Genomic DNA, 56,919 nt, shown 5'->3' with positions numbered 1-56,919 from the left:
GGCCGGTGCGGGCAACGACGAGCACCGCGTCGGACTCGTCGACGCCGGAGATGTAGTACTTGGAGCCGGAGAGAACCCAGTCGTCGCCATCGCGGCGAGCCGTGGTGGCGATCAGGTGCGTGTTGGAGCCGGCGTCGGGCTCCGTGATGGCGAAGGCCATCTTCGATGTGCCGGCCGCGAGGCCGGGAAGCCAGGCCTGGCGCTGGTCATCCGTGCCGAAGGCCGTGATGACCTCGGCGGAGATGGCCGCCGAGACGAGGATGAGGAGCAGCGGGACACCCTGGGCGGCGCTCTCCTCGGCGACGAGGGCGAGTTCGAGCATTCCGGCTCCGCCGCCGCCGAACGCTTCGGGGATGTTGACGCCGATGAGCCCGGCCTCACCGAGTGCCTGCCAGACCTCGTCGCAGGGCTCGCGGTTCTTGGAGTGCTCGGCGTAGTAGGTGCCGCCGTAGGGCCTGACGATGCTGGCGACCGCCGCCTTCAGGTCTGCATGCTCATCTGAGAGAGAAAAATCCACGTCGACTCCAATTGTGATTCTGAATTCACTTATTGGCAATACTACCTCAGGGAAGCGCGAACGTGGGATTCGCTTTCTACCGGTGTGAGAAGCGGGGGGCGCGCTTCTCAATGAAGGCGTTCATGCCCTCCTTCTGGTCCTCGGTGGCGAAGCCGGAGTGGAACACCCGGCGCTCGAAGCGGATGCCTCCCTCGAGGAGGGTCTCGTAGGCCGCGTTGACGACTTCCTTGGCCATCATCGCCACCGGGAGGGACATGCCCGCGATGGTCGTCGCGGTCGCCATGGCCTCTGCGAGGAGGTCGTCGGCGGGGATGATCCGCGCCACCAGGCCGGCGCGCTCCGCCTCCACGGCGTCGATGGTGCGGCCGGTGAGGATCATCTCCATCGCCTTGGCCTTGCCGACGGCGCGCGTCAGCCGCTGCGAGCCCCCGATGCCGGGAATGACGCCCAGCTTGATCTCGGGCTGGCCGAACTTCGCGGTGTCGGCGGCGAGGATGAAGTCGCACATCATCGCGAGTTCGCAGCCGCCGCCGAGCGCGTGCCCGGCGACCGCGGCCACCACGGGTGTCCTGACGGCCGTGAACCGATCCCAGCCGGCGAACCAGTCGACGAGGTACATCTCGACGAAGGACCTGGTCGCCATCTCCTTGATGTCCGCCCCGGCCGCGAATGCCCGTGCCGAGCCGGTGAGCACGATGGCGCCGATCTCCGGGTCGCGGTCGAACTCGGTCGCGGCGGCGACGACATCCTGCAGCATGCCGAGATTGAGGGCGTTGAGTGCCTCGGGCCGGTTGAGCGTGATCAGGCCCACTCGCCCTCGGCGCTCGAGGATGATGTTTTCGTACTCTGTCATGCCGAGACCTCCAGGTTGGAATTGTGACGAATCGTGTTGATGATGGCCGAGAAGTCGAGGCCGGCCCCGCCCTCGTCGGCGAAGCGGCGGTAGATCGAGGCGGCGAGCGGGCCGAGCTGGGCTGCGGTCCCGGTGGCTTCGAGCGCGTTCAGCGCGAGCCCGAGGTCCTTGGCCATCAGAGCGCCGGCGAACCCTGGCTGGTAATCGCGGTTGGCCGGGCTCGACGGCACGGGCCCGGGCACCGGGCAGTTCGTGGTGAGCGCCCAGCACTGTCCGGATGCCGCTGAGGCGACATCGAAGAGCGCCTGGTGCGTGAGTCCCAGCTTCTCCCCCAGCACGAAGGCCTCGCTCACGGCGATCATCGAAACGCCGAGGATCAGGTTGTTGCAGATCTTCGCGGCCTGGCCCGCCCCGGAGCCACCACAATGCACGACCCGGGCACCCATGACGGCGAGAATCGGCTCGGCCGCCGCGAAGTCCGGGTCGTCGGCGCCGACCATGAAGGTCAGTGTGCCGGCCTCTGCCCCTCCGACGCCTCCGGAGACCGGGGCGTCGAGGCCGCGGTGCCCGGCGTCCCGCGCGAGTTCGCGTGCCGCGCGGGCGTCGTCCACGTCGATCGTGGACGAGTCGATGAACAGGGTTCCCGGCTGCGCCGCGGCGAGGAGTCCGTCGCGGTAGGCGCCCAGCACGTGCGCGCCGCTCGGCAACATGGTGATGACGACCTCGGCCCCGGCCACCGACTCGGCCGCGGAGCCCAGTGCGTCGACGCCGTTCTCCCTGGCGTGCGCGAGGGCCGCAGGCACGACGTCGTAGCCGGACACCTGGTGGCCGGCCCTGGCCAGGTTGGCGGCCATCGGGCCGCCCATATTGCCCAGTCCGATGAATGCGATCTTCGTCATGCCCTGCTCCTGTCTGCCGTGCCCGATGGGGCTGCTGTGCCCGGGGAGAGTCCGAGCTCCCGGGAGCCGAGGCTCTCGAAGTATCCCTCGACGGCCGACTGCTCCACGTCACGGAGGAGGGGCGGCGACCAGTGCGGGTTCCTGTCCTTGTCGATGACCTGCGCCCGAACGCCCTCGCTGAACTCGGCACCGGCCGCGAGCCGCAGGGACACCCGGTATTCCTGGTTCAGCGTCTCCTCGAGGCTGTCGAGCCGGCGGGCCCGGCGCAGCGACTCGAGGGCAACGCAGACGGCCGTCGGCGATTTGGCGAGCACCGTGGCTGCCGCGGCCCGGGCCTCCGGGACGTCCGACGCCTGCAGGCGGGCGACGATCTCCGAGGCGTCGTCGGCGGAATAGCACTCGTCGATCCAGGTGCGCTGCCCGGCCAGCGTCGACGCAGGGGCGGCGCGCTGGTATTCGGCAACCGCGCGGCTCGCGGGAATCGATTCGAGGGCCAGCGCCAGCCGTCCGAGGTCCTCGCTCGGCACGAAGTGATCGGCCAGGCCGAGTTCGATGGCGTCCGGCCCGGTGAACATTCCCCCGGTCAGCGCGGCGTGTGTGCCCAGTTCGCCGGGGGCGCGGGAGAGCAGATAGCTGCCGCCCACGTCGGGGGTGAAGCCGATGGCCACTTCGGGCATTCCGATCCTGGTGCGCTCGGTGACGATCCGCACGGAGCCGTGCGCGGACACGCCGACTCCCCCGCCGAGCACGAGGCCGTCCATGAACGCCACGAACGGCTTCGGGTAGCTCGCGATCTTCGCGTTGAGGGCGTACTCATCGGCCCAGAAGCGTGCGGCCTCGCCGGTGCCGGCCTTCGCGTCGTTGTAGATCGCGACGATGTCGCCCCCGGCGCAGAGTCCGCGTTCGCCCGCGCCGGAAATCAGCACGGTCCGCAGGTCGTCGTCGGCTTCCCATTCCCGCAGCGCCCCGGTGATGGCCGTGATCATGGCGTGGCTCAGGGCGTTCAGTGTCTTCGGCCGGTTGAGCACGATGTGCCCGAGAATCCCGGCGCGCGTGACGATGATCTCGTCGGTGCCCGTCATCATGCTTCGGCCAGGCTGCGGCCGATGATGAGGCGCATGATCTCGTTCGTGCCCTCGAGGATCTGGTGCACGCGCAGGTCGCGCACGATGCGTTCGAGTCCGTAGTCGGCCAGGTAGCCGTAGCCGCCGTGGAGCTGCAGGGCCGAGTTGGCCACCGTGAACCCCGCATCGGTTGCGACGCGCTTCGCCATCGCGCACAGCTTCACGCTGTCGGCGTCACCGCGATCGAGGGACTCGGCCGCCCGGGCCAGCAGCGTGCGCGCCGTCTCGAGTTGGGTGTCCATGTCGGCGAGCTCGAAGAGAAGCGCCTCCTGCTTGATCAGCGGCCCGCCGAAGGCCGTGCGGTCCTTGAGGTAGGCGACGCTCTGGTCCAGCGCCGCCTGTCCGCCGCCGAGCGAGCACGCGCCGATGTTGAGGCGCCCGCCGTTCAGGCCGCTCATCGCGATGCCGAAGCCGTCGCCCTCCTGGGCGAGGAGGTTCCCGGTCGGAACGCGGACATCCTCGAAGATGACCTGCCTGGTCGGCTGCGCGTGCCAGCCCATCTTCTTCTCGAGCGGGCCGAAGGACAATCCGGCCGTCCCGGCCGGCACGACGATGGCGCTGATGCCCTGGCTGCCGTTGTCACCGGTGCGAGCCATGACGATGTAGATACTGGACACTCCCGCGCCGGAGATGAACTGCTTGACCCCGTTGATGACGTAGTCAGCGCCGTCCCGCTCCGCCCGGGTGGTGAGCGCGGCCGCGTCGGATCCCGCGCCCGGCTCGGTCAGGCAGTAACTACCGAGCGCCTCCATGGATGCGAGCCGCGGCACCCAGTCCGCGCGCTGCACGTCGTTTCCGAAGCTGTCGATCATCCAGGTGACCATGTTGTGGATCGAGATGTACGCGGCGATCGTGGTGTCGCCCTTGGCCAGTTCCTCGAAGATCAGCACGGCATCCGCCCGGCTCAGGCCGGAACCGCCGTACTCCTCGCTCGCGTAAATGCCGCCCATGCCGAGGTCGCCGGCCCGGCGCAGGACATCGACCGGGAAGTGGTGGGTTTCATCCCATTCGGCCGCGTTCGGCGCCAGTGACTCGGCCGCGAATTGGCGGACCATCTGCACAATCGATCGTTGATCCTCGGTCACCGCGTACATTGTCAGCCCCTCCGTTGCCCTGCGGGACTCAACTTAGTCGGACATCTCACGCGCCTCCTACCAAATCTCCGACAAGCTAGGCTTGGACAGTTCCGCCCACTTTCAATGAAGAAAACGGAGAGTGTGATGAAGATCGCAGTGCTCGTCAAAGAAGTTCCCGATACCTGGGGAGATCGCCGCATCGACGCGTCGACGAAGCGGGTGGACCGCAAGGGTGAAGTCGTCATTGACGAGATCAACGAGAAGTCCGTCGAGGCCGCGCTCCTCGTCAAGGAAGCGAACCCCGGCAGCGAAGTGACCGTCGTCACCATGGGCCCCTCGAGCGCCCTCGCCGCGATTCGCAAGGCACTGGCCATGGGCGCCGACAACGGCATCCACGTCGTCGACGATGGCCTGGTCGGCTCCGACGCCATGCAGACCTCCGCCGCGCTGGCCGCGGCCCTCCGCCCGGGCGGCTTCGACCTCGTCATCACCGGCAACGAGTCGACGGACGGGCGCACCGCGGCCGTTCCCGCGATGCTCGCCGAGCGCCTCGGCCTGGCCCAGCTCACCTTCCTGCGCACGCTCGACGTCACCGGCGACGTCGTCACCGGCGAGCGGATGACCGACGACGGTCACCTGGACGTTCGGGCGTCGCTGCCCGCCCTGGTATCGGTCACCGAACAGATCGCCGAGGCGCGCTTCCCGAATTTCCGCGGCATCATGGCCGCAAAAAAGAAGAAGGTCGAGTCCCTGGGGCTGGCCGCCCTCGGCCTGCCGGCCGAGGAGACGGGCGCCGCGAACTCCTGGTCCGTCGTCGAGGACGTCACCCCCCGACCGGCCAGGTCCGGCGGCACCATCGTGAAGGACGACGGCACGGCTGGAACCCAGCTCGCCGACTTCCTCGCCCAGGCGAAACTGATCTAGGAAGAGAGCCATGGCACACGTACTCGTTCTTGTAGACCTCGCGAACGGCCGCCCGGCCGCCAGCACCGGCGAACTGCTCGTCGCGGCGGCCCGCCTCGGCGAGCCTGCCGCCGTCGTCGTCACCGAACCGGGGACCGCGGCAGAAATCGCCTCGAGCCTCGGCGCACTCGGCGCCGCCACCGTCTTCGTTGCCTCTTCGGCAGACGCCGACTCCCGGCTCGTGACCCCGCAGGTCGCGGCCCTGCACGCAGCGGTCCTGGCCGCCGGTGAGGTGTCGGCCGTCATCGTCGGCAACTCGATCGACAGCCGCGAGGCGGCCGCCCGGCTCGCTGTGCGAATCGACGGCGCCTTCCAGAGCGACGCGGTCGACGTCACGGCCGGAGCCGCCGGCATCCTGGTCACGCAGCAGGCATTCGGTGGCTCGTTCACCGTGACCGCCCGCGCCGCCAGGGGCATCCCGGTCATCTCGCTTCGACAGGGCTCGGTCGACGGCACCGCACCGGCGGCCGCTGGCACCATCCGCGAACTCGATCTGGATGCCGACACCGCCGTCGGCGCCGAGATCACCGCGCGCCACGAGCAGACCCAGGCTTCCGAGCGCCCGTCGCTGCAGACCGCGGACATCGTGGTCTCCGGCGGCCGCGGCCTCGGCTCGCGGGAGAAGTTCGTGCTCGTCGAGGAACTGGCCGACGCGCTGGGCGCAGCCGTCGGCGCGTCGCGCGCAGCCGTCGACGCCGGCTACTGCGAGCACAACATGCAGGTCGGCCAGACCGGCGTGACCGTGTCGCCCAACCTGTACATCGCGGTCGGCATTTCCGGCGCGATCCAGCACCGCGCCGGCATGCAGAGCGCCAAGACCATCGTCGCGATCAACAAGGACGCCGACTCCCCCATCTTCGACGTAGCGGACTTCGGAGTCGTGGGTGACCTCTTCACCGTCGTGCCGCAGCTCATCGAAGCCGTCAAGGCGAGGAAGAGCTAAGTGGCCCAAGTCCTGGCCGGCTTCACGAAGAGCCGGTGGTTCAAACTCGTCTGGATCGTGCCTGCGATCCTCCTCGGACTCTTCCTGGTGGTCCTGGCCGCCAGGATGATTCGGGAACTGCCCGCAGTCCAGTCGTTCATGACGGACTATCCCGGCAGCTCCGAGCTGCCCGAATCCGCCCCGGTCGGCTTCCCGGCCTGGCTCGGCTGGCAGCACTTCCTGAACGCGTTCTTCATCCTGCTGATCATCCGCACCGGCTTGCAGATCCGCACCACGAAGCGCACCGCCGCGTACTGGACCCGGAACAACACCGGTCTGCTCCGCACGAAGAACCCGCCCGTGCGGATTGGGCTCCACGTCTGGTTCCACCTCAGCCTGGACACCCTCTGGGTGCTCAACGGGGTGATCTTCTACGTGCTGATCTTCGCGACCGGGCAGTGGATGCGGATCGTCCCGCTCAGCTGGGACGTCTTCCCCAACGCCGTCTCCGTGGCCATCCAGTACGCGTCGCTCAACTGGCCGACCGAGAACGGCTGGGTCAACTACAACTCCCTGCAACTGCTGGCCTACTTCATCACGGTGTTCATCGCGGCGCCGCTTGCCCTGATCACCGGCCTCCGGATGGCTCCGGGCCTGGCAGCTCGCTTCGCCCGCCTCGACCGGGTATTCCCGTTGCCGCTCGCGCGGGCCGTGCACTTCCCGGTGATGCTGTGGTTCGCGGGATTCATCGTCGTGCACGTCACGCTCGTGCTCGCAACGGGCGCCCTGCGCAACCTCAACCACATGTACGCCGCCCGGGATGACCTGAGCTGGTGGGGCTTCGGCATCTTCGCGCTCTCCCTCATCGTGATGGCGGTCGCCTGGATCGCCGCGAAGCCGGCGATCCTCAGTTCGCTCGCCGGCCTGACGGGTTCCGTGCGCCGCTAACCGTCCTTTCGGGCCCGGCTGGGCTGCACGCGGGTCGGCTCCCCCGGCATCTTAGGGAAGTCGGGCGGGAAGGGCAGCTCGCCGAGCCCGGCGGCCGCGTCCCGCTCCCACCAGCGGAGCAGCTCGTCGATCGTGCCGGGATGGGCGTGCATGTTCGCCCACGGGTCGCCGGTGGCGGCCAGCCGCCCGGGCACGGTGCCGATCGTGAGGGTCTTCGGATCGGTGCGCTCGAGTTCCTCCCACTCCAGCGGGCAGGAGACGGGCGCGTGAGCGAGGGCGCGCGGGCTGTACGCGCCCGCCATCGTGCGGTCCCGGTTGGCCTGGTTGAAGTCGACGAACACCCGCTCGCCGCGCTCCTCCTTCCACCAGGACGTCGTGACCCGGTCGGGCATCCGTCGCTCGAGTTCGCGGGCGGCCGCGATCACTCCGTGACGCACCTCGAGGAACTCACGGGTCGGCTCGATCGGCGCGAACACGTGCAGGCCGCGGCTCCCGGACGTCTTGACGAAGGCCGTGAGACCGGCCTCCGCGAGCACCGCGCGCAGCTCGAGCGCGGCCGGCACGGCATCGTCGAAGTCGGTGCCGGGCTGCGGGTCGAGGTCGATGCGCAGCTGGTCCGGGTTGTCGGTGTTGCCGGCGCGGGACGCCCACGGGTGGAACACGACGGTGTTCATCTGCACCGCCCAGACGGCGCCCGCGGGTTCGTCGATGACGAGCTGCGGATGCGACCGGCCGCTCGGGTAGACGACCATCACCGACCGCACATACTCCGGCGCGCCCTTCGGCGGGTTCTTCGAGAAGTACTGCTCGCCGTCGATGCCCTCCGGGAACCGCTGGAGGGAGAGGGGACGATCGCCGTTCGCGGCGACGAAGGGCTCCCCCACGTCCACCAGGTAGCGGGCGAGGTCGAGCTTGGTGATCCCGCGCTCCGGCCAGAGAACGCGCCCGGGGCTCGAGATCCGCACCTCGCGCTGCCCGTGGGGGCCGCCCACGGACAGCACCTCCGCTTCGCTCGCCATGCCGACACCCTACCCAGCGGCGTCCGCCGCGTCACCCCCGGGCGCGGATGCGGGCCCGGGACAGCGGCCTGCGGGTCTAGGCCTTTTTCACCACGCTGGACTTCAGCTGCATGGCGACACCCTCGATGCGGCAGTCGATGTCGTGGTCGCCCACGCCATTGACGAGACGGATGCCGCGCACCTTCGTGCCGACCTTGATCACGGTCGAGCTTCCCTTGGGCTTGAGGTCCTTGATCACGGTCACGTTGTCGCCGTCGGCGAGTGGGGTGCCGTAGGCATCCGTGATGACGGTGTCCTCGGTCTCCTCCGCCTGCGCCTGGGCTTCGGCCCACTCGTGTCCGCAGAGGGGGCACACCAGGAGAGCACCCATTTCGTAGGTGAGTTCACTGGAACATTCAGGACACGGAGGCAGGGTTTCAGTCACGGTCCCAGACTAGCCGAGGCCTCGGGCGCGTCAATTGAACGCAGTATCATCCGTTTAAGTCGTAGGGTTGGGTGTAACGCCGCACAACGGCGTTGGGGAGCGAGGCGGAACATGGCGACCAATACCAGGCCGCGCACGGCTGACAGCGTTGAGCAGGCCGAACCGCAGGCTGCGGAACCGCGGGAGCAACGGGGCGAACCGGCCGGCCAGCTGCGGAGCTACTACGAACGGATGTCGCTGATCCGGGCGTTCGAACTGCGCTCCAGCGAAATGTATGCTCGCGCCAAAATCGGCGGCTACTGCCACCTCAACCTCGGCGAGGAAGCCACCGTCGTCGGTCTGATGGAGGCGCTCCAGGCCCGCGACTACCTGTTCGTCGGCTACCGCGATCACGGATACGCGTTGATGCGCGGCCTCTCCCCCGAGCGGGTCATGGCTGAACTCTTCGGCAAGACCACCGGGGTGTCCGGCGGTCGCGGCGGCTCGATGCACATGTACGACACCGAGACCCGGCTGTTCGGCGGGTACGGCATCGTCGGCGGCCAGATTCCCCCGGCGACCGGGGTGGCCCTCGCGCTGACCTACCGGCAGAAGCCCGGCGCGGAGGCCGAGGCCGTGATGTGCCTGCTCGGAGACGGCACCACGAACATCGGCGCGTTCCACGAGTCGCTGAACCTGGCCGGGCTGTGGAACCTGCCCATCGTCTTCGTCGTCGTGAACAACAAGCTCGGCATGGGCACCACGGTTGAACGGTCGTCGGCCGAACCCGAACTGCACAAGCGGGGCGCTTCCTACCGGATTCCCGGTGTGCGGGTCGATGGCGACGATGTGATCGCCGTTCGGGATGCCGCACGCGCGGCGCTCGACCAGGCTCGCACGCTGCGCCGGCCCGTGCTGCTCGAGGTGATGTGCTACCGGCTCCGCGGCCACTCGGTCGTTGACCCGGCCCGCTACCGTTCGGCCGACGACACCGCGGTCGCCCAGAAGGCCGACCCGGTTCCCGCGTTCCGCGCGACGCTGATCGCCGCCGGAGTCCTGGACGAAGCCGCCGCGGACGCCATCGACGCCGAGGCCGACGCCCGGGTCACGGCAGCGGTCGAGTTCGCCGAGAAGAGCCCGGATCCCAGTCCCGACGACCTCTTCGCGTACGTGTACGCAACCCCGGTGGCGAACGCCCCATCGGCCCTGCCTGGAGACCCCGTAACGGACGCGCTATGACGACCGAGATGCGTACAACCCCCGCAATTCGCACCATCACCTACCGCCAGGCGCTGAACGAGACACTCCGCGCCGAGCTGCTCCGCGATGAGAACGTCTTCCTGATCGGGGAGGAAATCGGGGTCTTCGAGGGGTCCTACAAGATCACGGCCGGCCTGCTCGCGGAGTTCGGCCCGCAGCGCGTCGTGGACGCCCCGATCGCCGAGGAAGGATTCGTCGGCGCCGCAATCGGCGCAGCGATGGTCGGAATGCGACCCGTCGTCGAGATCATGACGATCAACTTCAGCCTCATCGCGATCGACCAGATCGTGAACCACGCGGCCAAGATGCGGTCGATGTACGGCGGCCAGGTGGCGGTCCCGATGGTAATCCGGATGCCCGGCGGCGGCGGGCAGCAGCTCGCAGCCACCCATTCCCAGAACCTCGAGGTCTGGTACGCCCACATCCCGGGCCTCAAGGTCGTCGCTCCGTCGACCCCCGCCGACGCCAAGGCGCTCCTGACGGCGGCCATCCGCGACGACGACCCCGTCATCTTCCTCGAGAACCTGTCGCTGTACAGCGCCAAGGGCGAGGTGCCCGACGGGGAGCAGGTCGCCGAGATCGGCAAGGCCGCGATCGTCAGGACCGGGACCGACCTCAGCATCGTCAGCTACTCCCGCGGCACGACGACGGCCCTCGAGGTCGCGCGGCAGCTCGAGGCGGAGGGGCTCTCGATCGAAGTCGTCGACCTGCGCAGCCTGCGCCCGCTCGACCGCGACACGATCTGCGCATCCGTGCGCAAGACCGGCCATGCCGTCGTCTTCGAAGACGACTGGCTCAGCTACGGGATCGGCGCGGAGATCTCGGCCACCATCGGCGAGGGTGTCTTCGACTTCCTTGATGCCCCGGTGCGCCGTGTTGCCGCCGCGGAGGTTCCGCTTCCCTACGCGAAGTCCCTGGAGCTCGCCGCGCTGCCCAGCGCCGCCGCCCTGAGCCGGGTCGTACGTGAGGTTCTCAACGTTGCACCGCTCGACAAGTAGGAGCCGATAATGCCCGAAGTGATCATGCCTCGCCTCTCCGACACGATGGAGGAGGGCGAACTGACCCGATGGATGAAGAAGGTCGGCGATCCGGTCAAGAAAGGCGACGTGCTCGCCGAGATCGAGACCGACAAGGCGACGATGGACCTCGAAGCCTTCGACGACGGGATCCTCGAACGCCTCCTTGTGCCGGACGGCACGCTCGTGCCCATCGGCCAGTCCGTCGCGGTGATCGGGGACGGCAGCAACATCGTCGCAGGGAGCGCCCCGGCTCCGGTAGCTCCGGCGGTAGCCCGGGCCGAGGCGCAGGCACCCGCGGCGGCCGCACCTGCGACATCCGTGCCCGCGCCCGCACCCATCCCCGTGGCCGACAAGCAGCGCACCTCTCCCCTGGCCCGGAAGACCGCCCGAGAGCATGACATCGACCTCGGCCAGGTCGTCGGCAGTGGCCCGCAGGGGCGCATCACGCGCGCCGATGTGGAGGCTGCCATCGCCGCGGCCGAGGCCGCCCCGGGCCCGACTCCGACTCCGACCGAGCCCGCTGCACCCACGCCCGCGGCCGCGGCGACTCCGGCGGGCGCCGGCACGCAGTCCATCCCGGTCAGCAAGATTCGCAAGGTCACGGCCCGTCGGCTCACCGAGAGCCAGGCCGTGCCGCACTTCTTCCTCACGAGCGTCGTCGACGTGGGACGCCTGGTCGCCTTCCGTGCCGAGGTGAACGCTTCCCTCGCCGAGCTGGGGACCAAGGTGAGCCTGAACGACCTATTCGTGCGGGCCTGCGCGGTCGTGTTGCGGCGGCATCCGGGCGTCAACGCGTCCTGGGGCGGGGACTCGATCCTTCACCATGACCGGATCAACGTGGGCGTCGCCGTCGCCACCGACGACGGGCTGCTCGTTCCCGTGGTCGCCGACGCCGACAGGAAGTCACTCGGAACGATCGCGGCCGAAACGGTCGAGCTCGCACGGCTGGCACGAACCGGCGGACTCGGCCTGGCCCAGATGTCCGGCGGCACCTTCACGATCAGCAACCTCGGGATGTTCGGCATCGACCAGTTCACGGCGGTACTCAATCCGCCCGAGGCCGCGATCCTGGCCGTGGGTGCGGCGGCGGACGTCCCGGCCGTGCGCGACGGGGTGTTGGTGTCCGTGCCGAAGCTCAAGATGACCCTGACGGTCGATCACCGCGTGCTCGACGGGGCCACGGCCGCGGCGTTCCTGCGCGATCTCACCCGGCTCCTTGAAGAGCCGATGCGGATCGTGGTCTGACGAACGTGGGCGAGCATCCACAACCACCGGAGGCAGGCGGCGACCTCGCCTGCTGGCTGGAGCAGGTGTGCGGGCAGTGCGGCGCGCTGATCGCGGCCGAACTTCCCGCCCCATGCTGGCGGTGCGGCGCCCGGGTCTTCCCCTCGTCCTGAGGCCGGGGCGGTCCGCTCTTAGGCCGGCGCGCCGGCGATGTTGACCAGCCAGCTCACGCCGAACTTGTCGGTGCACATACCGAAGGTGTCGCCCCAGGGCGCCTTTTCGAGCGGCATGGCGGCCGTGCCGCCATCGACGAGCTTGTCCCAGTAGCCGCGCAGCTCGGTCTCGTCGTCGCCGCTGAGCGACACGGAGTAGTTGTTGCCGGGCGTGTACTCCATGCTGTTCGGGGTGTCGGCCAGCATCAGCGTCAGGCCGCCGTCCGTCTTGAGCTGCGAGTGCATGATCTTGTCCTGCTCGGCCGGGTCTTCGCTGGCGTGGTACTCGGCGAAGGTGCTACGGGTCAACTCCCCGCCGAAGACCGTCTGGTAGAAGTCGCCGGTCTGCCTGGCAGTGTCGCGAAAGCTGAGGTAGGGATTGAGAACGGTGTTGGTCATGATCGAGACTCCTCATTCGATGTTCGCTGGCGGTGTGGTCCGATTATCGACCGAAGTCGGCCGGAACACGAGACGCGAGATCCCGTCGACGGCTACCGGCCGCCCGCGGGGCCGCAGAGCACGATCGTGACCTGCGGCGTGGTCATCAGGGTGTTGTGCACCGTGCAGTGCCCGGCGACGGCCAGCAGCGCATCCCGTCTCTCCTCGGGCACACCGTCGGGGACGACCAGCCGCACCTCGATCCCGGACACGCGTGCGGGCCGCGACCCCATCTCGAAACTGGTCTCCACGGCCAGCCCTTCGGTCGAAAGGTCATGCCGGGCCAGGTAGCGGCGTGCATAGAACGCCACGCACGACGCGAGGCTCGCGACGAACAGCTCGGTCGGCGTGGGGGCGGTGTCTTCCCCGCCGTCTTCATGGGGTTGATCGACGCGCACGACATGCCCGCGAATGCGGATGTCGAACTTATCCTCGCCGCGGTGTTCCACGCGCAGTGTTCGCGCGGCGGCGTGCGCCGGCGCAGCCGAAGCAGCCGGGGCGGCGACCGGGGCCGCGCCCCGAGCACGATGCAGCCAGCGCAGGCTCTCCACGTCACCCAGGAGTTCCAGCCGGCGCCAGAGAACGCTGCCGGGCACCGCCTGGCTTGCATGAGCCCGGATGGCCACCTGCTGTCGTTGGCGGTCGACGCCGACCCGGAGGTCGATCTCCGCGTCGCCGTGGCCGACGAAGGCGGCGCCGAGCTCCTCATTCAGTCGCTCCGCCAGGGCGGCCGGCAGGGTCCAGCCCAGGACCGGCAGGTCCAGGATCTCCGCCGCCGCCAGTGCCGCCGCCGTTGCCGCCGCGTGGTCAGGGTGCCCGGTGACTCCGCTCGAATCGAAGACCAGGACCCCGTCGGCGTTGGCGCCTTCGGCGGCACCGACCACGTCCGCCGCCAGCTCGGTGCGGGCGACCTCGCCCAGGGCGCCATCCGGATACTGGAAGAGAGTCGTTCGGGCGACGCCGAGCGCCGCGGCCGCCGCGTCGAGTTCCTCGGCGCGCACGGCGGACAGGTCGTCCGGGACACCCCGCAGGGTGGATGCCTCGCCCTGGGTGAGGCAGAGCACCTCGACCCTGGCCCCCGCGCGGGTGAACGCGGCCAGAACGGCGCCCAGGCCGAAGGATTCGTCGTCGGGGTGCGCCACAACCACCAGGACCGATTTCCACGCCGGCAGCTCGTGGGCGCTCTCGCCCGGGTTTCTCACGTTCTCCAGGCTCATCCTGCTCCTTGCTCAGGGCGGCTTCGTCACTTCACGCCCACCGACATCCGGACCCCAGCGGGCACCGACATTTCTTGCAGCCTACTCACGGCACCCGCCGGCGCGCACTCAGACGCGAACGTAGGCCCAGCCGTCGAACTGCCGCACGGCCAGATGAGCGACGGCAGCCGGGACCATCGAAACATCCCGGCACAGATCATCGGCTTCCATCCCCGCCGACCTCATGCTGTTGCCGCAGGCCAGCACATGCACGTGCCGCCCCTGCCCGGCCTGCTCGGGGAGGGCCGCCAGTTCTGCTTCGAGGACCGATCCGGCCCGCAGGAAGGCGACGCACGGGCCTTGGACCACGAGGTCAATCCGCACGTTCGGCAGGCAGGCTCCGGCGTTCTGCGCGGCCCGGATCCCGGCCTCGACACCCGCCGCGTCCGCGCCGCTGACGTGCAGGAGAATTCCCTTGTCGTTCATCGACGGTCCTGCCCAGGGCGCGCACGGGTGCGCAGGTAGTAGATCCCGGCGACGATGACCAGAAGGGCGATCGCCGCCAAGCCGAAGAGCAGGTTGGACATCCCCGATGACGCGGTCAGGACGAAGGATTCGGCGACGAACTGATCGCCGATGGTCAGGAAGCCGCCGAGGCTCGCCGTGCCGTCGGTGAGCAGCAGCAGCAGTCCAATCCCGATGGACAGCAGACCCGACACGATCAGCAACCACGAGTTCTGCCATCGTCCGACCTGGAGCATGCGCGGCCTCAACCAGCCGCGCTCGGTGATCTTCAGGCGGTCCCAGACGAGCGCGAGCAGGAACAGGGGGACGGTCATGCCGAGCCCGTAGACGGCCAGCAGGATCCCCCCATACGCGGCATTTCCGCCCACGGCGGCGACAGTGAGGACCGACCCGAGGATGGGGCCGGCACACACCCCGGCGACACCGTAGACCGCTCCGAGCAGGAAGACGGAGGCGGATGACGTCCCCTCTGCCGTTGCACCTCGGGTGAACGCAGGAATCCTGATGCCGATGACCTGGATGATGCCCAGTCCGATGATCAGGGAGGCAGCGACCACCACCATCTCGGAGCGGTGCTGGAACAGGAAAGCACCGAGCGTCCCGGCCAGGACGCCGATCGGCACGAGTGTGGTGATCAGCCCGAGGTAGAACAGGCCCGTGCGGCCCAGGAGTTTTGCGGGTGTTGAAAATGCGTAGGCGAAGAACGCGGGAAGGAGCATGACCGAGCACGGACTGAGCAGGGTCAGGACACCGCCGACCAGGGCCCCCGCGTAGCCGATATCCACTACCTGGCCGCTTCCTCGAGTTCGCGGTCTATGGCCTGGCGGAAGGCTTCCAGGGGTTGTGCGCCGGTGATGGGTGTGTCGTTGACGAGGAAAAGGGGCGTGCCGGTCGCGCCGATCGACTGCGCCTCGGCGGTGTCATCGGTGACGAGCTTCAGGAGTGCGGGGTCGCCCAGGTCGCTCTCGAAGCGAGCCATGTCGGGAACGCCGACGTCCCGGCCGATTTGGAGCAGGCGCTCGCGCGGAAGGTCGATATGGGCCCTCTCCGGGGCGTCCTTGAAGATGGCGTCGGTGTACTCCCAGAAGAGACCCTGGTTGCCGGCCGCCCGGCCGGCAACGGCCGCGTCGATGGATTGCTGCCCGAACACGGTGAGATCGCGCCATTCGAAGCGCACCTGCCCCGACGTCACGTACTCGTCGACGAGAAGCGGCATGGTGTCGCGCGCGAACACGGCGCAGAAGGGGCAGCGATAGTCCGAATACTCCACTATGACGACGGGTGCGTCGGTGGCCCCGAGCGCGGTCGGATCACCCTCGATCCGACGCGACATGTCGATCAGCGGTTCGTCCGAGCCCTGCCCACTCGCGTCCCTCGCGGCCGGACCCGTCTCCGCCGTGCCGGACTGCGCCGCAAAGCCGACTCCGACCACGACCGCCAACCCGACAACTGCGAGGATGAGGTAGATCAGACCGCGGCGCCGGGACCTGCCTGACGACGTGCGCTGTGGTTGATCAGGCTGCTCAGACTCCATGGCTTGCGCCTTCCGGTTATTCGACGGGACAATTACAATGTATATACATTTCACGGGAAAGGACAACCGTGCCAGGACAGCGTGAGGCGGCAGCCATGCTCCTCCCCGAGGACGGCCCGCGCGACGGCGGCCGGCGGCGGCCGCTCTGGCAGAGGATCAGCGCCGATCTCGCGGCTCGCGTTGCCGAAGGAGAGTACGGCGACGGTTTCCCCGGCGAATACGAGCTCGCCGAGACCTACGGCGTCAGTCGCGGCACGATCCGGAACGCCCTCCGGCCCCTGCGGGAGACAGGGTCGGTCACCGCCCAGCGCGGCAGGAAGCCTCGGGTGGTGATGGGTGGGCACGGGAGCGCCTTCGGACCCGTCTCCAGCCTGTTCGCGTCGGTGCAGGCATCCGGAATGACCCAGCGGAGCATTGTGCTCGCGCGCCGCGTCGTCACCGATCCGGCCACCGCCACGCTCCTGTCCCTGCCGCCAACCGAGAAGCTGCTCTTCTTGTCGCGTTTGCGACTCGCCGACGAGGAGCCTCTCGCGGTCGACAACGTGTGGCTCCCCGCCCGGCGGGTCGCTCCCCTGCTCGAGGTCGACTTCGCCGACACCGCGCTGTACAAGGAATTGCGGGAACGGTGTGGCATCACCCTGGACGGCGGCCAGGAAGAGCTCCGCGCGGACACCGCCACGGCGGCTGACGCCGAACGCCTCGGCTGCGCCGTCGGCGCCCCGCTGTTTCGCATCCAGAGGATCGGCTACCACCAGGGAACCGCGATCGAACTGCGCTGCAGCCACATCCTCGGCGACCGATATGCCGTGACGGCCACCTTCGGCGACGGAGTGCCCGCCGCCCGGCCCGCCGCGGAGACTTGACCGATGGATCGAACCACCGGAGGATGAGGCAGCAGCGGGCAACCGGCCGCGGTTTCGGGAAAGGGCGGGGCGATGACCGGCAGTGACTCGTTTGCGATCGTGGTCGGGGTGGACGGCTCGGGGCAGTCGCTGGCCGCCCTCGACTGGGCAATCACCGAGGCGCGGCTGCGGCGGGGCCGCATTCACGTCATCACCGCCTGGTTCTACCCGCCGCTGGCCTCGGAAGTCGGGGACGGAGTCATCGACGACTCGTTCCGCCTGGCCGCCGAACGGGTTCAGGCCGCTGCGCTCTCGGCCGCCACCGACGCCGGTGTGCCGGTCACCGGGCGGGTTGTGGAGAATTCTCCGGCGACCGCGCTGCTGCACGCGGCCGGGGACGCGGACCTCGTGGTCGTGGGCTCACGCGGACACGGCGCGTTCGCCGGCCTCAGGCTCGGGTCGGTGTCATCCCAGGTCGCACACCATGCGCCGTGCTCGGTGCTGATCGTGAGGCCCAGGGCCGACTAGCTTTCGACCGCAGGGGCCGACGCCACGGGCAAACGGATGATGATCGTCGCGCCCTCGCCGGGGGCGGATTCCGCCTCTACGCTGCCACCGTGGCTGGTCACGATTTCGCGAACGAGGGCCAGGCCGATGCCCGAGCCGGCGACCTCCCCTGCCGCCCGGCCCCGCCAGAGCCGGTCGAAGATGTGCGGGAGCTCGTCCTCCGGGATGCCTGGACCGCTGTCGGCAACCCGGAGAACCGTCTGCCGCTCGTCACGGGCCACCGCCAGCGTCACACGATCACCCGGTCGACAATATCGCGCCGCGTTCGCCAGCAGGTTGCCGATCGCCTGGTGTAAGCGGTCGGCGTCGGCCAGCACGAAGGCCGGACCGCTGAGGTCGACGAGCACGTTCAGCCCGGCCGCCCGCAGCTGGGGTTCTTGCAGCGCCAGGGCATCCCGGGCGACCTGCACGAGATCGACCCGGGACAGGCGCAACGACGGACCGGCCGTTTCGGCCGCTGAGAGCTCGGCGAGGTCCGTCACCACGCGTCCGAGTCGAAGGGATTGGTCGTGCAGGCCGGCCAGGCCTTGCAGCGTCGGGAGCACCAGTCCGTCACGCAATTCCTCCAGCCCGGCCTGGAGCGCCGCGAGCGGGGTGCGGAGCTCGTGGGCCACGTCGGCCGTCAGATTGCGGCGATCGCGATCGGACCGGACGACGTCGTCCGCCATCGCATTGAAGGCGACGGCCAGCTCACCGAGCTCCCCCGGGGCCGCAAGGGTGGCGCGCGCCTCCCGGTCGCCGGCCGTGAACGAGCGTGCGGCATCCGTCATCGCCCGGATCGGACGGACGAGCAGGCGCGTGACCAGCCAGCTCGCGCCGAGCGCCACGAGGAGCGCGACCACCGCGGCGACGGCGATCCAGGTCCAGGCGATGTCGAGGACCCTGGTTCCGGCGGTTCCGCCGAAGTTCATCCGAATCGTTCCGACCTGCACCGCGTCGAGGATGATCGGCGCGGTGACAACGCCCTGGCCCTTGCCCGATCCTGTTCCAGGCCCGCCTGAGGTTCCAGTGGCCTCGACCGTTGTCCCGTCGGCGTCCAGGACGGCCAGCCGGGCGGACGCGGCGTCCGCAATCGCAATGGCCCGGCCCAGGTCGGCCTGTCCCCAGTCGTCCGCCTGCCGATAGGCGTCGGCGGCGGCAGCGGCAGCGGACTCCGCGATCCGCTCCCGGTCGGCCTGCTGCGCGACCTGGACCCCGCGATCGACACCGATCAGCGCGGCCCCGGTGAGGACGAGCACCGAGGATCCGGCGACCAGGAGGAAGGCGAGCAGGAGGCGCCGCCCCAGCGGGCCCAACCCGAAACGGAGGGCTCTCACAGCTCGTCGTCCCGGCGCAGCCCCAGGCGGTAGCCGACCCCGAGCACCGTCTCCACCACGTCAGCCCCCGAGGCGCCGAGTTTCCGTCGGAGGTTCTTGATGTGTGAATCGATCGTTCGCTCATAGCCGGCATATTCGTAGCCGCGAACCCGGTTCACCAGTTCATAGCGCGAGTACACCCGCCCCGGCGAAGCAGCCACGGCGGCCAGGAGCGCCCACTCGGTAGGCGTCAGGTCGAGCGCGGCGTCGTCCAGCCAGGCCCGGTGCGCGCTCTCGTCGATCCGCAGCCGCTTGTGTCCGTAGGTGACCGGGCCGGCCTCGGCGGGCAGCCCGCTGAACCGGTGGAGAACGGCCTGCACCCGCAGGACCACTTCGTGGGGGCTGAACGGCTTGGTCACGTAGTCGTCAGCGCCCAGTTCGAGGCCGCGGATGCGGTCTTCGGTCGTGCTGCGCGCGGTCAGGACGATGACCGGGAGATTCCCGAGGGCGTGGATCTCCCGGAGGACGTCGGTCCCGTCGATGTCCGGCAGACCGAGGTCGAGGATCACGAGGTCGGCTGACGGGAGCAAGCGGAGCGCCTCACTGCCCGACGCGGTCGTGAGCACGGAGAATCCGGCCCGTTCCAAGTAGCGGCGCAGCACTTCGCGAATGTCGCGTTCATCCTCAACGACCAGCACCGTAGGCATGCCTAACCCTAACTCCCGGCCCCGCGCGCCCGGGCGTCACCGCCGCGGATCTCCATCCAATCTCCACACACTCGCCAGAGGGCCTTCATTCCGGGGACGCATTGTGTAGGAATCAACGCACTCGAAACCAAGGAGCACACCATGCGTAAGAGAACCATCATTGCCACGGCCATCGCCGGCGGAGTCGTGGCTACCGCCCTCATCGTCACGCCGAGCTTCGCCGCAATCGCCCACCTCGCCGACGCGCCCAGCGCCGCGTCGCTTTCGCACAGCAGTTCCCCCTCCGACGAAGCAATGGGCAAGGGGATGGGCAAGGGTGCGGAAAGGGGCCACGAAAAGGGCGCTGAGAAGGGCGCGGAAATGCGTCACGGAAAGGGTTCTGGGAAGGGCTCCGAAATGGGCCACGGAAAGGGTTCTGGGAAGAGTTCCGAGAGGGGCTCCGAAAAGGACCATGGGCTGAGCGAGGTCGCGAGCGGAACCCTGACCGCCGAGCAGAAGACGGTGCTGACCGAGATGGCTGCGGAGGAGAAGGTCGCGTACGACCTGTACATTGCCTTCGCGGAAAAGTACGACGAGGCGGTCTTCAGCCGAGTCGCCCAAGCCGAAGCCAGGCACCAGGATGCGGTACGCACCCTGCTTGACCGCTACGACATCACCGACCCGACCGTCGGACTGGACGCCGGGGAGTTCTCCACTGAAGCCGCACAGGAGATGTACGACTCGCTGCTCGCCCAGGGCTCGGCCAGTCTCGACGCCGCCCTGGCGGCCGCGCGAACCGTGGAGAAGACCGACATCGCCGACCTCACGGCCGCAACCGAAGGAGTCACCGCTCCCGACGTGCTGAAGGTGTACGAGCGCCTGCTGGCCGGTTCAGAGCACCACCTCGTCGCCTTCGGCGGCTGACACAGCGTCGCTCCCGATCGGGAGCGCCGAGACCAGAAGGGGCACCCACAGTGGGCGCCCCTTCTGGCGTGGGCTGAATCCCCGGTCCGTGGGTCCAGCCGGTCGTTGGGTCTAGTCCGAGGGATCGGCGCCAGTACCCGGGCGTTCGGCATCACCGGCATGGTCAGCGGCCAGCTGATCCAGGGCCTCAAGCCCGCCGGCGAGGTAGCCGGCCCAGCCGGGGCCGGTGCGGCCAGGCGCGCCGGCCTCCGCCGCCCAGCGCGCACGGATGTCGCCGAGGACCAGCCGGCTGCCGGCGTCGTCATCCGGAAGGAGGGACAGGCGACGGATGGCCCGTCGCACCTCGGCCAGGGCCGCCGCCATGCCCTCGTAGTACTTCGCGGCGGGGACCGGCGCACCCCTCGAGACAGAGCAAAGCGACTGGCCGCCGGTGGTGGCGGCCAGTCGCTGGAGCGCCTCGCTTTCGCGGGCGCGGATGGATGCGCTGAGCATCCCCTTGCTGCTTAGTTGCAGGTGCAGCGCTGGGCGGGCGGGACGTCAGCCATGACGCTGGCGACGTGCTCGCCGCATCCGGCCCAGGTGATTTTCGCACAAACATTACAACGGACGGGACTGCACATGGGTTTCTCCTTCAGTGGTCTAACGGTAAGGACAACTATACCCCCAGGGGTATCAAATAGCCAGCGTGACGGCCTGCCTGGTCCTCCGAGGGCGGTCCGCGTGTTAGCGTCGAGGCCTACCTTAGGAGTCCTGTGCTCACAGCTTCGTCAACCCCTGTGCCCGCAAGCACCCTCTTCAAGTCCTCGCTGATGAGGGCCACTGTTCTGGTCGCGGCGCTAGCGATCGCGGCCGTGGGCCTTACCCTGGCCCCTTCCGACAGCGCGTCCGCGCAGGACTTCGCCCAGTGCGACAGCGTCAACAACACCCCGGGCCTGGAACTCATCTGCGATGTGACCGTGCAGAACACGCTGAACCTGACCACCGGGGTGGAGAGCTCCACCGTCACAACCACGGTCTGTGAAGGGGCCAACGGGGCATCCACCTGCGGCACTCCGTCGACCGAGTCCTTCAACACGCTCACGAGCAAGGTCAGCCAGTGCAACTACGCCCTGAACGGCGGCGGCGGCAACCTGGACTGCACAGTGACCGTGGTGAACAACATCACCGGTGCGGCCGATAAGGACAAGGCGCCGACCGGCGCAACGGTGGACCAGTGTGTTGGATCCGCAACCGGCGGCGGCACGGCTCTGATCTGCGACCCGTTCCCGGCCGCAACCTCCGGCGCAACCATCACGCAGTGCAACGATTCCGCAATCGGCGGCGGCGGCGCAACTGGTGTCATCTGCACCGTGCACCCGTCCACCCAGAGTGCGCTGCTCCCGGTCACGATCAACCAGTGCAACAACTCCGCCAACGGCGGCGGCGCCAGCGTCACCTGCGACGCGACGCTGACGAACAACTTCCTCACCGCCGGCACGACGCCCGTGGCGAATACCCCCGGGACGACCGCCCCGGTGAAAAACGTGCTGCACGACTCGAAGACGGACGGCTTCGGCCTGGCCGGCACCGGCGACGACGGAACGATGTTCCTCGGCGCGGGCGTCCTCATGCTGCTCGCCGGCGGCCTGCTCACCGCGGCGTTCGCAACCCGCAAGGCTGGCGCCCGTCGCTAGAAAAGCCCTGCTCGTCGGCACGGCTGCCCTGCTCTCTGCGGTAGCCGTCGGCTGGCTTGGTTTGACCCTGGCGGACACGGGCGCCGGAACTCCCGCCCCCGTCCGCCGGACCCCACTCGCGGCGGCCCCCTCGGCGTCGCCCACCGCGGCAACGCCCGGCCCCGCCGCCGACCTCGTCATCGCCGCGTCGGCTCCCCTGCGCCTCCGCGTCCCCGTCATCGGAGTGGACGGCGCCGTGTCGGAGTACTCCCAGCAGATGATCAACGCCCGCGGGGGCTTCGATCCGCCCGAGCTGTCGACCATCTCGTGGGACACGACGATCCAGGGTGGGACCGCGGGAACGGACTCGATCAACACGGTCTACCTGTACGGGCACTCCTGGGTCGACGAAGCCGTCTTCAACGGCATCAGGGTAATGAAGGCCGGTGACGTTGCGGGCATCGACACCGCCAACGGCACCCTCTGTTACGTCACGCAGAAGACACTGACGCTGGACAAGGCCGAATACAAGCACAACGACGAGTTGACGGATGCGATCCCGAACCGCCTGGTGCTCGTCAGCTGCTACCGACCCGTCGGCTACGATCCGAATTCCGCCACCGTGAAGAACATCGTTGCCGTGCTCCAGCTCGACCAGGCCCAGACCAACTCTGGCTGCTGATCTCCCCTCCGCAGCAATCTCGATACCCCATGGGGTATAGTCGGCCGAGACAGCTTGACGAAAGGGAACACCAATGTGCCGAGCAGTGACGTGTAAGAAGTGTGGGAAGACGACGTGGGCAGGCTGCGGTCAGCATGTCGACCAGGTCATGCGAGGCGTGCCGAGCGCCCAGAAGTGCCGCGGCCACGAAAACGACCCAGCCCCCGCCGGCAACTTCTTCACCCGGCTCTTCTCCCGCTGAATCTCCGACCGCCCAAGCGGTCGAGGACAGCGCAAAGCCGGGAACTTGCCTTCAAGGCAGGTTCCCGGCTTTTCGTTTTTCCTCGCGGCCTACGCCGCCAGGGGCATCCGTTCCGTGCGGGCGTCGATGCTCAGTGCTTCGCCGTCGACGGACACGGTGACCTGCCCGCCGCCGGTCAGCTCGGAATCGACGAGGAGATCGGCGATCCGATCATCCAGCTCCCGCTGGATCACCCGGCGCAGCGGCCTCGCCCCGTATTCGGGTTCGTAGCCGCGGTCGGCGATCCAGTCGACCGCCTCGTCGCTCACCATGAGTCCGATGTCCTGGGACCGCAGGCGTGCCTCGGTCTGGGCCAGCATCAGCCGCACGATCCGGCGCAGCTGCGCCCGGTCGAGCTTCTGGAACAGCACGACCTCATCGATCCGGTTGAGGAACTCCGGACGCATGGCCTCGCGGAGCTTGCCCATGACCCGGTCGCGCAGCGCCTTGTCGGACCCGAAGCCGTTCCCGGATCCGTCGTGATCGGCGGTGAAGCCCAGCGCGCCGCTACGGCTTGCCAGGAACTCAGAGCCGATGTTCGAGGTCATGATGATGACCGTGTTGCGGAAGTCGACGGTGCGGCCCTGCCCGTCGGTCAGGCGCCCGTCGTCGAGCACCTGCAGCAGCAGGTTGAACACGTCGGGGTGCGCCTTCTCGATCTCATCGAGCAGCACGACCGAGTACGGGTTCCGCCGCACGCGTTCGGTGAGCTGCCCGGCCTCGTCGTACCCGACGTAGCCGGGAGGGGCGCCGACGAGCCTGCTGACGGTGTGCCGTTCGCCGAACTCGCTCATATCGAAGCGCAGCATCGCCTGCTCGTCGCCGAACAACGATTCGGCGAGTGCCTTGGCGAGCTCGGTCTTGCCGACACCCGTCGGCCCGAGGAACAGGAAGCTGCCGACCGGCCGGCGCTGGTCGCCCATGCCGGTGCGGTTGCGCCGCACAGCCCTGGCGATCACCGTCACGGCGTCATCCTGCCCGATGACCCGCTCGTGCAGGTCGCCTTCGAGTCGGCCCAGGCGTTCGCGGTCGCCGGAGGTGAGCCGGCTGGCGGGGATCCCGGTGGCCCTGGCGATGATCTCCGCAATCTCCGCCTCGTCGACCACCGCGGGCGCGGCCGGGTCAGGAAGAGAATCCGCCGAGGCGATCTTCTGCTGCACGGCCTCGACCTCGTCCCGCAGCCGCGAGGCCTCCTCATACTGCTCCGCCGCGACCGCCGCGGTCTTCGCGCCCTCGAGCGAGGCAAGCTGCGCGCGAAGCGCCGCCAGGTCCGGCCTCACGCCGAGCCTCAGGCGCAGCCGGGCGCCGGCCTGGTCGATGAGGTCGATGGCCTTGTCGGGCAGGAAGCGGTCGGTCACGTAGCGGGCCGACATCTCGACGGCGGCTCGGAGCGCCTCGTCCGTGTACTCGACGCCGTGGTGTTCCTCGTACCGCCCCTGCAGCCCGGCGAGGATCCGCACGGCATCCTCGATGCTCGGCTCCCCCACCCGCACCGGCTGGAAGCGGCGTTCCAGCGCCGGGTCCTTCTCGACCTTTCGGTATTCCTTGAGCGTGGTCGCACCTACGACGTGCAGTTCCCCCCTGGCAAGGCGCGGCTTCAGGATGTTGCCGGCGTCCATTCCGCCCTCGGCGCCGCCGCTGCCGATGACGGTGTGCAGCTCGTCGATGAACACGATGAGCTCGTCGGTGCGCGCACTGATCTCGTCCATCAGGGTGGTCAGGCGTTCCTCGAAGTCGCCACGGTACCGGGTGCCGGCGACCAGAGCGGGCAGGTCGAGCGCGATCACGCGCTTGCCGCGCAGCTGCTCGGGAACGTTGCCGTCGACGATCGCCTGCGCGAGCCCGTCGACGATGGCAGTCTTGCCCACGCCGGCCTCGCCGATCAGCACCGGGTTGTTCTTGGTACGCCGCGAGAGGATCTCGATCGTCTGCTCGATCTCGTCCGACCGGCCGATCACCGGGTCCAGTCCGCCTTCGCGAGCCAGTGCGGTCAGATCGGTGCCGTAGGTGTCGAGCATGGGCGTCCCGGAGGGGTCGGCTGATTCCGGCCGGCTCGGGACAGGCGCAGCCCCCTGCTCCTCCCCCACGCCCGCCTGCAGCGATTCCGGCGTCACTCCGGCCGCGGCCAGGAGTTGCCCGGCGGGCGCATCCTGATTGACGACAAAGGCGTAGAACAGGTGCTCGGGGTCGATGTAGGTCGAGCCGAAGGCCCGTGCGACCTGGTAGGCGTCGAGCAGGGCGCGCTGCGCCGAAAGGGTGAGTGACGGCGCGGCCGAAAGCAGTTGGGCCGACTTCTCAGGCAGTCGCTGCTCCGCTGCCTTCGCGACAGCGGCGGGGTCGGTGCCGGTGTGCCTGATGGCGTCGGAGGCAGGTGCCTGCTCGGCCATCACCCTGAGGATGTGGAGCGCGTCGACGTCGGCATGGCCGAGCTCAACCGCGAATCGGGCGGCGTGGGCGAGCACCTCGTGCGTGCGGCGGCTGAGCAGCCGGGTGATGTCGATCGGGCGCCCGGACTGGGCCGCGCGCTGACCCTGGAGGTAGCGGGCGAGGAATTCGTCGAACGAACCCTCGCCGGAACCTGCCGGACCGAAGAATATGGGCATCTGACCTCCTGGGACTTGAAACTTGAGTTGCCTTGACTCAAGTTAACGTGGAGGCCGGCGTTTCATTCCCCGAAGATCCTGTGAATTGGCCCACCCGCACTGGGCACGAGAAATCGCTCCCGAGCCTTCTCGGGAGCGACTTCGCGGATGCGATGCGGGCTAGACCATGACCGGGTTGCGAGCGCCGACGGCAAGGGTCTCTGCCGCGCGGGCGAACGAGGAGAAGTAGGTCCGTTCTCGCCAGCGGTCCAGGCTCATCACCTCGAAGAAGGCGCCAACCTGTCGGATGAATCCGAGAATCGCCAGTGGATTCCCCTGTGCGACACCATGAGTGCTCACTCGCCACTCGGTGGAAGAGAGCTCGAGGATTTCAAGCGAGGATCCGTTGTCTGCAACTGCGTTGTTCATGACGCCTCCGGTTTGTTGGTGAATTCAAGTACACAAGATGCCGATTGGGCCATCAAGGGGCTTGACGCCTGCGGCACGATCACGCAAGGTGAGGTTTCCTCGCGCGCCCGACGGGCCTTCCGGGGCGTATTCGCCAGACCGGAAAGCTCCTAGTCTGGGGGCCATGGACGCATCCAGGCCGACCTCGATGAGGCCGATTCTCACGGTCACGGTGAATCCGGCCCTCGACATCAGCAGCTCAATCGACCGGGTGACCACGGATCGGAAGCTGCGCTGCGGACCGACCCGCCGGGGCCCGGGCGGCGGCGGGGTCAACGTGGCACGCGTGGTGCAGCGACTCGGCGGGCAGGCCCTCGCTGTCTATGCCGTCGGCGGTCCCTCCGGGGACGCGTATCGACAGCTGATCGAAGCCGAACGCCTGCCGGCCGTGGCGGTGCCGATCGCCGGGAGCACACGCGAGAGCTTCACCGTCGATGAGACGTCGACGGAGAAGCAGTACCGGTTCGTGCTGCAGGGCCCCGAGCTGAGCGAGGCCGAGTGGCGCGCCTGCCTGGCCGCCGTCGAGCAGTCCATCCCGGTCGGTGGCTACGTGGTCGCCAGCGGCAGCCTGCCGCCGGGGGTTCCGTCTGACTTCTACGCGCGAGTCGCCCGCCTGACGCGCGCCCGCGATGCGCGCTGCCTGGTGGATGCCTCCGGACCGGCCCTCGCCGAAGCGCTCGCTGAGGGGGTCTTCCTGGTCAAACCGAGCCGGCGGGAGCTGGCGGAGCATGTCGGCGCGGAGCTCGACACCGAGCAGAGCCAGGTCGCTGCGGCATCCGCCCTCGTCGCCCAGGGAGCGGCCGAATTCGTCGCCCTCTCGCTGGGCGCGGCGGGAGCCGTGCTCGCCTCCCGGACCGGGATCATCCGCCTCCCCGTGCCGCGTGTGCATGTGCGAAGCACGGTAGGGGCCGGGGACAGCTTCGTCGGCGCTTTCGTGCTGCGGGTCGCGCAGGGCCGTGACCCCGAGGAGGCCTTCCGCGCCGCCGTCGCCGCCGGAACGGCCACCACGATGACGCCGGGCACCGAGCTGTGTCGCCGGGACGACGTCGAGCGGTTGGAGGCCGAGCTCGCCGCGCGCGGCGACTGAGGACTCCCCCTCGCTTGGAGAATCGCACAGGAGATCGGGTCGCACATTGCCCGTCCGGACTAGAGCCATCGCCGCGCGCATCCGTACCGTGGACAGTAAGCCATTTGGTTGGCAAAAGCCGGAGAGAGGGCATGTCCATGACTGCGCAGATTGAGTTGTCCGCTGATGTGATCGACCGGCTCACCCACTGGTTCGACGACCAGGGGGTCGTGGCCCCGTCCCTGAACTACGCGATCTACGACCGTTCGGGAATCCTCTTCCACCACGGCCTCGGCGATTTCCAGCGCGACGGGCGCCGCCCTGAGGTCGACACGATCTATCGCATCTGCTCGATGACCAAGAGCTTCCTGATCGCCACAGTGCTGATCCTCCGCGACCGCGGGCTGCTCTCGCTTGAAGACCCGGTCTCCGCCACTGTGCCGGAATTCCCCGACTTCGTCGACGACAGCGGTGCCAGGGTCCCGATCACCCTGCGGATGCTGATGACCAATTCGTCCGGCCTGCCGGAGGACAACGGGTGGGCCGACTTCAACCTGTCGATCACGCGCGAGGGCCTGCGTGAGACGCTCGCGGCCGGACTCAACTTCTCGGACTTCCCCGACAGCGGATACCAGTACGCGAACATCGGCTTCGCGGTGCTCGGGCTGGTGGTCGAAGCAGTCTCCGGGATGCCCTTTGACAAGTTCGCCACCGCCACGCTGCTCGAACCGCTCGGGCTGACGCGCAGCCGCTTCGACCTGGGCGACTACGACGACGCCGGCGAAGGGGGCGGCGGAATCGCCTATGGCTTCGAATCCTTCGATGGCGGCGAATCCTGGTTCCGGCGGCCGTTCACCGAGACGGGCGCCATGGGTGCCGCCGGCAGCCTGTTCAGCACGCTGCCGGATATCGCGCGCTGGAGCGGCTGGCTCTCGAGCGCCTTCGACCCCGCCAACACGGATGACGCCATCCTGTCCCGGGCGTCACGCCGACTGATGCAACGCATCTTCACGCCGAAGCACGACCTCGACCGGACGCTGATTCCGGAGATCGAGAATGTCGGCTACGGTCTCGCACTCATCGTCGAACACGACGAGCGGTTCGGCTCCTTTGCCCAGCACTCGGGCGGCCTGCCCGGCTTCTCAACCCACATGCGGTGGCACCTGTCCTCGGGCCTCGGCGTTGCCCTCTTCGGCAACACGAACAGTCTCGACGACATCGCGATCTGGTCGGCCAGGCTGCTGCGTATCGTGCTCGAGGACCGGGCCGTACCCGCGAAGACGATCCCGCTGTGGCCGGCGACATTCTCCGCGGCCGAGGAACTCGAGACCGCGATCCGAGGTTCGGGCAACGTGGTCGACGCGGAGCGCCTCTTCAGCGGCAACCTGCTGAGCGATGTGCCCGAGGACGTGCGCTTCTCCCGGTTGCAGGCAGCCGTCGCCGCCGTCGGTGGCCTCGAGGCCGCTGTGCCGCCGCTCGCGGAGCGCCTGGCCTGGTCGGTGTCGGCGGCGCAGGTCGCGTGGACGATCCCGGGCCGCTCGGGTTATCTCGAGTGCGCCATCGAGATGACGGAGACCCAGCCCAGCCTCATCCAGCGGCTGGACATCACCGCCCGGCAGCAGGACTGGAAACCGCTGCCGCTGATTTCGCGCCACTCCAGGCCCCTTGCTCCGCCCGCCGTGGACGCAAGCGCCACCTGATCACGGTTCCCTGGGGACGGGGAATCGCGTCCGGGCATTCCCGGGAACGATTGCGCCTTGCGCGAACACGAACGCCAGCACTATTCACCGAACGGCCAAGGGAGCTCCACGTGTCAACAGGCATCACCAAACCGCGCACCGCAGTGATCGTGGGCGCCGGCATGACCGGCCTGGCCACGGCGTGGCACCTGCAGTATCACGGCGTCGAGGTGACGGTGCTCGACCGGGAGGGAGTCGCCGCGGGCTCGTCCTGGGGCAACGCGGGCTGGCTCACCCCCGGCATGGCCATGCCGCTGGCCGATCCGAGCCTGTTGACCTACGGCCCCAAGGCCCTGATGGATCCCTCGGCTCCGCTGCTCATTCCGGCGCGCTTCGACCCTCGGCTGTGGGCGTTCCTGGCCCGATTCGGCCTGCGGGCCACCAACAAGGCGTGGGCCGGCTCCATGGCCGCCCTGACCCCCATCGACAAGATGGCGCTGGCCGCGTTCGACGAGCTCGGCAGCAACGGGGTGACCGCGCCGACCCGCGAGGGTTCCTTCGTCGTCGCCTTCGAGGGCGAGAAGGAGAGTCACCACTTCCTGCACGAACTGCGACTGGTCGAGAAGGCGGGCCAGGTCGTGCCGGTGAACCGGCTCGCGGACCCCCGCACGATCCCGCAGCTCTCCGACAGGCTGTCGACCGTCTACACCGTCGAGGGACAGCGCTTCATCGAACCGGGGCCGTACGTGGAGTCTCTGGCCGATTTGGTTCGTGCCCGCGGCGGCAGGATCGTGTCGGGCGCGCGGGTCACGTCCGTGCACAAGGAGTCCGCCGGTGTGGTCGTGGAGATTGCCGGTCAGGAGCGGATCCGGGCCGACGTGGCCGTCCTGGCGGCGGGAGCCTGGCTGCCCGAGCTGTCTCGCGGGCTCGGCGTGCGCACCATGGTCCAGGCCGGACGCGGCTATTCGTTCAGCGTGGCCACGGACCGCCCGGCCGATTCCCCGATCTACTTCCCGGCAAGCCGGGTGGCCTGCACGCCCTACCGGGGACGCCTGCGTGTCGCCGGCACGATGGAGTTCCGCCGCCCGGACGAGCCGCTGCAGCGCCGCCGCGTCGACGCGATCGTGGCCTCCGTCCGGCCGCTGCTGTCCGGCGTGGACCTGGACGACCTTCAGGATGTCTGGGTCGGGTCCCGCCCGATGACTCCCGACGGCCTGCCTGTGCTGGGCGCGACACGCACGCCGGGGATCTTCGTGAACGGCGGGCACGGGATGTGGGGCATGGTGCTGGGCCCGGCGTCGGGCAAGCTGCTGGCCCGGCAGATCGTCACCGGGACCGTGCCGGCCGAGATCCGCGCGTTCGATCCGCTGCGCTGATCTCAGCCGCGCTTGAGGCCCGGGAAGTCCTCCTCGCGCCATTCGACGGCGATCCGGATGCCCGACGTCGCCGCCTCGACCTCGCGCTGACGCAGTTCGACCCGCCGGATTTTGCCAGACGCGGTCTTCGGCAGCTCGAAGAATTCGATCCGCCGTACCCGCATGTACGGCGGGAGCGAGGCGCGGGCGTGGCTGAGCAGGGCGAATGCGGTCTCCTGGCTGGGCGCCCAGCCAGCGGCCAGCGCGACGTATGCCTTCGTGACGTTCAGCCGCGTCTCATCGGGAGCGCCGACGACGGCGGCCTCATGAACGGCCGGGTGCTCGATCAGGATGCTTTCGACCTCGAACGGCGACACCTTGAAGTCGGACGACTTGAAGATGTCGTCGGTGCGTCCGACGAAGGTGATGCAGCCGTCGTCGTCCCGCACGGCGACGTCCCCGGTGTGGAAGTATCCGCCGCGCATCGACTCCGCGGTCGCCTCGGGGCTGCCGAGGTAGCCGGCCATCAGGTTGAGGGGAACCGCGGCGAGATCGAGGCAGATCTCCCCCTCGCTCGCCGGGGCCCCGGTGATCGGGTCGATGAGGGCGATCTCGACGCCGGGCAGCGGTCGACCCATCGCTCCGGGCACCACCGCCGCCCCCGGGGCGTTCCCGATCAGCGCCGTCGTCTCGGTCTGGCCGTAGCCGTCGCGGATCTCGAGTCCCCACCACTGCTTGATCCGCGCGATGACCTCGGGGTTCAGCGGTTCGCCGGCCGAGAGAATCTCCCGCAGCGCCCCCGGCCGCCTCTCGATGTCGTGCTGGATGAGCATGCGCCACACCGTCGGCGGGGCGCAGAAGGAGGTCACCGCAGCCCGGTCAAGCTGCTTCATCAGAGCCTCGGGGTCGAACCGCACGTAGTTGTAGACGAAGACGGTCGCCTCGGCGATCCACGGGGCGAAGAAGCTGCTCCAGGCGTGCTTGCCCCAGCCCGGTGAACTGATGGCCAGGTGCACGTCCCCCGGCCGAACGCCGATCCAGTACATGGTGGTCAGGTGGCCGACCGGGTAGGCGCGGTAGGTGTGCACGACGATCTTGGGCCTGCTCGTCGTGCCCGACGTGAAATAGACCAGGGACGGGTCATCCGTGGACACCGATGCCTCCACGTCGGCCGCCGAGGAGTCGGACGCGTCCGCGAACGGCAGCCAGCCGTCGACCCGTGCTCCCACGCTGATCCTCAGGTAGTCGCCCGGCACGGTGTCGAACTTGTGGGCGTCCTCGGTGTTCGCGATCACCTGGCGCACCTGCGCCCTCTCGACGCGGTCGGCGAGTTCGTGCGGGACGAGCACGGCCGAGGTGGGCAGGATGACGGCACCGAGCTTCATCACGGCGAGCATCGACACCCACAGCTCGACCTGGTTGCCGAGCATCAACATCACCGGGTCCCCTCGGCCCACGCCACGCTCGCGCAGCCAGTTCGCGACCTGGTTCGAGCGGCGTCGCAGCTCGGCGAAGCTGTACTTGCGCTCGCTGCCGTCCTCCTCCACGATCCAGAGCGCGGTCTTCTCATTGGCCTCGGCGACCACGTCGAACCAGTCCCTGGCCCAGTTGAATGAGTCACCGACATCCGGCCAGCGCCACGATGCCGCGGCGCGGGCGCCATCCTCGCGCAGGGCGATCAACTGGTCACGAGCATGGCGAAAGGCGACGGTGCCGGGGGAAGTGGACATGGGCCCATTCTGTCGCCCGGTCGGCAACCAGTCGAACCGGACCTACTCGAACCGGGCCGGTTCGAACCCGGCCGGCAGCGGCCCGTCGGAGACCAGGTACAGGCGCTGCGTCGACCGGGTCATCGCCACGTACAGGGCGCCGGCCCCGCGCTCGGACGCCGCGACGATGGCCGTCGGATCGACCACGATCACCGCATCGAACTCGAGACCCTTGGCGTCCTGCGGGGTGAGCAGCGCGATGTCGCGTGTGAGGCCGGCCGGACCGCGACCGACCAGGCCGTCGAATTCGGCGGCCAGCGTGGCGTGCAGGGCGTCGATGGCGTCGTCGACGACGATCACGGCGAGGGTCCCGCCGGCCTCGAGGGCGCGGTCGCGACGGATGGCCGCGGCGACATCCGTCACCGTCTCCACCGGCCATTCGCTCGCTCGCACCGCGCGTGACTGCGTGATCGGCAGGTCGTGCGCCAGAGCCACGGTCTCGGCGACCCTGGCGATCTGACTGGGGGTCCGATAGTTCACGGTCAGCTCTTCGAGGCGCCACCGATCGGCCTCGAGCGACGACTCGAGGATGGGTTTGAGCGCGTCCTTCCAGCTGGCCGCCGACGCCGCCGACGCCGCCTGGGCGATGTCGCCGACGATCGTGAACGACCGGAGCGGACCGCGGCGCAAGACCAGCCGCCACTGCATCGGTGAGAGCTCCTGGGCCTCGTCGATGACGACATGGCCGTAGGTCCAGCTGCGGTCGACGGCGGCGCGTTCCGAAGTGGTCGCCCGGTCGCCCAGTTCGGCGAAGTTGTCGGCGAGGGCCTTCGCGTTGACGAGCCCCTTCACCTCCATGTTCGAGATGGCCAGTTCGGCGTTCTCGATGTCGCGCTTCCGCTGTTCCTTCTGTGCGCGCTTCAGGGCCGCGTCGACGACGTTGTACTCGCCGAGGTACTCGGCCGCCTCGTCGAGCAGGGGGATGTCGGCGATCGTGAACTCGGCGTCGCGGGGGCGCAGAAGGAGGGCCCGCTGCTCGGGCTTCCAGCGCGGGGTCAGCTGGGTGAGCCACTGCGGGCGGGCGTACAGGTCCTGCAGCAGCTTTTCGGGCGTGAGGGGCAGCCAGGCAGTGTTCAGGGCCACCCGCACGTCGTCGGCCAGGCGAAGGTCCTCGCGCAGCATGGGCAGGTCGGTGTCGTCCATCGACCGGCCCTGGGCCTGCAGCTGCGCGAGCCACTCGCGCGAGAGGGCGTTCAGCGCGCTCTTGACGAACGTGACGCGTGCTTCGTTGTGGGACTTGCCGCCCACCCGGGCGCGGTGGATGGCGTTCTCGACCAGCTGGGGCTGCAGGGTGAGCCGGTCGCCGTTGACAATCAGCTGCTGCGGGGCGGCGGGCACACGCTGGCGGGACCTCACCGCGCGTGCGATGAGATCAGCCATGAAGGTCTGGCCCTTGAGCGCGGCGACGGCCGGGGCATCCTCGCGGGTCGCCTCGACGCCGGGATAGAGCTGGCCGACCGACGCGAGCACGACGCCGGTCTCGCCCAGCGACGGGAGCACGGCCTCGATGTACTGCAGGAAGGACGGGGACGGGCCGATGATCAGCACACCGGAGTTCTTCAGCCGGTCGCGGTGGGTGTAGAGCAGGTAGGCCGCGCGGTGCAGGGCCACGGCGGTCTTGCCGGTGCCGGGCCCGCCCTGCACGACGAGGACGCCCTTGAGGTCCGAGCGGATGATGCGGTCCTGCTCGGCCTGGATGGTGGAGACGATGTCGGACATGTGGCCGGTGCGCTGCGCGGTCAGGGCGGCGAGCAGGGCTCCCTCGCCCTGGTGGTGCGAAGCCGCATCGCCGTCCAGGAGTTCAACGTCGAGGATCTCGTCTTCGATCCGGATGATCCGGCGCCCCTTGGACAGCAGGTGGCGGCGGGCCCGCGCCCCGAGCGGCGTCGCGGCGGTGGCCTGGTAGAACGCGCTCGCCTGCGGCACGCGCCAGTCGAGGAGCAGGGGGCTCAGGTCTTCGTCGCGCAGGCCGACACGACCGATGTAGCGGTAGACCGGCTCGCCGCCCTCGTCCGGTGCGGTCTCCAGCCGGCCGAAGGCGAGGCGGTCGTCCACCTCGCGAAGCTGGACAATGCGGTCTTCGTACAGGCGGGCGAACGTGTCGCGCTCGGAACGCGACTGGTGGTTGCCGCCGACATTGAGCATCCGCACGGCCGTGAGCTGCTGCTCGGCCTCGCGCTGCAGCGCGTCCAGTCGCGCGTACAGCGTCGCAACGTAGTCCTGTTCCCGCTGCAGTTCCTGGTCGACCACTCACACACCCCTTCAAATCCAACCTTTGAGTTTACTCGCCTTCTCGCCGCACCCGGGACAGCTCCTCTGCTGCCGGGGTGATTCACACCCCCATCGGTTAAGATTCCCGGGTGCCCCACGCCTCCACTCCCCTGCGCATCGCGCTCGTCAGCCTGCACACCTCGCCGGGTGCCGAACCCGGCTCGGGCGACGCCGGGGGCATGAACGTGGTCGTGCGCCACCAGGCGGAGGCGATGGCGTCGCTGGGTCATACCGTCGACATCCTGACCCGCCGTTCGTCGTTCGAGGCGCCGGACGACCAGCAGCTCACGCCCGGGGTCACCCTGCGCTTCCTCGACGCGGGGCCGGCCGAGCCGGTGGCCAAGGGCGACCATGAGGCGTTCATCGATGAGTTCCGGATGCGCCTGGCCGCCCTGGGACCGTACGACCTCATCCACTCGCACCACTGGTTCTCGGGCATGGCCGCGCTCCCCCTCGCCCGGCAACGCGGGATTCCGCATGTGCAGAGCTTTCACAGCATCGCAGCCGACGAGTCGACGCCGCTGTCCGCCGGCGAACGCGCGGAATCCGCGGGGCGCATGGCCGGGGAGGCGTGGCTGGCCCGGGAGTCGGATGCCGTCGTCGCGATCAGCGAGGCGGAAGCCGACACCGTCGCGGAACGCCTCGGCGGGCGGCCGGATCGCATCGCGGTCGTTCCGCCCGGCGTCGACGGGGCGCTGTTCCATCCCGCGGCCGAAGCGCCGCAGGGCCGCGGCTACGCCGTCGTCGCGGCCCGCCTGCAACCGTTGAAGGGCCTGGACCTGGCGATCGAAGCGATCGCGGCCGTGCCGGGACCGCTCAGGCCCGACCTGGTCGTCGCCGGCGACGCCTCGTCCGACTTCGACGGCTACGTCGAGGAGCTCCGGACGCTCGCCGCCGGCCACGGGATCGAGGCCGGCGTGCGTTTCGTCGGCCCGCAGTCGCGGGCGAACCTGGCGACGCTGCTGCGCGGGGCCCGCGTGGTGCTCATTCCCTCCCACTCGGAAACGTTCGGGCTGGTCGCCCTGGAAGCCGCGGCGAGCGGAGTGCCCGTCGTCGCCGCGGCAGCCGGGGGCCTGCGCGAAGCGGTCGTGCACGGCGAGACGGGCCTGGTCGTCGACTCGCGGGACCCCGCCGACTGGGCCGAGGCCATCACGACGATCCTGGCCGACCCGGGGCTGGCGCGGCGGCTGTCCCTGGCCGCCCGCGAGCGCGCCGAGCACTTCGACTGGCCGCGTTCGTCCGTGGGCCTGCTGGCCGTGTACGCCGCTCTCCTGCGGCCGGGCACGGCCGGCGTGCTGCCGCAACTCGCCAGCGCATGAGCATCCTCCAGGGGAAGCCATCGGTGCTCTTCGTTCACGCGCATCCCGACGACGAGACGATTTCGACCGGCGCGTTGATCGCCGAGCTCAGTGCGCGCGGCAGCCGGGTCTTCCTCCTCACCGCCACCCGCGGCGAACGGGGCGAGGTGGTCCCTGGGCCGCTCTCGGGCCTCGAGGGAACGGACGCGCTGGCGCAGGCGCGAGAATCGGAGCTGCAGCGCGCTGCGGACGCCCTGGGAATCTCCGAGCGGTTCTGGCTGGGCCAGGGGCCGGCGCGCGCGAAGGGGCTCCGCCCCCGCCGCTACCGCGATTCGGGAATGACCTGGCTCCGGCCGGGTCTCGCCGGCCCCGCCGACGACGTCGACGAGGACGCGCTCGCGCCGGCGCCGTTGCCCGAGGTCACGGCCGACGTTGCCGCGCTCATTGCGCAACTGCGGCCCTCGCTCGTCGTGAGCTATGACAGCGGCGGCGGCTACGGGCACCCCGACCACGTGCGCATGCACGAAGCAGCGCGGTCGGCCGGCCGAGCCCGGGACACGCCGTTCGCCGAGATCGTGCAGGCGCCGACGCCGGATGCCGAGTGGTTCGACCTCGACGCGCGGATCGACGCGGTGACGGCCGCGCTGCACTGCCACACGAGCCAACTCACCGTGCACGGTTCAGACATGGTGCACTCCGGCGGGCAACGAGAGCCGATCAGGACATCGGTCGGCCTGCGCCTGCTCCGCCCCTGACTGGGCTCCGCCGCTGACTGTTGCCGTTGCCGGCAACAGCCAGGTCGAAGAGCGGTCTCAGTCGGTGTCGCTCGTGGTGGTGCGCTGCTGCTGCCGGACCGTGGCCGGCGCCTCGTTCGACAGGTTCCTGTCGGCGGCCAGGGCGACCGCGATGAGCACGACGGCGCTGACGAGGTGCAGGTAGTGGTCGGCGGCGTTCAGTGCGAGGACGTTCAGCGTCGTGTCCTCGATGAAGAACCCGACGATGCCAAGCAGCAGGAACACCGCGCCCACGGCGCCGTTGGTGATCTTCGCCGCCATCACGCTGGCCAGCCCGGCCATGAGCAGGGCCACGCCGATGATCAGGTGGGCCACATTCAGCATCGGGTTGACCTCGAAGACCCCGATGAGCAATTCGCCTGACGTAGTCGTGAAGGCGACGGTACTTGTCACCGTAAAGCCCAGCAGACCGACCACGATATAGATCGCTCCGAAGATCATTCCGACGAGTCGGTTCGGGGAGTTTAACATGGGGTGCCTCCTATCAACCACGATGGATTTCGTGCATATTTTTGGGGAACACAACCAGCATTCTCTCGGTTGACGGGACCCGCAAGCCCCCCGACACGATCCCCCGGGGCCGGCATCCGGCCGTCGTCAGTACTCGTTGAGGGCCGTGCCGTTCGCGACGTCTCGAGCCGCCTTGAGCATGGCCAGGTTCACGAGTTTGAATACCTCGATGCGCTCGGCACGGCGCTCTTCGTAGTCGGGGTCGCGCGGGTCGATGGCCAGGCGGATGAGCCGGCTCGACACGGCGTCGCGGATCTCCGCGCTCGCGGCCTGTTGGGCGTCCTCGACGATGCGGGCCACCTGGGCGTCATCCTCGGCCAGGGCGTCGAGGGCCAGGGCGAGTTTCTTGTGCACGCGCCGCCGCAGCGCGAACTGGCTGATATCGCCTCGCTCGTCCTCGGTGAGCAGGTGAACCCGCCCTGACCGCCTGAGGACCTTCCCGAGCCCGTGCACGCGTTTGCCGTACTCGTCGTTCTGCCGTGCCAGCACACCCAGCTCGCGCTTCGCGGTGACGGCATACCTGGCCGGATCGTAGTCGCTGTGCTCCCGGAGCGCGCCCACGATGATGTCGTTCTTCACTGCCATGCGGACCGCGGAAATCGCGATCAGCAGGCCTTCATCGACGATTCGCTGGAGGGGAGGCAGGGCGGCGGTCATCGGCGGCGGTCATCTTCGTCTCATCGGTGGGTCTCACCCGATCCTACTGCGCCGAAATGGTCGGAATCAGGCGGCGGCGGGGGTCCGCGTGGTCGGGCGCCCGCGCCGGACCACCGTGAGCAGGAGCACGAGTGCGATCGCCTGCGCCGGCACGGTCACCAGGCTGAGCAGTGCCGCATCCGGATACAGTGCGCCCGCGAGCGCGGCGCCCGCGAAGGCGCCCGCGCCCTGGAAAACCGCCAACACCCCGTAGGCCGTTCCACGCCGAGGCGGCGCGACGAGGTCGGCCACGAGGGCCTTCACCGTCGAGTCCTGGATGCCGGTGGCCGCGCCCCACAGCACAATGCCGGCCAGCACTCCGGCCAGCGACGGCGACAGGGTGAGCGCAGGGACAGCCGCTGTGAGCAGCGGGACCGCGAGCAGCACGGCGCCCCCGACGTGGTCGTAGACCCAGCCGCTGCCGAGCGCGGCCACCGCGGCCACGAGCATACCGACCGCGAAGACCAGCGGGACCGCTGCCAGCTGGACCAGGCCCGCCTCGGCGAGGTGGAACGAGATCACACCGAAGCCGACCAGCCCGAACATGCTCAGACCGGTCGAGAGCGAGAACAGCAGGAAGGTCGGCGGCAGCCCACCCTGCCCGGCCTCTGCCCGGCCGTTCGACCCGGCGGAGGGCTGTTCCTCCCCCGGCCCCACCTCGGGTTCGTAGACGCTCGGATCCGGCACGCGGCTTCGCATCCAGAGCAATAGCCCCATGGCGACCAGCGCGGGAACCGCGAGGATGGCTAACGCGGGCCAGAGCGCGCCGGTCGCCGCGATGATGGCGGCCATGAGGAGAGGACCGCTGAAAGCGCCGACCTGGTCGAACAACTTGTGCACGGCGAACCCACGCCCGCGGCCCACCGCGCCGGCGGCGTAGGCCAGGAGCACCGTCTTCGCCGGGGTGCGCACCGCCTTGCCGGTGCGTTCGAACAGGATGAGCGCGGCGGCCACCGTGAGCCCCATTGCGCCCAGGAAGGGAGTGAACGCGAGCAGCGGCACGCTCAGCCCGGTGAGGGCGTATCCGCCGATCGTGAAGCCCCAGTAGCGACGGGTGCGATCGACCAGGGGCCCGGAGACCAGGCGCAGGATGAACCCGAGCGCATCGGCCGTGCCGGTCACCAGCCCCACCACGAGCGCTGTGGCGCCGAGCTCGCCCAGCAGAGGGCCGGCGATCGAGCGAGCGCCGTCAGCGACCAGGTCGACCGAGAGACTGACCGCGCCAAAACCGATCACGACCTGCCAGGCCGTCCACCGAGCGTGGGCTCGCGTCATCCGCAGCCTCCGTTCGCCCGGCGAATCGCACCGGCAGTCTAGTGCGACGGTTCCGGACGACAAGGGCGGCGGGCCGACGGCCCGCCGCCCCTGTCAGCGGATAGTGCTGGGACTAGTCGCGCGTGATCTTCCAGATACCGTCGGCCAGGTCCTTGTCGGGGTGCTGCACCGTCACGAACAGCTCCTTCGGGTTCTTCCCGAAGTAGATGCCGGTGGTCTCGGCGTGCTCATCCTTCAGCGAGGCGAAGAGTTCGACGCTGTCGGCCGAACCGTCCTTGTCCAGGTCCTTGCCGGCCCGGTAGACGTCGCTGAAATCGTTGTCCTCGACGATCCACAGCGCACCGTCGGGGCCGGCGGCCAGGTTGTCGGGGCTGTTGAGCCCGGTCACGCCGGCTGCCTTGTCCTCGACCGGGACGTTGACGCCGGACTGCACGAAGCTGCTCACGGTGAGCTTCTTCAGGTCGATCGCGACCACGCGGTCCTCGGACGTGTTCGCCACGTACAGGGTCTGGCCGATGACCTGCACGTCTTCCGGACGGCCGAACTCGGTTGCGTTCGCGGCGTTCGACGCGGCATCCCCGTCGGCGCGGACCAGGTTCTGGTCGAGCGCGACCCATTCGAACGCGCCCACCTTGTCGGCGAAGGTCGCCGAGTTCCACTTCTGGGCCGCATCCGTCAAGCCGGTGAGCTTGAGCGCGTACAGGCGGCCCTGCGAGAGGTCGCCGCGGGTGGTGGGCACGAACTTGTAGATCGACCCGCCGTTGAGTTCGTCGATGACGAAGACCGAGCCGTCGGGCGCGACGCCGATGCCCTCGTGACGCAGGGCACCGAGTTCGCCGCGCTCTTCGATTCGATCGACCGTGGTCGGGTCTTCCTTGTCGAGGAACACCTCGAAGACCCTGCCGCCCTCGGTCTCCTCGGTGACGAGCAGGCTGCCCCAGGGGGTCCAGACGATGCCGTCGAGGCGGTTCCAGTCCGCGCGCTGGGCGATGACCTTCGACTTGCCGGTCGTGAGGTCGGTCACCCCGACCGCGCCGTTGGCGCTCACCTCGTAGGTGTTGAAGAGGTAGCGGCCGGCCTCGGGGCCGGTCTCGTTCTGGGTGTTCATGTCGTGCAGGTCGTCCACGCCGGGGTAGACGTCGAGCCCGGTCTCGTCGCTGACGAGGCTCTGGCTGTAGCCCTCCGGCACCACGTAGGGCTCGGTCCAGTCGCTGCTGGCCTTGCCGTAGGCGGATCCGGCGATGGGGGTGAAATCGATGGGGCCGGTCGCGGCGAACGCGGCGGGGGCGGCGAATCCGATGACGGCGGCGGTCGCGAGGGCACTGATGGCAATCTTCTTGCGCAAGGCGCTACTCCTTTGAGAGGGGATGGATGCAACGCCCTCGAAGCTATTCGCGCAATCTTTCGCGCCGGGGTCGGTGAGGGGCCATCACGTGGCGCGGGCGTGAACACGAGGTGACCTGCGGCGAGCCTTGTACACCTCGAACCAGGCGACTCCCGCGAAGCCGGCGAAGATGGCCACCGCCCACTCCCCCGGCCCGATCGGGCCGAGGTTGAAGGCTTCCCGCAGTCCCGGCACGAGCAGCACCAGCAGGAGGAGGGTGCCGGCGCCCAGCACGATCCACTTCACCGCGCGGTTGCGGCGCTCGCGGAAGGTGCGCCAGACGGGAAGGGTCCACGAGCGGTTGACCAGGATGAGCGCCACGTTGCCGATGACCAGCGTGGCGAAGGTCACGGAGCGCACGACGTCGTCGGGCCGGCCCCCCAGGACCGCCCAGAGGTACACGGCCAGCACCATCAGCAGGGAGGAGACGCCCTGCAGGGCGGCGATCGTGAGCACGCGCCGGCCGAACATGGGTTCATCGAGGCCACGCGGCCTCTGCTCCATCACCGCCGGGTCAGCCTGCTCCGCCTCGAAGACCACGGAACAGGCGGGATCGATGATCAGTTCGAGGAAGGCGATCAGCACGGGAAGGAGTACCAGCGGCCATTCGACGACGAAGACGGGAACCAGCGACATCCCGATGATCGGCACGTGCACGGCGATGATGTACGACATCGCCTTGCGCAGGTTGTCGAAGATGCCCCGGCCCTGGCGGATGCCGGCGGCGATGGAGCCGAAGTCGTCGTCGGTGATCACCAGCGCCGCCGACTCGCGGGCAACATCCGTCCCGCGGGCGCCCATGGCGATCCCGACGTCGGCGGCGCGCAGCGCAGGTGCGTCGTTGACGCCGTCGCCGGTCATCCCGACGACCTCCCCGTTGGCCTTGAGCGCGCGGATCAGCCGGAGTTTCTGCTCTGGCACCATCCGGGCGAAAACGCTGACGGTGCGGATGCGCCGGGCCAGCTCGTCCTCGTCCAGCTCCCGGAGCTCCGGGCCGGTGATGCAGCCCTCCGCATGGTCCAGGCCGATCTCCCGCGCGATCGCCAACGCGGTGCCCGGGTAATCCCCGGTGATCATGACGGTGCGCACACCCGCCCTGGCGAGCTCGGCGACGGCATCCGGAACTCCCGGTCGAACCGGGTCGTGCAGGCCGGCGAGGCCCAGGTACTCGAACTCGAAGTCGTGCTGGACGTTCGGGAGCCCGCGCCCGCCGCTGAAGTGTGCGCGGGCCACGGCCAGCACTCGCTGGCCATTGGCGGTCGCACCCTCGACCTGGGAGACGAGGGCGGCCAGCCGCTCCGCGTCGAAGTGGCACAGGTCCGCGATCGCCTCCGGCGCGCCCTTCGCCGCGACGACGTAGTTCGTGCTTCCGGCGCCGGGGCCCGTGGCTTCGGCGGGCGACCGCCACACGTGGACGAGCGCGAGGAGCTCCTCCGACAGCGGGTACTCCCGCACCAGCTCCCAGCCCGCATGGCTGTGCTCCGTGTCGGCCAGGTACGTGCCGGCCAGCTGGTGGAAGGCGCGATCCATCGGGTCGAACGGGTCGATGGGCGAGGCGAGCTCCGCGAACTCCGCCAGCGCGTGGAACCGTTCGGGAAGCATCGACCCGTCGAGCACGTGGCCGGTCCCGTCCACGACGAGCTCACGGACGGTCATGGTGTTCATGGTGAGCGTGCCCGTCTTGTCGACGCAGATGACGGTCGCCGAGCCGAGGGTCTCGATCACGGCCGACCGGCGAGCGAGCACCCGCTTCCTCGACATGCGCCAGGCGCCGAGCGCCAGGAAGATCGTGAGCACGACCGGGAACTCCTCCGGGAGCATCGCCATCGCCGTCGCGATCCCGGCCAGGATGCCTTCGAGCCAGACGCCGCGGGTGAGGCCGTAGATGACGGCAACGGTCGCGGCGGCGAGGAGTCCAACCACGGCGATCACCCGCACGAGCCGGTCGATCTCCTTCTGCAGCGGGGTGCGCTCCGTCTCGATCGTCCGCAGGGCGGTCCCGATCCGGCCCAGCTCGGTATCGGCCCCGATGCCCTTGACCAACGCGATCGCACGGCCCTTCAGCACGAGCGTCCCGGAGAACACCCACGGGGTGCCGTCTCCGCCCGGCGGTCCCATCGCCTCGGCCGCCGGGTCGGCATCGACGGCCGACTTCCCCACGGGCACGGACTCGCCGGTGAGGGCGGATTCATCGACCGACAGGTTGACGCGCTCGATCAGCACCGCGTCGGCGGGCACCCGGTCACCTTCCACGAGCAGCACGACATCCCCGCGCACCACGTCGCGCCCGGCGATGCGGGTCTGCTCGCCATCGCGGATGACCAGCGCACGCGGCGAGGAGAGGTCGCGCAACGCGGCGAGCGCGTTCTCGGTCTTGCGCTCCTGGTAGATGGAGATGCCGATCACCACGACGACGAATGACATCAGGATGGCGCCGTCGAGCGGCTCGGCGAGGGCGAAGTTGATGGTGCCGGCAACGAGCAGCAGCAGGAGCATCGGCTGCCGGACAACCGACCAGGCCTGCTGCAGCAGGTTGCGCGGCGCGGCCGTCGGCAACTCGTTCGGGCCGTCGGCCGCCAGCCGCCGCCCGGCCTCGGCCGCGGAGAGCCCGGTCAGCCACGACTGCGGCGCCACCTCCGTCATTGCCGCCTCCCTCTCCCACCGGTCCCGCGACAGGACCCGGCGGTGCAGCCATTGTGCCGGGTACTGCGCCGCAGCGGGGAATACCGTTAGATTCCCCAACCTGCCCGTTAGGGAATCGTTAGAGCCGTATGCTGCCCGTTCCCGCAGGAGTGTAATCGTGCAGTACCCCTCGGTACACGCGCGCCGATCGGGTGACGCGTCGCCGGCCTTCGAATGGAGTTCTCCGTGCTGGACATTGTGTACGTGCTCGGCGTGATCGCCGTCTTCGCACTGATCGGATTCGTCGCGTGGGGGGCCCAGAAGCTGTGATCATCTTCGACCTCATTGCCGTGGCCCTGGCGATCGGGGCAATTGTGTACCTCGTGATCGCCCTGGTGAAGCCGGAGCGATTCTGATGGACGTGTGGCTGGCCGTCGCGCAAGTCGCCACCCTCGTGGTCATCCTCGCCGCGTTGCACCGTCCCCTGGGCGACTACATGGCGACGATCTACACCTCAGGCAAGGATCTGAAGATCGAACGGGGTTTCTATCGTCTGATCGGAGTGGATGCACGCTCTGACCAGACCTGGCAGTCGTACCTGCGCGGCGTCCTCGCGTTCTCCGCGGTCGGGGTGCTGTTCGTCTATCTCATCCAGCGCGCGCAGGCAGTTCTGCCCTACTCGCTCGGATTCCCCGGCATCCCGGAAGGCCTCTCCTTCAACACGGCCGTATCGTTCGTGACGAACACGAACTGGCAGTCGTACTCGCCCGACGTGACGATGGGCTACACGGTGCAACTCGCCGGCCTGGCCGTGCAGAACTTCGTCTCCGCCGCTGTCGGGATCGCAGTCGCGATCGCCCTCGTGCGAGCGTTCGCGCTCCGCCGATCGGGCACGATCGGCAACTTCTGGGTCGACCTCACCCGCGGCACTCTGCGGTTGCTGCTGCCGATTTCGGTTGTCGGAGCGGTCGTGCTGATTGCCGGCGGTGTGATCCAGAACTTCAATGGATTCACCGACCTGACCACGCTCGGCGGCGGGGCACAGTCCATCCCGGGCGGGCCGACCGCATCGCAGGAGGCGATCAAGCTCCTCGGCACCAACGGCGGCGGTTTCTTCAACGCGAACTCGGCGCATCCGTTCGAGAACCCGACGGCGTGGGCGAACCTGTTCGAGATTGTCCTGATGCTCGCGATCCCGTTCAGCCTGCCCCGCACGTTCGGCGCGATCGTCGGCGACAAGAAACAGGGCTACGCGATCCTCGCGACGATGGCTTCGATCTTCCTGGTGTCCCTGACCGCACTGACGATCCTCGAGCTGGTCGGAGCCGGCACGGCCCCTGCGGCGGCCGGCGGCGCGATGGAGGGCAAGGAAACGCGGTTCGGTATCGCCGGGTCGACGCTGTTCGCCACGACCAGCACCCTGACCTCCACCGGCGCCGTCAACTCGATGCACGACTCCTTCACGGCGCTCGGCGGAATGATGCCGATGCTGAACATGATGCTCGGCGAGGTCGCTCCCGGCGGTGTGGGTTCCGGGCTCTACGGGATGCTCATCCTCGCCGTGATCGCCGTGTTCGTCGCCGGGCTGCTGGTCGGCCGAACCCCGGAGTACCTGGGCAAGAAGATCGGGCCGCGCGAAATCAAGCTCGCCAGCCTGTACATCCTCGTGACGCCGACCCTCGTGCTCACCGGCACAGCCCTCAGCTTCGCGATCCCCGCCGTCCGGGCCGATGTCGAGGGAACCTCGATCTGGAACCCGGGGCTCCACGGCCTCTCCGAGGTGCTCTATGCGTTCACCTCCGCAGCGAACAACAACGGCTCCGCCTTCGCCGGGCTGACCGCGAACACGCCCTGGTTCAACACCGCGCTCGGCGTCGCGATGCTCCTCGGCCGATTCATCCCGATCGTGTTCGTGCTGGCCCTGGCTGGCTCTCTTGCCGCCCAGGACAAGGTCCCCGCCACCGCGGGCACCCTGCCCACCAACCGGTCACTGTTTGTGGGTCTGCTCGTCGGAGTCACGATCATCATCACCGCGCTGACCTATTTCCCCGTACTCGCGCTCGGACCCCTGGCGGAAGGGCTGCAGTAACCACCATGACTACTCTCACCGAGACATCCGCATCCTCGCAGCAACCACAGCGTGGGCATGGCCGTCCGCCCCAGAAGAGGGCGATCAGCCTCGCGCAGCTGGCGGTCGCCCTCCCCGGCGCGTTCCGCAAGCTCGACCCCCGGCAAATGTGGCGAAATCCCGTCATGTTCCTTGTGGAGGTCGGCGCCGCCCTGACGACGGTCCTGGCAATCGCCGAACCGTTCCTCGGCGGTCCGGCCGAGTCGGGAGGAGCCGGCGTGCCGGCGTCGTTCACATGGGGAATCACCGTCTGGCTCTGGCTCACCGTGGTGTTCGCCAACCTGGCCGAGTCGGTGGCCGAAGGACGCGGCAAGGCCCAGGCGGACAGCCTCCGCCAGACCCGCACCACGACGATGGCCAACCGCGTCGCCGAGTACGACCCGGACACGGATCCCGCGGCCGAGCGGGCACCGATCGTTGAAGTCTCGTCAGCCGACCTCGAACTTGGGAACGTCGTCATCGTCGTGGCGGGTGAGCTGATCCCGGGCGATGGCGACATCGTGTGGGGCATCGCCTCCGTCGACGAATCCGCGATCACGGGCGAATCCGCGCCGGTCGTTCGGGAGTCCGGCGGCGACCGCAGCGCCGTGACCGGCGGCACCCGGGTACTGTCGGACCGCATCGTCGTGCGCATCACGAGCAGGCCGGGGGAAACCTTTGTCGACCGGATGATCGCGCTGGTCGAGGGCGCGTCGCGCCAGAAGACTCCGAACGAGATCGCGTTGAACATCCTTCTCGCCTGCCTCTCCATCGTCTTCGTCGTCGTCACCCTGACGATCAACCCGATCGCCGGGTATTCGGAGGCGGCCGTGAGCGTGCCGGTTCTCGTTGCACTGTTGGTCTGCCTCATCCCGACCACGATCGGCGCGCTGCTCTCCGCCATTGGAATCGCGGGGATGGATCGGCTCGTGCAGCGCAACGTGCTCGCCATGTCCGGCCGCGCGGTCGAGGCCGCCGGCGACGTGACCACCCTGCTCCTGGACAAGACCGGAACGATCACCTACGGCAACCGGCGCGCCACCGAGTTCACTCCACTCGCCGGAGTCAGCCTCGAGGAGCTGACGCGCGTGGCCGCGCTCGCCTCGCTGAGCGACCCCACCCCGGAGGGCAAGTCCATCGTCGTCCTCGCCGAGGCGAACGGGTTCCGCAACCCGGGAGAACTCGCCGGCGACATTGTTCCGTTCAGCGCCCAGACCAGGATGAGCGGCATCGACCTGGTCGGCGGCTCGAACATCCGCAAGGGCGCGGGATCAACCCTCACCGCCTGGGTCGAGGAATTCGGGCACGTCACGGACGCCGTGCGGACCGAACTGGATGGCCACGTGGAGCGGATTTCGCGCGCGGGTGGAACGCCGCTGGTGGTCGCGATGAGTTCGGCCGGCGGCTCCCGAAACATCCTCGGCGTCATCTACCTCAAGGACGTCGTGAAGGAGGGCATCGCGGAGCGGTTCGCGGAGCTGCGGGCCATGGGCATCCGAACGATCATGATCACCGGCGACAACCCCCTCACCGCGAAGACCATCGCCGCGGAGGCGGGAGTCGACGACTTCCTCGCGGAGGCCACACCGGAGGACAAACTCGCGCTCATCCGCCGCGAGCAGGAGGGCGGGAACCTCGTCGCGATGACCGGCGACGGCACCAACGACGCCCCCGCCCTCGCGCAAGCGGATGTCGGCGTGGCCATGAACACCGGGACCTCCGCCGCCAAGGAGGCGGGAAACATGGTCGACCTGGATTCCGACCCGACCAAGCTCATCGACATCGTGCGGATCGGCAAACAGCTGCTGATCACCCGTGGCGCCCTTACGACGTTCTCGATCGCCAACGACGTCGCCAAGTACTTCGCGATCATCCCGGCCATGTTCACCGGGGTGTTCCCCGGCCTGGCCGTGCTCAACATTATGCAGCTGCACTCGCCGGCCTCGGCGATCATGTCCGCGATCATCTTCAACGCGATCATCATCGTCGTGCTGATACCGCTCGCGCTGCGCGGCGTGAAGTACCGCGCGGCCTCCGCATCCCGCATCCTCAGCCGCAACCTGCTGATCTACGGACTCGGCGGGGTCATTGCCCCCTTCATCGGCATCAAGCTGATTGACCTCTTGATCAGCCTCATCCCCGGCTTCTAGGAAACGGACAACAATCATGAGTTCAGCTCGCACGGCCACGCGCCACTACTGGGTCGCCCTACGCGCCATGCTTGTCTTCACCGCGGTCCTCGGCCTGGCCTACCCCCTCGTGATCACCGGAATCGGGCAGCTCGCCTTCCCCTGGCAGGCGAACGGCTCGCCCGTCACCTCGGGTGGCCGCACGGTCGGCTCCGCCCTGATCGGCCAGTCGTTCTCGGACGCCGAGGGCGAACCCCTGCCGGCGTGGTTCCAGCCTCGCCCTTCGGCCGCCGGCGACGGATACGACGCCGCCGCGTCGAGCGGAAGCAACTGGGGCCCGGAAAACCCCGACCTGATCACGGCAATCGCCGACCGGCGAGGCGCCATCGCCGCCTTCAACGGCGTATCGCCGGGCGACGTCCCGGTCGACGCGCTCACCGCATCCGCCTCCGGACTCGATCCCCAAATCAGCCCCGACTACGCCCGGCTCCAGGTTGGCCGCGTGGCGAAGGCGCGGAACCTCCCGGCGGCCGACGTGCGCCGTCTCGTCGAGTCTAAGATTGCGACGCGGGATCTCGGCTACCTCGGCGACCCGACGGTGAACGTGCTCGATCTCAATCGCGCCCTGGCGGAAATGGACGGCTAGCTCATGAAACGAGGCCGGCTGCGGGTGCTGCTCGGTGCGGCCCCCGGTGTCGGCAAAACCTATTCCATGCTCGAGGAAGGCCGCCGACTGCAGGGCGAAGGCAAGGATGTCGCCGTCGCGGTCGTCGAGACCCACGGCCGCGCGGCCACCGCCGGGTTGCTCGACGGGCTCGACGTGGTCCCCCGGGTCACAGTCCGGCACCGGGGCGTCGAGCTGACGGAGATGGACCTGCCGGCGGTGATCGCCCGCGCGCCGGAGATCGCCCTCGTCGACGAACTCGCCCACACCAATGCGCCTGGGTCGCTGCATGAGAAGCGCTGGCAGGACGTCCAGGCAATCCTCGACGCCGGCATCGACGTCATCTCGACCGTCAACATCCAGCACATCGAATCGCTCAACGACGTCGTGCAGACGATCACGGGCGTCCCGCAGCGGGAAACCCTCCCCGATGCCGTCCTCCGCGCAGCCGAACAGATCGAGGTGGTCGACCTCGCCCCCCAGGCCCTCCGGGACCGGCTCGCCGAGGGGCACGTGTACCCGGCGGCGCGCATCGACGCGGCCTTGTCGAACTACTTCCGGCTCGGCAACCTCACCGCGTTGCGCGAACTGGCCCTGCTCTGGCTCGCCGACGAAGTCGACAGCGCCCTCAAGGCGTACCGGGCCGAGCACGGCATCTCCAACAAGTGGGAGGCCAGGGAACGCGTCGTCGTCGCCTTGACTGGCGGCCCCGAGGGCGAGACGCTCATCAGGCGCGGCGCCAGGATCGCCGCGCGTTCGGCCGGCGGCGAACTGATCGCCGCGCACGTGATCAGCCAGGACGGCCTCAGCGCCCCTCACCCCGGCGCCCTGGCCAGCCAGCGCGCCCTGGTCGAAAAACTCGGCGGAAGCTACCACCAGGTCGTCGGCGAAGACATCCCGCGCGCGCTCGTCGAGTTCGCCCGGGCGGTCAACGCCACCCAGCTCGTCATCGGTGTCAGCCGACGTGGCAAGCTCGCGGCCGCGCTGTCCGGTCCGGGTATCGGTGCGACAGTGGTCCGTGAGTCCGGCGACATTGACGTGCACATTGTGACCCACTCCGCCGCGGGCGGAAGGCTGGCGCTCCCCCGGCTCGGCGGAGCACTGACCCCGAAACGTCAGCTGGCCGGGTTCGTGCTGGCGCTGCTCGGCGGCCCGCTCCTGACCTGGCTGCTCGTCACCCTCCGAAGCGCCGAGTCCATCACGAGCGAAGTCCTCAGCTATCAGCTCCTCGTCGTGCTCGTTGCCCTGGTCGGCGGTATCTGGCCGGCCCTGTTCGCCGCGCTGTTGTCTGGGCTCACCCTGGACTTTTTCTTCGTTGAACCTCTGTACACCGTGACCGTCGCGGAGCCCCTTCATCTGATCGCGCTGGTTCTCTACGTGCTCATCGCCGTGCTCGTCAGTTACGTGGTCGACCAGGCGGCCAGACGCTCCCGGGTTGCCCAGCGCGCGGCGGCTGAATCCGCGCTCCTGGCAACCGTCGCCGGCAGCGTCCTCCGTGGCGAGGACGCCCTGCAGGCGCTCGTCACCCGCACGAGAGAAGCGTTCCACCTCACCAGCGTCCGGCTCCGCGTCGGCACGGACGTGCTCTACTCCGATGGTGACCCGGTCGGAGACGAACGCGTCACCACGATGCCCGTCGGGACCCGCGGGGTGCTCGAGCTGCAGGGGCGGGACCTCGAAGCCTCCGAGCGGCGACTACTCACCGTCATCGTGACCCAAATCGACGCCGCGCTCGAACATAGCGCCCTCGAGCGCACCGCAGAGGAAATCGGCCCGCTCGCGGAGGCGGACCGGATGCGCAGCGCACTCCTGGCGGCCGTCGGCCACGACCTTCGCCGCCCGTTGTCCGCCGCGACCGCCGCGATCAGCGGGCTTCGCTCCACCGACGTGGATCTCTCCGCCCACGACCGCGAGGAACTCCTCGCCACAGCGGAGGAGAGCCTGCAGGTGCTCTCGTCCCTCGTCACCAATCTCCTCGACGTCAGCCGCGTGCAGGCGGGGGCGCTCGCGGTGTCCCTCGGCCCGGTCGACGTGCCCGACGTCATCCTGCCCGCACTCGACGAGCTGGGCCTTGGCCCGCAGAGCGTCGAACTCGACCTTCCCCCAGACCTCGCGCCCTTGCTCGCGGACGCCGGTCTCGTGCAACGCGTCATGGTCAACCTGCTGACCAACGCGACACGCTTCACGCCGGTCGGCACGCCCGTCCGGGTCTCGGCGAGCCAGTTCGCGGGTACCGTGCAGGTGCGCGTCGCCGACCGCGGGCCGGGCATCCCGGCCGACCGGCGCAACGACATCTTCGTCCCCTTCCAACGCCTCGGCGACACAGACAACCTCACCGGCCTCGGACTCGGACTCGCGCTCTCGAAGGGATTCGTCGAAGGCATGGGCGGCACGCTGGAGGCCGATGACACCCCGGGCGGCGGGCTCACCATGGTCGTCTCCCTCCCTGCAGCAACCCAGCGCCCCCAACCGGAGAAAACCGCATGAAGATCCTGATCGCCGACGATGACCCCCAGATCCTTCGCGCCCTCCGCATCACCCTCGGCGCCAGGGGCTACGAGATCGTCACGGCAGAGGACGGCGAGGCCGCCATCGAACACCACCCCGATCTCGTCATGCTCGACCTGGGCATGCCCCGTCTCGACGGACTGGCCGTGATCCAGGGCCTCCGCGGGTGGAGCCAGGTGCCAATCCTGGTCGTCTCGGGACGCACCGGGGCATCGGACAAGGTCGAAGCTCTCGACATTGGGGCAGACGACTACGTCACGAAACCCTTCTCCATCGACGAGCTGCTGGCCCGTATCCGCGCCTTGACCCGCCGGGTTCCCGCCGCCGACGACGAACCCGTGGTCGTTCTCGGAGGCGTGCGCGTCGACTTGTCCGCGAAGCACGTCGTCCGAACCATGTCGGGCGATGCGGCGACGATTCGCCTCACTCCGACCGAGTGGCGCATCCTGGAGACTCTGCTCAGGAATCCCGGCAAACTCGTCACCCGGCAAACACTCCTGACGGAGATCTGGGGGCCCCACCACACCAGTGACACCGGCTACCTCCGGCTCTACGTCGCGCAACTTCGGAAGAAGCTCGAAGCGGACCCCTCGAGCCCTCGATATCTCCTCACCGAGGCGGGAATGGGCTACCGCTTCCGGCCCGATGAGCCGAGGGGCTGACTTCGATCCTGGCTCGGCGCCACTCCTCCACATAGTGGATTTGACCGGGCTATTCACTGTTTTAGCAGCAGGCCTCATAGTGTCGGTGGGTGACCGTAATGTGACTGTCATGACAGCTTCGTTGATCGCCCAGCAGGAGGCCCGTGGTGTGCGTTTCGACGCCATCGCCGCCGCCGACCGGGAGATCGCGCAGGCGGCAGTGTCGACCGGGTACAGGCCGCGTACGACCGGGTCTCGAATGCGGCCCTGAGCCTCCAGCACACACAGCCCCAGGGCCCCGGCGAGCCCCGCACGCTCACTCAGCTGCGCACGGACGTCCTCACCGACCTCCTGATCGACGGCGTCACCCCCTCCGGCCTCGGCACGGGGATCCGCGCAACGGTCAACGTCACCGTCCCGGTGCTCACGCTGATGGGCCTGTCCGAAGAGGCCGGTCACCTCGAAGGCTACGGGCCGATCGATCCGGACACGGCCCGGCGGCTGGCCGCGGGAGCACCGAGCTTCACCCGGTTACTCGTCCATCCGGAGACGGGGGTGGTGCTCTCGGTCGGCCGCACGCGCTACAAGGTCCCGAAGGATCTCAAGCGCTGGCTTCGCATCCGAGACGAAACCTGCAGATTCCCCGGCTGCAACCAGCCCGCCGCCCACTCCGATCTCGACCATTCGCTCGACTGGCAGTTCCAGGGCATCACGGCCCACGACAACCTCGCCCACCTCTGCCCCGGATGCCACGCCCTCAAGAGCGAGACCGGCTGGAGCCTGAAACACCTGGGCGACGGACGTCTCGAATGGACCTCTCCCACCGGCCGCAGCTTCAACAGCGAACCGGCGACCGAGCTCCCGGCCGACCCGCCGACGTTCTGACGGCTGCCACCCGGAATCGAGGACGTCAGGCACTAGCCTGAAGACCAGCTGGACCCTCCCTCCCCTTCGCCTGTACGGAAGAGCACCCATGATCATCAGCAACAAGGTCTTCGTCGTCACCGGCGGCGGGAACGGCATCGGCCGCGACGTCGTCCTCGCCCTGGTCAGGAAGGGCGCACGCGTGGCGGCCGTCGACCTGAGCGAGGCCGGACTGGCCGAGACGATGTCCCTCGCCGGCGCGTTCGGCGATCACGTCTCCAGCCATGTCGTGAACATCGCCGACCGGGCGGCCGTCGAGGCGCTTCCGGACGCAGTCATGGAGGCGCACGGAGCGGTCGACGGTCTCGTCAACGTCGCCGGCATCATCCATCGATTCGCCCGCGTGAACGACCTCACGTTCGACGAGATCGACAAGGTGATGAACGTGAACTTCTATGGCGTGCTGAACATGACGAAGACCTTTCTGCCGCACTTGCTGAAGCGCCCGGAGGGGCACATTGCGACGGTGTCCAGCATGGGAGCATTCGTTCCGGTGCCCGGACAGACCGCGTACGGCGCCTCCAAGGCCGCCGTCAAGCTGCTGATGGAAGGCCTGAACTCCGAGCTCCTGGACACCAACGTGCGCGTCACCGTGGCATTCCCCGGGGCGGTCGGCACGAACATCGCCGTCAACTCAGGGGCGATGACCGTCGAGCAGAGCAAACAGCCGAGCACGATGAAGATCAAGATGACCCCCTCGCCGCTCGCCGCCGACCTGGTGGTCCGCGCGATCGAGAAGAAGTCGTATCACGCCTTCATCGGCTCGGACTCGAAGATGATGGACAAGCTCTCCCGGATCATGCCGGAGCGCGCCGCGAAGATCATCTACTCGCAGATGCGGTCACTCCTGTCGAACTGACCGGCTGACGCCACGGCGCCTGAGCCCCGGTCGCTGAGCCCCGGCCGCTGGGCCCCGGCCGCTGGGCCCCGGCCGATTCCGTCAGCGCGCCCTCCAGCCCGCGCGCAATCTCCTTGCGAACTCGTGACTTCGGGTCTAGACCGTAGGTCATAGGACAACGTTGACGAGCATGCCTGAAATGCCTGACATGTCCCTGAACGAGGTGTCCAGGAAGGGACCCCGTGATGCCGAATCACTGGTCGACACCAGCCAGTCGACGGGATTCTGACGCGTCCGCGCCGACGGAACCTGCATACAAGCGCCGTCCTCTCCGCCCCTGCAATCGCAACCAGAGGAAGGAAAGATGATGTTGAAACGCAACAAGACCACAGCACGGCGCGTCGGAACCACCTTCGTCGCGGCGCTGAGCATTGCGGCGCTGGCCGCGTGTACCACCCCGAGCACGTCGCCCTCGCCGAGCGCAACGGGCGGCGGCGGAAACGTTCCGGAACTGAACGCCGAGTCGTTCACACCCGACTTCTCCGCCATGGAAGAACTCAAGGACCTGGCCGCGGAGGGCAAGGGCCTGATCGGCGTGCTCCTGCCCGACACCACGACCTCGGCACGCTACGTGACATTCGACGCCCCCTACCTGAAGCAGGCCTTCGAGGCCGCGGGACTGGACTCCTCCCAGTTCAAGATCGACAACGCGCAGGGCAGCGCGGCCACCATGCAGACGCAGGCCGAGGCGGACATCACCGCCGGGGCATCGGTTCTGCTCGTTGACGCGCTCGACTCCGGTTCCGGCGCGGCCATCGAGGCCGCCGCCACGGCGCGCGGCGTCAAGGTGATCGACTACGACCGCCTGGTCAAGGGCGGCGCGGAGGACCGCATCTATGTCAGCTTCGACAACGTCAAGGTCGGCCAGCTGATCGGCGAGGGCGAGGTGAGCTGCATCGAAGATTGGAAGGTGGCGACCCCGAACATCCTGATCATGAACGGCGACCCGACCGACAACAACGCGAAACTGTTCGCCGAGGGGTACAACGGCGTGCTGAAGGAAAAATTCGACAGCGGGGACTACGTCAAGGCCGGTGAACCCGCCGGAACCTGGACGCCGTCGGTGGCCCAGACCACCTTCGCCCAGCAGTACACCGCCAACCCGAAGATCAACGCCGTCGTCACACCCAACGACGACAACGCCAACGCGGTGATCGCGTACCTGCAGAGCAAGAAGATCCCCGCCAAGACGTTCCCGACGACGGGGCAGGATGCGTCCCTGTCCGGCCTGCAGAACATCCTCAAGGGCTACCAGTGCGGCACGGTGTACAAGCCGATCTACCTGGAAGCCCAGGCCGCTGCCGCCGCGGCGATCTACCTGCGGGCAGGCAAGGATGTTCCCGAGGGCCTGGTGAACGGCACCACCGTGGACGATTCGGCCAAGACCGACGTCTCCTCGGTGCTGCTGACCCCGGTCTGGGTTACCGCGGAGAACATGGCCGACACGGTCGTCAAGGACGGCGCGGTGAAGGTCTCCGATCTCTGCATCGAACAGGTGAAGGATGCCTGCACGGAGGCGGGCATCAAGTAACATACCGGCCGACGACCCGGCCCGCCCCTGGTTCCGACCAGGGAACGGCCGGGCCGCCGGCCTGAACTGCCCCGTCGACGTTGCCCGCGAGAGGACCGATCGTGATTCCTGACCTGCAGTCGCAGCCGGCGGGCGCGGACCTGCCCGGCGACGGCGCGCTGCTTCGCCTCGTCGACATCGACAAGAACTTCGGACCGGTGCAGGCGCTCTTCGATGTCACGCTCGAGGTTCCGGCCGGGCTGGTGACGGCACTGGCCGGCGACAACGGCGCAGGCAAGTCGGTGCTGATCAAGTGCATCGCCGGCATCTACGCTCCCGACGACGGCTCGCTCTTCTGGGAGGGCAAGGCCGTGCGGTTGAGCTCGCCGCACGAGGCCGCCGAACTCGGCATCGAGACGGTGTACCAGGACCTGGCCCTGTGCGACAACCTCGACATCGTCCAGAACATGTTCCTCGGTCGAGAGCGCCTGCGGCACTTCCTGCTCGACGAGGAAAGCATGGAGATCGCCGCCCGCGAGACCCTCAGCAGCCTGGCCGTGACCAGCGTGCGGTCGATCAGGCAGCCCGTCGCGTCGCTGTCGGGCGGGCAGCGCCAGTCCGTGGCGATCGCGAAGTCGGTGCTGTGGAACTCGAAGCTCGTCATCATGGACGAGCCGACCGCGGCCCTCGGCGTCGCCCAGACCGAGGTCGTGCTCAAGCTGATTCGCCAGCTCGCCGACCGCGGGCTCGCCGTCATCGTCATCTCGCACAACATGAACGACGTCTTCCGGGTCGCCGATCGCATCGCCGTGCTCCGCCTCGGCCGGCTGGTCGAGGTGCAACCCGCGGCGCAACTCGACCGGCAGATCGTGGTCGACCTGATGACCACGGGCGTCTCGGACCGGGTGCGGCCGGAAGCCGCTCCGCGGGCGCTGCCCGAGCACTCGCTGCCGTCACCGACGCAGGCGGCACCGTCGGCCGACGGTCTCCCCCAGGAGGAGCCGACGACCGCGGCGGCGCGGGCCGCGGCCCAGAAGGCCACGCTCGTCCTGAATCCGGATATCGCCACGTCCCTGCCCGACTACTTCCGCGGGGCGATCGCGCGGGTTCGCGGCGGCGAGAGCGGCGTGCTGCCGGTGCTCGGCGGCCTGATGCTGATCTCCATCCTGTTCCAGTCGCTCAACCCGAATTTCCTCACCCCCGGCAACATGGTGAACCTGCTCATCCAGGGCTCCGTGTTCATGCTGCTGGCGATGGGCCAGGTCTTCGTGCTGCTGCTCGGCGAGATCGACCTGTCCATCGGTTATGTCGGCGGGGTGGGGGGCGTCATCATGGCCGAACTCGTTCAAGAGTCGACCGGTTGGCCGTGGTGGGCGGCGATCGCCATGGGGCTGTTCACCTGCGCGGGGATCGGGGTGCTGCACGGCACGATCATCACCCGGCTCGGGCTGCCGTCGTTCGTCGTGACGCTCGCCGGGCAGCTCGGCTGGCTCGGCGTGATGCTGATGATCCTCGGCAGCGGCGGCGTGGTGACCATCAACGACGACGTCATTAACAACATCGCCAGCGGCAACCTCAGCCCGATCACGAGCTGGATCGTGATGCTCGTCATCGCGGGCCTGTTCAGCGCCTGGACCTGGCTGCGCGACGCAAGACGGCGCAGGAGCGGGCTCGTCGCACCACCGGCCAGCGTGAGCGCCCTGAAGATCGCGGGGGCGCTCGCCGCCGGCGTGGCCATCGTGCTGCTCTGCAACACCAACCGCGGCACCCTGGTCGAAATCCGCGGCGTCCCGTGGGTGCTACTCGTGGTGCTCGGGGTCCTCGCCGCCTGGACGCTCCTTCTCGGCCGCACCCGGTTCGGCCGCTACGTCTACGCCATCGGCGGCAACTCCGAGGCAGCCCGGCGCGGCGGCGTGAACCTGGCAAGGATCCGCACGCTCGCCTTCATGCTCGCGTCGTTCACCGCCGGTATTGCCGGCATCGTCTACGCATCCCGGCTCCGCTCCGTGTCCACCTCGTACGACGGCGGCACGCTGGTGCTCTACGCGGTGGCGGCGGCCGTCATCGGCGGCACCAGCCTCTTCGGCGGTCGAGGCAAGGTGCTGCACGGCGTGCTCGGTGGACTGGTGATCGCGGCGATCGACAACGGCATGGGCCTGCAGGGTTACAGCGCGCCGGCCAAGTACGTGGTCACCGCGCTGGTGCTCGTCGCAGCGGTGACCATCGACGCGGTCGCCCGACGAGGCCGGACCCGAACCTAGCGGCCGGCCCCGACCAAGCGGCTAGTACCAGCCCACCGATTCGGAGTGGTCCCAGGCTGCGCAGGGCGTGCCGTAGCGGTCAGCGATGTAGCCGAGTCCCCAGGTGATCTGGGTGGCGGCGCTGGTCTGCCAGTCGGCGCCGGCCGTGGCCATCTTGCTGCCGGGCAGCGCCTGCGGGATGCCCGTGGCTCCGCTCGAGGAGTTGTAGGCATTGACGTCCCAGCCCGATTCCCGGTCCCACAGGGGGACGAGGCAGCCGAACTGGTCGGCGCCCCAACCGTACTTGGCCGCCATCAGGTCCCGGGCGATGGCCTGCGCGCCGCTGGGGTTGGTCGGAGCGGACGGGCGGGAGGAGGCAGCGGGCGCGGCGGATTGCGTCGCGGCGGCCTTCGCCGCGGCCGCCTTCGCCGCGGCCGCCTTCGCTGCGGCCGCTGCGGCCGCTGCGGCG

52 protein-coding genes (1 of these 52 only partly in view) are annotated in these 56,919 nt (G+C 68.9%); 27 read left to right on the top strand and 25 right to left on the bottom strand.

All coding sequences use genetic code 11. From position 1 onward, the window contains the following. The 5 genes from E3O23_RS16510 to E3O23_RS16490 all read right to left on the bottom strand — a co-directional run. Nucleotides 1–517 carry the 5' end (the start) of an acyl-CoA dehydrogenase family protein gene (locus tag E3O23_RS16510; protein WP_134492923.1) on the bottom strand. It extends 635 nt beyond the left edge of the window, so 517 of the gene's 1,152 nt are visible here — the first part of the coding sequence; its start codon is at nt 515–517; the stop codon falls past the left edge of the window. 76 nt (nt 518–593) lie between these two features. After that, nucleotides 594–1,370, bottom strand: a complete 777-nt coding sequence (locus E3O23_RS16505; protein ID WP_134492921.1) for an enoyl-CoA hydratase — start codon at nt 1,368–1,370, stop codon at nt 594–596. Beyond that, nucleotides 1,367–2,269 (bottom strand): 3-hydroxyisobutyrate dehydrogenase, encoded by a 903-nt coding sequence (gene mmsB, locus E3O23_RS16500; protein ID WP_134492919.1) that lies wholly within the window; start codon nt 2,267–2,269, stop codon nt 1,367–1,369. Before mmsB ends, E3O23_RS16505 begins: the two co-directional genes overlap by 4 nt. Next, nucleotides 2,266–3,354 (bottom strand): enoyl-CoA hydratase/isomerase family protein, encoded by a 1,089-nt coding sequence (locus E3O23_RS16495; RefSeq protein WP_206750965.1) that lies wholly within the window; start codon nt 3,352–3,354, stop codon nt 2,266–2,268. Before E3O23_RS16495 ends, mmsB begins: the two co-directional genes overlap by 4 nt. Then, nucleotides 3,351–4,487, bottom strand: a complete 1,137-nt coding sequence (locus E3O23_RS16490; protein ID WP_134492917.1) for an acyl-CoA dehydrogenase family protein — start codon at nt 4,485–4,487, stop codon at nt 3,351–3,353. The genes E3O23_RS16495 and E3O23_RS16490 overlap by 4 nt, the downstream gene beginning before the upstream one ends. Before the next feature lie 126 nt (nt 4,488–4,613). Here E3O23_RS16490 and E3O23_RS16485 point away from each other — a divergent pair, with 126 nt between their 5' ends. From E3O23_RS16485 to E3O23_RS16475, 3 genes are read left to right on the top strand one after another with little or no spacing between them, the layout of a single operon-like run. Continuing rightward, nucleotides 4,614–5,393: an electron transfer flavoprotein subunit beta/FixA family protein gene (locus E3O23_RS16485; protein ID WP_134492915.1), complete on the top strand. Its 780-nt coding sequence runs from the start codon at nt 4,614–4,616 to the stop codon at nt 5,391–5,393. A gap of 10 nt (nt 5,394–5,403) precedes the next feature. After that, nucleotides 5,404–6,375, top strand: a complete 972-nt coding sequence (locus E3O23_RS16480) for an electron transfer flavoprotein subunit alpha/FixB family protein (RefSeq protein ID WP_134492913.1) — start codon at nt 5,404–5,406, stop codon at nt 6,373–6,375. Next, nucleotides 6,376–7,302 carry a cytochrome b/b6 domain-containing protein gene (locus E3O23_RS16475; RefSeq protein ID WP_241983520.1) on the top strand — a complete coding sequence of 309 codons (927 nt, stop codon included), beginning with the start codon at nt 6,376–6,378 and terminating at the stop codon, nt 7,300–7,302. Here the strand turns inward: E3O23_RS16475 and ligD are convergent. Together ligD and E3O23_RS16465 are read right to left on the bottom strand one after the other, a co-directional pair. Next, on the bottom strand, nt 7,299–8,321 hold the full coding sequence (gene ligD, locus E3O23_RS16470; RefSeq protein ID WP_134492911.1) for a non-homologous end-joining DNA ligase: 1,023 nt from the start codon (nt 8,319–8,321) through the stop codon (nt 7,299–7,301). The genes E3O23_RS16475 and ligD overlap by 4 nt on opposite strands. Before the next feature lie 76 nt (nt 8,322–8,397). Then, nucleotides 8,398–8,745, bottom strand: coding sequence for a zinc ribbon domain-containing protein YjdM (locus tag E3O23_RS16465; protein ID WP_134492909.1), 348 nt, complete (start codon nt 8,743–8,745; stop codon nt 8,398–8,400). A gap of 111 nt (nt 8,746–8,856) precedes the next feature. On the opposite strand from E3O23_RS16465, the gene pdhA reads away from it, so the two are divergent. The 3 genes from pdhA to E3O23_RS16450 are packed head-to-tail and all read left to right on the top strand — an operon-like array spanning nt 8,857 to nt 12,248. Next, nucleotides 8,857–9,963 (top strand): pyruvate dehydrogenase (acetyl-transferring) E1 component subunit alpha, encoded by a 1,107-nt coding sequence (gene pdhA, locus E3O23_RS16460; RefSeq protein ID WP_134492907.1) that lies wholly within the window; start codon nt 8,857–8,859, stop codon nt 9,961–9,963. An 8-nt stretch (nt 9,964–9,971) separates the two neighbouring features. After that, a complete protein-coding gene (locus tag E3O23_RS16455; RefSeq protein ID WP_241983519.1) occupies nt 9,972–10,982 on the top strand; it encodes an alpha-ketoacid dehydrogenase subunit beta in 1,011 nt (336 codons plus the stop codon). A gap of 9 nt (nt 10,983–10,991) precedes the next feature. Next, on the top strand, nt 10,992–12,248 hold the full coding sequence (locus E3O23_RS16450; protein ID WP_166790559.1) for a dihydrolipoamide acetyltransferase family protein: 1,257 nt from the start codon (nt 10,992–10,994) through the stop codon (nt 12,246–12,248). 170 nt (nt 12,249–12,418) lie between these two features. On the opposite strand, the gene E3O23_RS16445 is transcribed toward E3O23_RS16450, so the two are convergent. The 5 genes from E3O23_RS16445 to E3O23_RS16425 form a co-directional block, all read right to left on the bottom strand. Next, nucleotides 12,419–12,838, bottom strand: a complete 420-nt coding sequence (locus tag E3O23_RS16445) for a VOC family protein (RefSeq protein WP_134492905.1) — start codon at nt 12,836–12,838, stop codon at nt 12,419–12,421. Nucleotides 12,839–12,930: 92 nt separating this feature from the next. Continuing rightward, complete coding sequence (locus E3O23_RS18635) at nt 12,931–14,094, bottom strand: PIG-L family deacetylase (protein WP_241983518.1); 1,164 nt, start codon at nt 14,092–14,094, stop codon at nt 12,931–12,933. A gap of 108 nt (nt 14,095–14,202) precedes the next feature. Beyond that, nucleotides 14,203–14,559, bottom strand: a complete 357-nt coding sequence (locus E3O23_RS16435; RefSeq protein ID WP_134492903.1) for a DsrE family protein — start codon at nt 14,557–14,559, stop codon at nt 14,203–14,205. Beyond that, nucleotides 14,556–15,383 (bottom strand): cytochrome c biogenesis CcdA family protein, encoded by an 828-nt coding sequence (locus tag E3O23_RS16430; RefSeq protein ID WP_134492901.1) that lies wholly within the window; start codon nt 15,381–15,383, stop codon nt 14,556–14,558. Before E3O23_RS16430 ends, E3O23_RS16435 begins: the two co-directional genes overlap by 4 nt. Then, nucleotides 15,383–16,132: a DsbA family protein gene (locus E3O23_RS16425; RefSeq protein ID WP_134492899.1), complete on the bottom strand. Its 750-nt coding sequence runs from the start codon at nt 16,130–16,132 to the stop codon at nt 15,383–15,385. Before E3O23_RS16425 ends, E3O23_RS16430 begins: the two co-directional genes overlap by 1 nt. Before the next feature lie 68 nt (nt 16,133–16,200). Here E3O23_RS16425 and E3O23_RS16420 point away from each other — a divergent pair, with 68 nt between their 5' ends. Together E3O23_RS16420 and E3O23_RS16415 are read left to right on the top strand one after the other, a co-directional pair. Next, nucleotides 16,201–16,995 carry a GntR family transcriptional regulator gene (locus E3O23_RS16420; RefSeq protein ID WP_241983517.1) on the top strand — a complete coding sequence of 265 codons (795 nt, stop codon included), beginning with the start codon at nt 16,201–16,203 and terminating at the stop codon, nt 16,993–16,995. A 72-nt stretch (nt 16,996–17,067) separates the two neighbouring features. Then, nucleotides 17,068–17,502, top strand: a complete 435-nt coding sequence (locus tag E3O23_RS16415; RefSeq protein WP_134492897.1) for a universal stress protein — start codon at nt 17,068–17,070, stop codon at nt 17,500–17,502. Here E3O23_RS16415 and E3O23_RS16410 read toward each other — a convergent pair. Together E3O23_RS16410 and E3O23_RS16405 are read right to left on the bottom strand one after the other, a co-directional pair. After that, nucleotides 17,499–18,857: a HAMP domain-containing sensor histidine kinase gene (locus E3O23_RS16410; RefSeq protein ID WP_134492895.1), complete on the bottom strand. Its 1,359-nt coding sequence runs from the start codon at nt 18,855–18,857 to the stop codon at nt 17,499–17,501. The genes E3O23_RS16415 and E3O23_RS16410 overlap by 4 nt on opposite strands. Next, nucleotides 18,854–19,543, bottom strand: coding sequence for a response regulator transcription factor (locus tag E3O23_RS16405; RefSeq protein WP_134492893.1), 690 nt, complete (start codon nt 19,541–19,543; stop codon nt 18,854–18,856). The genes E3O23_RS16410 and E3O23_RS16405 overlap by 4 nt, the downstream gene beginning before the upstream one ends. A 141-nt stretch (nt 19,544–19,684) precedes the next feature. Between E3O23_RS16405 and E3O23_RS16400 the strand changes: the two genes are divergently transcribed. Continuing rightward, complete coding sequence (locus E3O23_RS16400) at nt 19,685–20,446, top strand: DUF2202 domain-containing protein (protein WP_198415206.1); 762 nt, start codon at nt 19,685–19,687, stop codon at nt 20,444–20,446. A 111-nt stretch (nt 20,447–20,557) separates the two neighbouring features. Here E3O23_RS16400 and E3O23_RS16395 read toward each other — a convergent pair whose 3' ends face one another. After that, entirely contained in the window at nt 20,558–20,938 is a 381-nt protein-coding gene (locus tag E3O23_RS16395; protein WP_134492892.1) for a hypothetical protein, read from the bottom strand. A 317-nt stretch (nt 20,939–21,255) separates the two neighbouring features. On the opposite strand from E3O23_RS16395, the gene E3O23_RS16390 reads away from it, so the two are divergent. Together E3O23_RS16390 and E3O23_RS16385 are read left to right on the top strand one after the other, a co-directional pair. Further along, entirely contained in the window at nt 21,256–22,119 is an 864-nt protein-coding gene (locus E3O23_RS16390) for a hypothetical protein (protein ID WP_134492890.1), read from the top strand. Between the two features lie 61 nt (nt 22,120–22,180). Continuing rightward, a complete protein-coding gene (locus E3O23_RS16385) occupies nt 22,181–22,780 on the top strand; it encodes a class F sortase (protein ID WP_134492888.1) in 600 nt (199 codons plus the stop codon). Nucleotides 22,781–23,110: 330 nt separating this feature from the next. Here the strand turns inward: E3O23_RS16385 and E3O23_RS16380 are convergent, their stop codons facing one another. Together E3O23_RS16380 and E3O23_RS16375 are read right to left on the bottom strand one after the other, a co-directional pair. Further along, the gene (locus tag E3O23_RS16380) at nt 23,111–25,663 is read right to left on the bottom strand and encodes an ATP-dependent Clp protease ATP-binding subunit (RefSeq protein ID WP_134492886.1); all 2,553 of its coding nucleotides are present in this window, start codon (nt 25,661–25,663) and stop codon (nt 23,111–23,113) included. Between the two features lie 159 nt (nt 25,664–25,822). Then, complete coding sequence (locus E3O23_RS16375; protein ID WP_134492884.1) at nt 25,823–26,071, bottom strand: hypothetical protein; 249 nt, start codon at nt 26,069–26,071, stop codon at nt 25,823–25,825. Between the two features lie 163 nt (nt 26,072–26,234). Here E3O23_RS16375 and E3O23_RS16370 point away from each other — a divergent pair, with 163 nt between their 5' ends. The 3 genes from E3O23_RS16370 (at nt 26,235) to E3O23_RS16360 (ending at nt 30,231) form a co-directional block, all read left to right on the top strand. After that, on the top strand, nt 26,235–27,197 hold the full coding sequence (locus tag E3O23_RS16370; protein WP_198415205.1) for a 1-phosphofructokinase family hexose kinase: 963 nt from the start codon (nt 26,235–26,237) through the stop codon (nt 27,195–27,197). Between the two features lie 137 nt (nt 27,198–27,334). Then, nucleotides 27,335–28,876 carry a serine hydrolase domain-containing protein gene (locus E3O23_RS16365; RefSeq protein WP_166790558.1) on the top strand — a complete coding sequence of 514 codons (1,542 nt, stop codon included), beginning with the start codon at nt 27,335–27,337 and terminating at the stop codon, nt 28,874–28,876. A 110-nt stretch (nt 28,877–28,986) separates the two neighbouring features. Further along, nucleotides 28,987–30,231, top strand: coding sequence for an NAD(P)/FAD-dependent oxidoreductase (locus E3O23_RS16360; protein ID WP_255453314.1), 1,245 nt, complete (start codon nt 28,987–28,989; stop codon nt 30,229–30,231). A 2-nt stretch (nt 30,232–30,233) separates the two neighbouring features. On the opposite strand, the gene E3O23_RS16355 is transcribed toward E3O23_RS16360, so the two are convergent. Both E3O23_RS16355 and E3O23_RS16350 read right to left on the bottom strand, forming a co-directional pair. Further along, on the bottom strand, nt 30,234–31,940 hold the full coding sequence (locus E3O23_RS16355) for an AMP-binding protein (protein WP_134492880.1): 1,707 nt from the start codon (nt 31,938–31,940) through the stop codon (nt 30,234–30,236). A gap of 42 nt (nt 31,941–31,982) precedes the next feature. Further along, nucleotides 31,983–34,229 carry a HelD family protein gene (locus E3O23_RS16350; RefSeq protein ID WP_134492878.1) on the bottom strand — a complete coding sequence of 749 codons (2,247 nt, stop codon included), beginning with the start codon at nt 34,227–34,229 and terminating at the stop codon, nt 31,983–31,985. Nucleotides 34,230–34,339: 110 nt separating this feature from the next. Here E3O23_RS16350 and E3O23_RS16345 point away from each other — a divergent pair, with 110 nt between their 5' ends. Together E3O23_RS16345 and E3O23_RS16340 are read left to right on the top strand one after the other, a co-directional pair. Beyond that, the gene (locus tag E3O23_RS16345) at nt 34,340–35,569 is read left to right on the top strand and encodes a glycosyltransferase (protein WP_134492876.1); all 1,230 of its coding nucleotides are present in this window, start codon (nt 34,340–34,342) and stop codon (nt 35,567–35,569) included. After that, nucleotides 35,566–36,303 carry a PIG-L deacetylase family protein gene (locus E3O23_RS16340; protein ID WP_134492874.1) on the top strand — a complete coding sequence of 246 codons (738 nt, stop codon included), beginning with the start codon at nt 35,566–35,568 and terminating at the stop codon, nt 36,301–36,303. Before E3O23_RS16345 ends, E3O23_RS16340 begins: the two co-directional genes overlap by 4 nt. Nucleotides 36,304–36,360: 57 nt before the next feature. Here E3O23_RS16340 and E3O23_RS16335 read toward each other — a convergent pair whose 3' ends face one another. The 5 genes from E3O23_RS16335 to E3O23_RS16315 all read right to left on the bottom strand — a co-directional run bounded on the left by E3O23_RS16335 (nt 36,361) and on the right by E3O23_RS16315 (nt 42,850). Next, nucleotides 36,361–36,813 (bottom strand): DUF4383 domain-containing protein, encoded by a 453-nt coding sequence (locus tag E3O23_RS16335; protein ID WP_134492872.1) that lies wholly within the window; start codon nt 36,811–36,813, stop codon nt 36,361–36,363. Nucleotides 36,814–36,939: 126 nt separating this feature from the next. Beyond that, entirely contained in the window at nt 36,940–37,509 is a 570-nt protein-coding gene (locus E3O23_RS16330) for a hypothetical protein (protein ID WP_134492870.1), read from the bottom strand. 66 nt (nt 37,510–37,575) lie between these two features. Beyond that, nucleotides 37,576–38,823 (bottom strand): MFS transporter, encoded by a 1,248-nt coding sequence (locus E3O23_RS16325; protein WP_134492868.1) that lies wholly within the window; start codon nt 38,821–38,823, stop codon nt 37,576–37,578. Between the two features lie 112 nt (nt 38,824–38,935). Further along, entirely contained in the window at nt 38,936–40,168 is a 1,233-nt protein-coding gene (locus E3O23_RS16320; protein ID WP_134492866.1) for an alkaline phosphatase PhoX, read from the bottom strand. Between the two features lie 84 nt (nt 40,169–40,252). After that, nucleotides 40,253–42,850 carry a cation-translocating P-type ATPase gene (locus E3O23_RS16315; protein WP_134492864.1) on the bottom strand — a complete coding sequence of 866 codons (2,598 nt, stop codon included), beginning with the start codon at nt 42,848–42,850 and terminating at the stop codon, nt 40,253–40,255. 287 nt (nt 42,851–43,137) lie between these two features. Between E3O23_RS16315 and E3O23_RS16310 the strand changes: the two genes are divergently transcribed. The 11 genes from E3O23_RS16310 (at nt 43,138) to E3O23_RS16265 (ending at nt 56,471) form a co-directional block, all read left to right on the top strand. Then, entirely contained in the window at nt 43,138–43,245 is a 108-nt protein-coding gene (locus tag E3O23_RS16310; protein WP_194088272.1) for a potassium-transporting ATPase subunit F, read from the top strand. Continuing rightward, complete coding sequence (kdpA, locus tag E3O23_RS16305) at nt 43,245–44,918, top strand: potassium-transporting ATPase subunit KdpA (RefSeq protein ID WP_134492860.1); 1,674 nt, start codon at nt 43,245–43,247, stop codon at nt 44,916–44,918. Before E3O23_RS16310 ends, kdpA begins: the two co-directional genes overlap by 1 nt. Before the next feature lie 5 nt (nt 44,919–44,923). Then, nucleotides 44,924–47,086 carry a potassium-transporting ATPase subunit KdpB gene (gene kdpB, locus E3O23_RS16300; RefSeq protein WP_134492858.1) on the top strand — a complete coding sequence of 721 codons (2,163 nt, stop codon included), beginning with the start codon at nt 44,924–44,926 and terminating at the stop codon, nt 47,084–47,086. A gap of 16 nt (nt 47,087–47,102) precedes the next feature. Beyond that, nucleotides 47,103–47,711 (top strand): potassium-transporting ATPase subunit KdpC, encoded by a 609-nt coding sequence (kdpC, locus tag E3O23_RS16295; protein WP_134492856.1) that lies wholly within the window; start codon nt 47,103–47,105, stop codon nt 47,709–47,711. A 3-nt stretch (nt 47,712–47,714) separates the two neighbouring features. Beyond that, complete coding sequence (locus E3O23_RS16290; protein ID WP_134492854.1) at nt 47,715–50,216, top strand: DUF4118 domain-containing protein; 2,502 nt, start codon at nt 47,715–47,717, stop codon at nt 50,214–50,216. Then, nucleotides 50,213–50,899 (top strand): response regulator, encoded by a 687-nt coding sequence (locus E3O23_RS16285; protein ID WP_134492852.1) that lies wholly within the window; start codon nt 50,213–50,215, stop codon nt 50,897–50,899. Before E3O23_RS16290 ends, E3O23_RS16285 begins: the two co-directional genes overlap by 4 nt. A 109-nt stretch (nt 50,900–51,008) precedes the next feature. Then, complete coding sequence (locus E3O23_RS18230) at nt 51,009–51,149, top strand: hypothetical protein (protein ID WP_166790557.1); 141 nt, start codon at nt 51,009–51,011, stop codon at nt 51,147–51,149. Next, nucleotides 51,146–51,763, top strand: a complete 618-nt coding sequence (locus E3O23_RS16280) for an HNH endonuclease (protein WP_338145315.1) — start codon at nt 51,146–51,148, stop codon at nt 51,761–51,763. The genes E3O23_RS18230 and E3O23_RS16280 overlap by 4 nt, the downstream gene beginning before the upstream one ends. A gap of 88 nt (nt 51,764–51,851) precedes the next feature. Beyond that, nucleotides 51,852–52,661 carry an SDR family NAD(P)-dependent oxidoreductase gene (locus tag E3O23_RS16275; RefSeq protein ID WP_134492850.1) on the top strand — a complete coding sequence of 270 codons (810 nt, stop codon included), beginning with the start codon at nt 51,852–51,854 and terminating at the stop codon, nt 52,659–52,661. Nucleotides 52,662–53,004: 343 nt separating this feature from the next. After that, nucleotides 53,005–54,231 (top strand): sugar ABC transporter substrate-binding protein, encoded by a 1,227-nt coding sequence (locus tag E3O23_RS16270; protein WP_134492848.1) that lies wholly within the window; start codon nt 53,005–53,007, stop codon nt 54,229–54,231. A gap of 101 nt (nt 54,232–54,332) precedes the next feature. Further along, nucleotides 54,333–56,471 (top strand): ABC transporter permease subunit, encoded by a 2,139-nt coding sequence (locus tag E3O23_RS16265; RefSeq protein WP_134492846.1) that lies wholly within the window; start codon nt 54,333–54,335, stop codon nt 56,469–56,471. A 21-nt stretch (nt 56,472–56,492) separates the two neighbouring features. Here the strand turns inward: E3O23_RS16265 and E3O23_RS16260 are convergent. Then, the coding region (locus E3O23_RS16260; RefSeq protein ID WP_478213507.1) for an aggregation-promoting factor C-terminal-like domain-containing protein at nt 56,493–56,919 on the bottom strand (427 nt) is incomplete at its 5' end.

It is taken from the genome of Cryobacterium tagatosivorans (genome assembly GCF_004402215.1).
Lineage (GTDB): Bacteria > Actinomycetota > Actinomycetes > Actinomycetales > Microbacteriaceae > Cryobacterium > Cryobacterium tagatosivorans.
Note: the sequence above shows the minus strand (reverse complement) of the source record. Positions and strands in the feature narration are given on the sequence as shown.

Coding starts and splice junctions, on each gene's coding strand:
- E3O23_RS16290 (WP_134492854.1), top strand. CDS start 47,715: ATGAAACGAGGCCGGCTGCGGGTGCTGCTCGGTGCGGCCCCCGGTGTC.
- kdpB (WP_134492858.1), top strand. CDS start 44,924: ATGACTACTCTCACCGAGACATCCGCATCCTCGCAGCAACCACAGCGT.
- E3O23_RS16405 (WP_134492893.1), bottom strand. CDS start 19,543: ATGCCTACGGTGCTGGTCGTTGAGGATGAACGCGACATTCGCGAAGTG.
- ligD (WP_134492911.1), bottom strand. CDS start 8,321: ATGGCGAGCGAAGCGGAGGTGCTGTCCGTGGGCGGCCCCCACGGGCAG.
- E3O23_RS16425 (WP_134492899.1), bottom strand. CDS start 16,132: ATGGAGTCTGAGCAGCCTGATCAACCACAGCGCACGTCGTCAGGCAGG.
- E3O23_RS16355 (WP_134492880.1), bottom strand. CDS start 31,940: ATGTCCACTTCCCCCGGCACCGTCGCCTTTCGCCATGCTCGTGACCAG.
- E3O23_RS16325 (WP_134492868.1), bottom strand. CDS start 38,823: ATGACGCGAGCCCACGCTCGGTGGACGGCCTGGCAGGTCGTGATCGGT.
- E3O23_RS16435 (WP_134492903.1), bottom strand. CDS start 14,559: ATGAACGACAAGGGAATTCTCCTGCACGTCAGCGGCGCGGACGCGGCG.
- E3O23_RS16390 (WP_134492890.1), top strand. CDS start 21,256: ATGAGGGCCACTGTTCTGGTCGCGGCGCTAGCGATCGCGGCCGTGGGC.
- E3O23_RS16315 (WP_134492864.1), bottom strand. CDS start 42,850: ATGACGGAGGTGGCGCCGCAGTCGTGGCTGACCGGGCTCTCCGCGGCC.
- E3O23_RS16480 (WP_134492913.1), top strand. CDS start 5,404: ATGGCACACGTACTCGTTCTTGTAGACCTCGCGAACGGCCGCCCGGCC.
- E3O23_RS16490 (WP_134492917.1), bottom strand. CDS start 4,487: ATGTACGCGGTGACCGAGGATCAACGATCGATTGTGCAGATGGTCCGC.
- E3O23_RS16485 (WP_134492915.1), top strand. CDS start 4,614: ATGAAGATCGCAGTGCTCGTCAAAGAAGTTCCCGATACCTGGGGAGAT.
- E3O23_RS16450 (WP_166790559.1), top strand. CDS start 10,992: ATGCCCGAAGTGATCATGCCTCGCCTCTCCGACACGATGGAGGAGGGC.
- E3O23_RS16275 (WP_134492850.1), top strand. CDS start 51,852: ATGATCATCAGCAACAAGGTCTTCGTCGTCACCGGCGGCGGGAACGGC.
- E3O23_RS18635 (WP_241983518.1), bottom strand. CDS start 14,094: ATGAGCCTGGAGAACGTGAGAAACCCGGGCGAGAGCGCCCACGAGCTG.
- kdpA (WP_134492860.1), top strand. CDS start 43,245: ATGGACGTGTGGCTGGCCGTCGCGCAAGTCGCCACCCTCGTGGTCATC.
- E3O23_RS16395 (WP_134492892.1), bottom strand. CDS start 20,938: ATGCTCAGCGCATCCATCCGCGCCCGCGAAAGCGAGGCGCTCCAGCGA.
- E3O23_RS16285 (WP_134492852.1), top strand. CDS start 50,213: ATGAAGATCCTGATCGCCGACGATGACCCCCAGATCCTTCGCGCCCTC.
- E3O23_RS16455 (WP_241983519.1), top strand. CDS start 9,972: ATGCGTACAACCCCCGCAATTCGCACCATCACCTACCGCCAGGCGCTG.
- E3O23_RS16415 (WP_134492897.1), top strand. CDS start 17,068: ATGACCGGCAGTGACTCGTTTGCGATCGTGGTCGGGGTGGACGGCTCG.
- E3O23_RS16505 (WP_134492921.1), bottom strand. CDS start 1,370: ATGACAGAGTACGAAAACATCATCCTCGAGCGCCGAGGGCGAGTGGGC.
- E3O23_RS16400 (WP_198415206.1), top strand. CDS start 19,685: ATGCGTAAGAGAACCATCATTGCCACGGCCATCGCCGGCGGAGTCGTG.
- mmsB (WP_134492919.1), bottom strand. CDS start 2,269: ATGACGAAGATCGCATTCATCGGACTGGGCAATATGGGCGGCCCGATG.
- E3O23_RS16380 (WP_134492886.1), bottom strand. CDS start 25,663: ATGCCCATATTCTTCGGTCCGGCAGGTTCCGGCGAGGGTTCGTTCGAC.
- kdpC (WP_134492856.1), top strand. CDS start 47,103: ATGAGTTCAGCTCGCACGGCCACGCGCCACTACTGGGTCGCCCTACGC.
- E3O23_RS16330 (WP_134492870.1), bottom strand. CDS start 37,509: ATGACCGCCGCCCTGCCTCCCCTCCAGCGAATCGTCGATGAAGGCCTG.
- E3O23_RS18230 (WP_166790557.1), top strand. CDS start 51,009: ATGACAGCTTCGTTGATCGCCCAGCAGGAGGCCCGTGGTGTGCGTTTC.
- E3O23_RS16365 (WP_166790558.1), top strand. CDS start 27,335: ATGACTGCGCAGATTGAGTTGTCCGCTGATGTGATCGACCGGCTCACC.
- E3O23_RS16370 (WP_198415205.1), top strand. CDS start 26,235: ATGGACGCATCCAGGCCGACCTCGATGAGGCCGATTCTCACGGTCACG.
- E3O23_RS16445 (WP_134492905.1), bottom strand. CDS start 12,838: ATGACCAACACCGTTCTCAATCCCTACCTCAGCTTTCGCGACACTGCC.
- pdhA (WP_134492907.1), top strand. CDS start 8,857: ATGGCGACCAATACCAGGCCGCGCACGGCTGACAGCGTTGAGCAGGCC.
- E3O23_RS16270 (WP_134492848.1), top strand. CDS start 53,005: ATGATGTTGAAACGCAACAAGACCACAGCACGGCGCGTCGGAACCACC.
- E3O23_RS16335 (WP_134492872.1), bottom strand. CDS start 36,813: ATGTTAAACTCCCCGAACCGACTCGTCGGAATGATCTTCGGAGCGATC.
- E3O23_RS16375 (WP_134492884.1), bottom strand. CDS start 26,071: ATGAACAACGCAGTTGCAGACAACGGATCCTCGCTTGAAATCCTCGAG.
- E3O23_RS16340 (WP_134492874.1), top strand. CDS start 35,566: ATGAGCATCCTCCAGGGGAAGCCATCGGTGCTCTTCGTTCACGCGCAT.
- E3O23_RS16495 (WP_206750965.1), bottom strand. CDS start 3,354: ATGATGACGGGCACCGACGAGATCATCGTCACGCGCGCCGGGATTCTC.